51 protein-coding genes and 1 riboswitch (2 of these 52 cut by a window edge) are annotated in these 57,671 nt (G+C 44.5%); of the genes, 17 read left to right on the forward strand and 34 right to left on the reverse strand.

Annotated elements, in window-relative coordinates:
- The 5 genes from CWO13_RS16845 to CWO13_RS16870 form a co-directional block, all read right to left on the reverse strand.
- Positions 1-86, reverse strand: partial view of an ABC transporter ATP-binding protein gene (locus tag CWO13_RS16845; RefSeq protein WP_107899096.1) — the 5' end (the start) only. Its footprint begins 1,699 nt before the window's first position; 86 of the gene's 1,785 nt are visible here — the first part of the coding sequence; its start codon is at positions 84-86; its stop codon lies off the left edge, out of view.
- A complete protein-coding gene (locus tag CWO13_RS16850) occupies positions 80-1,843 on the reverse strand; it encodes an ABC transporter ATP-binding protein (protein WP_102431486.1) in 1,764 nt (587 codons plus the stop codon). The genes CWO13_RS16845 and CWO13_RS16850 overlap by 7 nt, the downstream gene beginning before the upstream one ends.
- A gap of 229 nt (positions 1,844-2,072) precedes the next feature.
- Positions 2,073-2,588 carry a hypothetical protein gene (locus CWO13_RS16855; protein WP_102431485.1) on the reverse strand — a complete coding sequence of 172 codons (516 nt, stop codon included), beginning with the start codon at positions 2,586-2,588 and terminating at the stop codon, positions 2,073-2,075.
- A gap of 13 nt (positions 2,589-2,601) precedes the next feature.
- Positions 2,602-4,713: an LruC domain-containing protein gene (locus tag CWO13_RS16860; RefSeq protein ID WP_102431484.1), complete on the reverse strand. Its 2,112-nt coding sequence runs from the start codon at positions 4,711-4,713 to the stop codon at positions 2,602-2,604.
- Positions 4,714-5,292: 579 nt separating this feature from the next.
- Positions 5,293-5,811, reverse strand: coding sequence for an NUDIX hydrolase (locus CWO13_RS16870; protein WP_004742421.1), 519 nt, complete (start codon positions 5,809-5,811; stop codon positions 5,293-5,295).
- 368 nt (positions 5,812-6,179) lie between these two features.
- Between CWO13_RS16870 and CWO13_RS16875 the strand changes: the two genes are divergently transcribed.
- Complete coding sequence (locus tag CWO13_RS16875; protein WP_017079683.1) at positions 6,180-6,434, forward strand: putative hemolysin; 255 nt, start codon at positions 6,180-6,182, stop codon at positions 6,432-6,434.
- A 211-nt stretch (positions 6,435-6,645) separates the two neighbouring features.
- Positions 6,646-7,323 (forward strand): hypothetical protein, encoded by a 678-nt coding sequence (locus CWO13_RS16880; RefSeq protein ID WP_108083265.1) that lies wholly within the window; start codon positions 6,646-6,648, stop codon positions 7,321-7,323.
- Between the two features lie 4 nt (positions 7,324-7,327).
- Here CWO13_RS16880 and CWO13_RS16885 read toward each other — a convergent pair whose 3' ends face one another.
- The gene (locus CWO13_RS16885; protein WP_108083266.1) at positions 7,328-8,206 is read right to left on the reverse strand and encodes a YdcF family protein; all 879 of its coding nucleotides are present in this window, start codon (positions 8,204-8,206) and stop codon (positions 7,328-7,330) included.
- Between the two features lie 307 nt (positions 8,207-8,513).
- On the opposite strand from CWO13_RS16885, the gene CWO13_RS16890 reads away from it, so the two are divergent.
- The 3 genes from CWO13_RS16890 to CWO13_RS16900 all read left to right on the forward strand — a co-directional run bounded on the left by CWO13_RS16890 (position 8,514) and on the right by CWO13_RS16900 (position 12,763).
- Complete coding sequence (locus CWO13_RS16890; RefSeq protein ID WP_108083267.1) at positions 8,514-9,884, forward strand: L-serine ammonia-lyase; 1,371 nt, start codon at positions 8,514-8,516, stop codon at positions 9,882-9,884.
- A 414-nt stretch (positions 9,885-10,298) separates the two neighbouring features.
- The gene (locus tag CWO13_RS16895; RefSeq protein WP_048669525.1) at positions 10,299-11,777 is read left to right on the forward strand and encodes a peptide MFS transporter; all 1,479 of its coding nucleotides are present in this window, start codon (positions 10,299-10,301) and stop codon (positions 11,775-11,777) included.
- A 203-nt stretch (positions 11,778-11,980) separates the two neighbouring features.
- Positions 11,981-12,763 (forward strand): siderophore-interacting protein, encoded by a 783-nt coding sequence (locus CWO13_RS16900; RefSeq protein WP_102431480.1) that lies wholly within the window; start codon positions 11,981-11,983, stop codon positions 12,761-12,763.
- A 123-nt stretch (positions 12,764-12,886) separates the two neighbouring features.
- Here the strand turns inward: CWO13_RS16900 and gntR are convergent, their stop codons facing one another.
- The 12 genes from gntR to CWO13_RS16960 all read right to left on the reverse strand — a co-directional run bounded on the left by gntR (position 12,887) and on the right by CWO13_RS16960 (position 26,768).
- The gene (gntR, locus tag CWO13_RS16905) at positions 12,887-13,888 is read right to left on the reverse strand and encodes a gluconate operon transcriptional repressor GntR (RefSeq protein ID WP_102431526.1); all 1,002 of its coding nucleotides are present in this window, start codon (positions 13,886-13,888) and stop codon (positions 12,887-12,889) included.
- Positions 13,889-14,027: 139 nt separating this feature from the next.
- Complete coding sequence (gene gndA, locus CWO13_RS16910; RefSeq protein ID WP_102431479.1) at positions 14,028-15,530, reverse strand: NADP-dependent phosphogluconate dehydrogenase; 1,503 nt, start codon at positions 15,528-15,530, stop codon at positions 14,028-14,030.
- Positions 15,531-15,533: 3 nt separating this feature from the next.
- The gene (locus tag CWO13_RS16915) at positions 15,534-16,031 is read right to left on the reverse strand and encodes a gluconokinase (protein WP_019820437.1); all 498 of its coding nucleotides are present in this window, start codon (positions 16,029-16,031) and stop codon (positions 15,534-15,536) included.
- Positions 16,032-16,148: 117 nt separating this feature from the next.
- Positions 16,149-17,471: a TRAP transporter large permease gene (locus CWO13_RS16920; protein WP_048659109.1), complete on the reverse strand. Its 1,323-nt coding sequence runs from the start codon at positions 17,469-17,471 to the stop codon at positions 16,149-16,151.
- On the reverse strand, positions 17,464-18,021 hold the full coding sequence (locus tag CWO13_RS16925; RefSeq protein ID WP_017058622.1) for a TRAP transporter small permease subunit: 558 nt from the start codon (positions 18,019-18,021) through the stop codon (positions 17,464-17,466). The genes CWO13_RS16920 and CWO13_RS16925 overlap by 8 nt, the downstream gene beginning before the upstream one ends.
- A gap of 64 nt (positions 18,022-18,085) precedes the next feature.
- Positions 18,086-19,102, reverse strand: coding sequence for a TRAP transporter substrate-binding protein (locus tag CWO13_RS16930; protein ID WP_019820432.1), 1,017 nt, complete (start codon positions 19,100-19,102; stop codon positions 18,086-18,088).
- A gap of 200 nt (positions 19,103-19,302) precedes the next feature.
- Positions 19,303-20,205: a multidrug transporter gene (locus CWO13_RS16935; protein ID WP_061017475.1), complete on the reverse strand. Its 903-nt coding sequence runs from the start codon at positions 20,203-20,205 to the stop codon at positions 19,303-19,305.
- A gap of 137 nt (positions 20,206-20,342) precedes the next feature.
- Positions 20,343-21,047 carry a phosphonate utilization transcriptional regulator PhnR gene (gene phnR / locus CWO13_RS16940; protein WP_048669555.1) on the reverse strand — a complete coding sequence of 235 codons (705 nt, stop codon included), beginning with the start codon at positions 21,045-21,047 and terminating at the stop codon, positions 20,343-20,345.
- A gap of 68 nt (positions 21,048-21,115) precedes the next feature.
- Complete coding sequence (locus CWO13_RS16945) at positions 21,116-22,825, reverse strand: putative 2-aminoethylphosphonate ABC transporter permease subunit (RefSeq protein WP_170960785.1); 1,710 nt, start codon at positions 22,823-22,825, stop codon at positions 21,116-21,118.
- A 21-nt stretch (positions 22,826-22,846) separates the two neighbouring features.
- Positions 22,847-23,956: a putative 2-aminoethylphosphonate ABC transporter ATP-binding protein gene (locus tag CWO13_RS16950; RefSeq protein WP_019820426.1), complete on the reverse strand. Its 1,110-nt coding sequence runs from the start codon at positions 23,954-23,956 to the stop codon at positions 22,847-22,849.
- A gap of 227 nt (positions 23,957-24,183) precedes the next feature.
- Positions 24,184-25,605, reverse strand: a complete 1,422-nt coding sequence (locus tag CWO13_RS16955; protein WP_108083268.1) for an FAD-dependent oxidoreductase — start codon at positions 25,603-25,605, stop codon at positions 24,184-24,186.
- Positions 25,606-25,757: 152 nt separating this feature from the next.
- On the reverse strand, positions 25,758-26,768 hold the full coding sequence (locus CWO13_RS16960; protein ID WP_017094998.1) for a putative 2-aminoethylphosphonate ABC transporter substrate-binding protein: 1,011 nt from the start codon (positions 26,766-26,768) through the stop codon (positions 25,758-25,760).
- A 365-nt stretch (positions 26,769-27,133) separates the two neighbouring features.
- On the opposite strand from CWO13_RS16960, the gene phnW reads away from it, so the two are divergent.
- The 4 genes from phnW (at position 27,134) to CWO13_RS16980 (ending at position 32,000) form a co-directional block, all read left to right on the forward strand.
- Positions 27,134-28,237, forward strand: coding sequence for a 2-aminoethylphosphonate--pyruvate transaminase (gene phnW, locus CWO13_RS16965; protein WP_108083269.1), 1,104 nt, complete (start codon positions 27,134-27,136; stop codon positions 28,235-28,237).
- On the forward strand, positions 28,237-29,676 hold the full coding sequence (locus CWO13_RS16970; RefSeq protein WP_102431473.1) for an aspartate aminotransferase family protein: 1,440 nt from the start codon (positions 28,237-28,239) through the stop codon (positions 29,674-29,676). The genes phnW and CWO13_RS16970 overlap by 1 nt, the downstream gene beginning before the upstream one ends.
- Before the next feature lie 97 nt (positions 29,677-29,773).
- Positions 29,774-30,592, forward strand: a complete 819-nt coding sequence (phnX, locus tag CWO13_RS16975) for a phosphonoacetaldehyde hydrolase (RefSeq protein WP_102431472.1) — start codon at positions 29,774-29,776, stop codon at positions 30,590-30,592.
- Between the two features lie 340 nt (positions 30,593-30,932).
- Entirely contained in the window at positions 30,933-32,000 is a 1,068-nt protein-coding gene (locus tag CWO13_RS16980; protein ID WP_108083270.1) for an OmpA family protein, read from the forward strand.
- Between the two features lie 130 nt (positions 32,001-32,130).
- Here CWO13_RS16980 and CWO13_RS16985 read toward each other — a convergent pair whose 3' ends face one another.
- Complete coding sequence (locus tag CWO13_RS16985; protein ID WP_017068628.1) at positions 32,131-32,529, reverse strand: OsmC family protein; 399 nt, start codon at positions 32,527-32,529, stop codon at positions 32,131-32,133.
- 202 nt (positions 32,530-32,731) lie between these two features.
- Here CWO13_RS16985 and msrB point away from each other — a divergent pair, with 202 nt between their 5' ends.
- The gene (msrB, locus tag CWO13_RS16990; RefSeq protein WP_108083271.1) at positions 32,732-33,874 is read left to right on the forward strand and encodes a peptide-methionine (R)-S-oxide reductase MsrB; all 1,143 of its coding nucleotides are present in this window, start codon (positions 32,732-32,734) and stop codon (positions 33,872-33,874) included.
- Positions 33,875-33,964: 90 nt separating this feature from the next.
- Here the strand turns inward: msrB and CWO13_RS16995 are convergent, their stop codons facing one another.
- On the reverse strand, positions 33,965-35,332 hold the full coding sequence (locus CWO13_RS16995) for a TrkH family potassium uptake protein (RefSeq protein WP_108020083.1): 1,368 nt from the start codon (positions 35,330-35,332) through the stop codon (positions 33,965-33,967).
- A 26-nt stretch (positions 35,333-35,358) separates the two neighbouring features.
- Positions 35,359-36,015: a potassium channel family protein gene (locus CWO13_RS17000; protein WP_108020084.1), complete on the reverse strand. Its 657-nt coding sequence runs from the start codon at positions 36,013-36,015 to the stop codon at positions 35,359-35,361.
- A gap of 186 nt (positions 36,016-36,201) precedes the next feature.
- On the opposite strand from CWO13_RS17000, the gene CWO13_RS17005 reads away from it, so the two are divergent.
- The 3 genes from CWO13_RS17005 to CWO13_RS17015 all read left to right on the forward strand — a co-directional run bounded on the left by CWO13_RS17005 (position 36,202) and on the right by CWO13_RS17015 (position 40,340).
- Positions 36,202-37,317 (forward strand): mechanosensitive ion channel family protein, encoded by a 1,116-nt coding sequence (locus tag CWO13_RS17005; RefSeq protein WP_102431466.1) that lies wholly within the window; start codon positions 36,202-36,204, stop codon positions 37,315-37,317.
- Positions 37,318-37,397: 80 nt separating this feature from the next.
- Entirely contained in the window at positions 37,398-38,891 is a 1,494-nt protein-coding gene (locus CWO13_RS17010; protein WP_108083272.1) for a mannose-1-phosphate guanylyltransferase/mannose-6-phosphate isomerase, read from the forward strand.
- A gap of 24 nt (positions 38,892-38,915) precedes the next feature.
- Positions 38,916-40,340: a phosphomannomutase CpsG gene (locus CWO13_RS17015; protein ID WP_102431464.1), complete on the forward strand. Its 1,425-nt coding sequence runs from the start codon at positions 38,916-38,918 to the stop codon at positions 40,338-40,340.
- 110 nt (positions 40,341-40,450) lie between these two features.
- Here CWO13_RS17015 and aroG read toward each other — a convergent pair whose 3' ends face one another.
- On the reverse strand, positions 40,451-41,503 hold the full coding sequence (gene aroG / locus CWO13_RS17020; protein WP_048663341.1) for a 3-deoxy-7-phosphoheptulonate synthase AroG: 1,053 nt from the start codon (positions 41,501-41,503) through the stop codon (positions 40,451-40,453).
- Positions 41,504-41,995: 492 nt separating this feature from the next.
- Positions 41,996-43,885: a hypothetical protein gene (locus CWO13_RS17025; protein ID WP_108083273.1), complete on the reverse strand. Its 1,890-nt coding sequence runs from the start codon at positions 43,883-43,885 to the stop codon at positions 41,996-41,998.
- 207 nt (positions 43,886-44,092) lie between these two features.
- Here CWO13_RS17025 and CWO13_RS17030 point away from each other — a divergent pair, with 207 nt between their 5' ends.
- On the forward strand, positions 44,093-44,563 hold the full coding sequence (locus CWO13_RS17030; RefSeq protein WP_108083291.1) for a hypothetical protein: 471 nt from the start codon (positions 44,093-44,095) through the stop codon (positions 44,561-44,563).
- A 132-nt stretch (positions 44,564-44,695) separates the two neighbouring features.
- Here CWO13_RS17030 and CWO13_RS17035 read toward each other — a convergent pair whose 3' ends face one another.
- From CWO13_RS17035 to CWO13_RS17045, 3 genes are all read right to left on the reverse strand, one after another.
- Entirely contained in the window at positions 44,696-44,926 is a 231-nt protein-coding gene (locus CWO13_RS17035) for a DUF3820 family protein (protein ID WP_108083274.1), read from the reverse strand.
- Positions 44,927-44,938: 12 nt separating this feature from the next.
- Positions 44,939-45,610 (reverse strand): DUF3313 domain-containing protein, encoded by a 672-nt coding sequence (locus CWO13_RS17040; RefSeq protein WP_108083275.1) that lies wholly within the window; start codon positions 45,608-45,610, stop codon positions 44,939-44,941.
- A 96-nt stretch (positions 45,611-45,706) separates the two neighbouring features.
- A complete protein-coding gene (locus tag CWO13_RS17045) occupies positions 45,707-46,060 on the reverse strand; it encodes a transcriptional regulator (protein ID WP_008217214.1) in 354 nt (117 codons plus the stop codon).
- 322 nt (positions 46,061-46,382) lie between these two features.
- Positions 46,383-46,472: riboswitch (cyclic di-GMP riboswitch) on the forward strand.
- Between the two features lie 71 nt (positions 46,473-46,543).
- On the opposite strand from CWO13_RS17045, the gene gbpA reads away from it, so the two are divergent.
- Complete coding sequence (gbpA, locus tag CWO13_RS17050; RefSeq protein WP_107899091.1) at positions 46,544-48,010, forward strand: N-acetylglucosamine-binding protein GbpA; 1,467 nt, start codon at positions 46,544-46,546, stop codon at positions 48,008-48,010.
- 110 nt (positions 48,011-48,120) lie between these two features.
- On the opposite strand, the gene cyoE is transcribed toward gbpA, so the two are convergent.
- From cyoE to CWO13_RS17070, 4 genes are all read right to left on the reverse strand, one after another.
- The gene (gene cyoE / locus CWO13_RS17055) at positions 48,121-49,059 is read right to left on the reverse strand and encodes a heme o synthase (RefSeq protein WP_107899090.1); all 939 of its coding nucleotides are present in this window, start codon (positions 49,057-49,059) and stop codon (positions 48,121-48,123) included.
- Positions 49,049-50,104 carry a COX15/CtaA family protein gene (locus CWO13_RS17060; RefSeq protein ID WP_102431459.1) on the reverse strand — a complete coding sequence of 352 codons (1,056 nt, stop codon included), beginning with the start codon at positions 50,102-50,104 and terminating at the stop codon, positions 49,049-49,051. The genes cyoE and CWO13_RS17060 overlap by 11 nt, the downstream gene beginning before the upstream one ends.
- Before the next feature lie 88 nt (positions 50,105-50,192).
- On the reverse strand, positions 50,193-50,801 hold the full coding sequence (locus CWO13_RS17065) for a hypothetical protein (protein ID WP_102431458.1): 609 nt from the start codon (positions 50,799-50,801) through the stop codon (positions 50,193-50,195).
- A gap of 55 nt (positions 50,802-50,856) precedes the next feature.
- Positions 50,857-51,774 carry an SURF1 family protein gene (locus CWO13_RS17070; RefSeq protein WP_102431457.1) on the reverse strand — a complete coding sequence of 306 codons (918 nt, stop codon included), beginning with the start codon at positions 51,772-51,774 and terminating at the stop codon, positions 50,857-50,859.
- Here CWO13_RS17070 and CWO13_RS17075 point away from each other — a divergent pair.
- Complete coding sequence (locus tag CWO13_RS17075) at positions 51,668-51,898, forward strand: DUF2909 family protein (RefSeq protein ID WP_048659084.1); 231 nt, start codon at positions 51,668-51,670, stop codon at positions 51,896-51,898. The genes CWO13_RS17070 and CWO13_RS17075 overlap by 107 nt on opposite strands.
- A 73-nt stretch (positions 51,899-51,971) precedes the next feature.
- Here the strand turns inward: CWO13_RS17075 and CWO13_RS17080 are convergent, their stop codons facing one another.
- From CWO13_RS17080 to coxB, 4 genes are read right to left on the reverse strand one after another with little or no spacing between them, the layout of a single operon-like run.
- The gene (locus CWO13_RS17080) at positions 51,972-52,856 is read right to left on the reverse strand and encodes a cytochrome c oxidase subunit 3 (protein WP_102321408.1); all 885 of its coding nucleotides are present in this window, start codon (positions 52,854-52,856) and stop codon (positions 51,972-51,974) included.
- Positions 52,857-52,885: 29 nt separating this feature from the next.
- Positions 52,886-53,494 (reverse strand): cytochrome c oxidase assembly protein, encoded by a 609-nt coding sequence (locus CWO13_RS17085; RefSeq protein ID WP_102321409.1) that lies wholly within the window; start codon positions 53,492-53,494, stop codon positions 52,886-52,888.
- 11 nt (positions 53,495-53,505) lie between these two features.
- Positions 53,506-55,167 carry a cytochrome c oxidase subunit I gene (gene ctaD / locus CWO13_RS17090; RefSeq protein WP_102479028.1) on the reverse strand — a complete coding sequence of 554 codons (1,662 nt, stop codon included), beginning with the start codon at positions 55,165-55,167 and terminating at the stop codon, positions 53,506-53,508.
- Complete coding sequence (gene coxB, locus CWO13_RS17095; RefSeq protein ID WP_102321411.1) at positions 55,164-56,381, reverse strand: cytochrome c oxidase subunit II; 1,218 nt, start codon at positions 56,379-56,381, stop codon at positions 55,164-55,166. Before coxB ends, ctaD begins: the two co-directional genes overlap by 4 nt.
- 485 nt (positions 56,382-56,866) lie before the next feature.
- Here coxB and CWO13_RS17100 point away from each other — a divergent pair, with 485 nt between their 5' ends.
- Positions 56,867-57,671, forward strand: partial view of a phospho-sugar mutase gene (locus CWO13_RS17100; protein ID WP_108083276.1) — the 5' portion only. It continues 902 nt past the right edge of the window; 805 of the gene's 1,707 nt are visible here — the first part of the coding sequence; its start codon is at positions 56,867-56,869; its stop codon lies beyond the right edge, outside the window.

A 57,671-nucleotide genomic window follows, 5' to 3' on the forward strand; every position in this document is an offset into this window, starting at 1 on the left:
GCAATGCCCAAAATCGCCGAGCCTTTGTATTTCTTAGCAAACTTAAAGAAATGCTTGAGGTACTTGAGGTCAACACCTTTTAACATGCTGCTGCCTCCGTTTCATTTTGCTGTAGTAGCCATGTCTCGTAGTAGTAATCGCAAGTTTTCAGTAGGGTTTTATGGTCGCCCTTAGCAATCACTTTTCCTTCATTCAACACGATAACTTCATCCATGTATTCAAGTGCATTAACACGATGTGAGACAACAAGAACCGACTGATTTTCCAATCGCTTAAATAGGCCTTCTAAGATTTTTCTCTCAGTCTCGTAGTCAACGGCAGACAGAACGTTATCCATAATGATGAGATCGGTTGGTTGTAATAGAGCACGAGCAATGCTCAAGCGCTGTTTTTGCCCCCCTGACAACATAATGCCCTTCTCACCGACTAAGGTTTGGTCACCTTGCTCAAAGCGCGTCACATCACCGGCTAATTGGCTAAGCTCTAACACTTCATCAACCTGGCTTTTTGCTAGCTCGGTATCGCCGCTACCAAAACGAATATTCGCTTCAACAGTTGCTGAAAACAAATACGGGTCTTGGGTGACGGTTTTAACGTAACGACGTAAATCGCTACGCGAGAAGCTAGTGATATCTCTATCACCAAGCAGTACTGAACCTTGTGGAGTGTCTAAGTGATGGTTCAAACAGTTCACCAACGTCGTTTTGCCCGCACCGATTCCGCCTAACACTCCGACTTTCTTCCCTGCTGGAATATCAAAACTGATGTCATCGAGAATCAGACGCTCTTCACCCGGGTAGCTAAAGCTTAGGTTACGCACGGAGAACGTTTTTCCTTTAAGCGATTTCACATCGAGCTCAGAAAGCTTCTGCTCATCCAACTCTGGGATTTGGGCATTAAGAATAGTTTGTGCGCTTTGAATACCGACCATACCGCGCTGATAAATCGTCGCGATTCGTCCTAATTGCATAAGCGGCATGGCGAGCAAAACTGAGTAAGTTAGGAATGCTGTGATTTCACCTAGGGTCAGTTCCTGTCTCATCAACATAAAACCACCTAGACCTATAATAATGATTTTCATTAGGTCATTGGCGTAATCGAGAACCGGCATAAAGAAGACTTGGATACGCGTGATTTTAAGGCGACATTCAAGTAACAGCTGATTCAGCTTCTCAGTCTCCGCTTTTACCCAAGGTGACATCTGCTGGCTTTTAATCAGATCAATCCCAGACAGATAACTCATCAGTTGTGCAGACAAGTTTTGCAGTCGCTTCATATGCTCTAGATGGAGCGTTTTCATGCGCTTAAAGCCCACTCGGAAAATCACGAAAGCGATTGAAATCGGAATGATCGAATACAAGGTTAGTTCTGGCGATATACGCCACATGTATAGCGGCGTTAGCGATAGAGCGAGCAACGCATTAAAGAATTGCAGAAAGCCAACACCAAACATCAAACGAATACCACTTAGGTCATTGTTAATGATTGAGATTAAACGGCCAGAAGCAAAGCGCTCGTGAAAGCTGTTTGGCAAGCGATTCAGTTTTTGTAGAAGAGTGGTCTTAAGTGAAGCTTCTGTAATTCGCCCGGGGTTAAGCGCGTAAATGCGAGACAGAATCCTAACAACGACCATAGCAACCGACATACCAACAACGATCCACACATAGGACTGCAACTGTTGATGTCCACTTGAAGAGGCGTCATCAATCAGATCTATTGCCAATTGAATATAACGAGGGATTTCTACTTGTAACCAGTTAACGAGAAAAATGAACACAACCGCAAGTAAGTACGAGGTGCGATTCATGCGCAAGTAATGGGCAATAAACTGTCTTTTATTCATAACGTTCTTTGTTGAGGGCAGGCATAAAGCGACATAGTGATACTCTTTAATTAGGGTTGTATCACGATGGTAAAGATACACCAAAAACACTTAGTTGACAATATCAACCACATTCCATTATTCGTCAGTCCTATTCATTTTTTGTATTGCAGAAACAACTTTGCCGCCAATATGGCGGCAAAGATATTAATGGTTCGAATATGAAGCGCTAACTAACACTCATACCATGTTAGAGAATCACATCGACTTGGTCATTTTCTATGCTATATGAGTTTCTCACCTCGCTACCCAATGCTGATGGGTACCACACTTCGACCCAAACTTTATCAACATGGTTGGGCAACAATAGCGTTGTTGAAAAGTCAGTGTCTTCATTAATAGGCATTCTTAACACTTGTGAGGTGTAGTCGACAACGTCCCCATCAAACTCAGTGTACAAGCTCATAAAGCCCCGCGAACTTTGTGAACTTGCGACATCGACCGTCACAGCGACTTCCCTCTCAGTTGAGAAATCAAAGTCTTCCGGTATGGTCAGCTCGACCGATCTCAACACTTGTGCCGCAGGCGCGACGCTAGACGTCACTGTGTTATTGCCAGCAGATGACGTGTTGCCTGATGAGGAATCATCCGCTGGTGGGACAGAGCTTGGAGCTGATGTGGTAGAGCCACCACCACCGCCGCCTCCGCCACACGCTGCAAGGAAGACAAGAGTCACACTACTTAGCATTAGTTTTGATAGTTTCATAAATCCTCCTTGATTAATCTTCAGTAGACCAAGTTTTGTCTGAGTTAGGGTTTAGATACCAAGTCGGTTTAGAAGAACCGCCAGACGTCGCCCATTCTGCAAAGTCTGGGAACGCTTCACTGATATCAATGTACTCGGATGGGTGATTCCAAGGAGATGAAATTAAGATACCCCAAGGCATGTTCTGCGTAGTTCTGTAGTATTTTCCACTATCTGGATCTGAATCATCTTGTGCCACACCGTAAAAGTCGCTTACTAACGTACCACGTGACGTTGGTGGAAGATCCGCTGTGTGAATTTCAAGATCTTTACCCGGAGAGCCAGTAAAGCTAGAGCCATGGTAATACCCTTCACCCGGACCGAAGATGAATGGGTCGAAACCACTTAATGGCAGAAGTGAACTCACCGTTGGTTGATCGTCGTCGTTAAACGGTAGTGAGATGCTAAACGTCATTTGATCTGACTCAAGAGACGGATTACAAGATGGGTTGGTACGGTGGAACATACACTCATCGTTAATAGGGATATCATTTTTTAAGTTCAACGAAGCTACAACAACAAGGTCACCTCCTGGTGATGCAACCGATTTGTCTTCGCCCGTAAACGGTGAGATATTCACACGAGTTGCGCCGTTTTTCTGCACTCTGGCGGTCTGCAAGTCGACATCCGACTCATCAAAGCCACTCAATTTCCAACCTAAGCCGTTACCGTAAGAGGCGCCGTAGGCCATGATGCTACCGCTAATATCCATACGTAACACAGCATCATCTTTACTTAGAATGGTGGTTCGGTAATAAACAACAACATCATTTAAATCGAAGTCACCAACTTCAGGCCAGTTATCTTCGAACGCTGCAGTGTAGTAGTTAGAGTGTTGAATTGTGGTTCCCGGATCAGTCACGTTGAACACGTAATCCTCGACTTCCCCGTCACCAACGTAACCATCACTTGGGATGTTAGGGCTGCTCGCTAGACGGAAACGTGTTTGTACAGTCCCCACACTCGCATCATCAGCCACTCGAATTGGAACCACTTGGCCCCCTTCAACAACCGAATGGTTTTTCAAGATTTGTTCATCATCATCGAAAGTACCACTCAAGTCCCAGTCAGCCCAAGCTTGTAGGTAACCATTACCCACAACGTTAACGTTGATGAGACTATCCAACCCAATTTCTAAGTTAGTAAGTAGCGTAATACCGTCGTCATCATTCCCGTCAACATCCAAGTCATCACCGTTTGATAAGGCGCCCGGTTGTCCGTCAGAGTCTGTATCGATACTGGCCCCTAGATAAAGCGTTGAAGAGACAGCATGTTCAGCACCATTGCTTGCTTGTAACGTTGCATAAGTGTCCGGCGCATCACCAAAATCAGACTCGTCGGAACTCTCTATCGGATTCGTAAAACCACTTAAATCCCAGTTACCATCAAACGCTGAAAAGATTGGGTTAGGGAAGCCACTGCCACTCGTTGTAACAGTTTCAAACTGAAGGGTAACAATAGAGGTATTTTTGTAGGTAAACTTAACCGCACCTGACGTATCAGTTTCAGAATAATTGGTGCCTGGTCCGGTGAAGAGAACTGAATTGCCATCAGCACTCTCTTCAGCAGTCAAACTGGCACTCGCACTACCTAGCTGGTAACTGTAAAAACCTTCACTTTTAAATACTCGAACTTGCTCTGACTGAACGGGCTCACCATCAATGTCATAGCCAATCATTTCAAATTCAGGAATGGTGTAAGGAACAGAGAACGTACCTGAAAGACCGTCAGTACCATCAAAAAATTCGAACGTATAAATCAGCCCCGCAGAACCAGCAGAATTAGTTTGGTAGAGAAAACCAATATCACCTGACGGTTGTGTTGCGCCTACTTTGTAATTGGGTGCATGAAACAAAAATGTCGCATCACCAAATACGCTACTGGATACCTTAGCATCTATGGTTTTTCCATCGTGTGTACCGACATTTAGAAAATGCATAGAGGCGCCATCGTAGGTTGGCCCCGCCCAACTGCTACTCCCGTTTGTTGACTCTATGTGATTTGAGAAGTCCAAGTCCACCACGCTTGCCTGGACTGGGACACTGACTATTGCGCCAATGAGATAGATAATTTGCTTGTATTTCATAGTTAACCTCGACTTCTTCTTCGCTTAGGCGATTTCCTTGAAAAGTACGTAAACTCTGAACGGCAAAGCTAAATAAACGTCTCCCTAAAATCTGATGCTGCGAGACAAAGGATGTACACTTTTTCTTTTAATGCCGACAAAACGAGTTGCATAAGTAGGTTAAGCAAGAGTGAAGCCAAGTTTTTTTAAACTTAGAAAACAAATCTAACACCATGAAAGTATTAGTTTATTTACCTACATTCTCCTTAGGTTCTAGACCCAATAAACACTATCTTCAAAATAGGAATCAATTTGATGAATGAAGTAACTCAATTTGACAGCTTGTCATAGATAGGAGTGAGAGAAGTAGATTCCAAGCGAATAAAGATGTCGTTCAAACAGCAGGAAGCTGCATGAAACTGGAGAAATAATGACTATTGGCTGTAAGCAAAGTTGGGGGTGGGGGGGCTGCAAGCGCTAACGATGAACTGCTTAAATGCGGGGTGAAATTAAACAGTTCAAAGATCAATGTCGGCTGCAGTGCAGTTACAGCTGAACAATTACTGCTGTGCTATTACTGCAATATAAGCTTGGGTGAGATTAAAGCATTTCTTTTGCGATCAAATGCAACAAAAACGTCTCGCGCTCAATGCTCATACCCTTTTTAGGACTTTCGGCCATCGTCTTTTCATTATGAGCAATCGCTTCATGGATGTTCATCCACACAGGCTTCATTCCGTTTTTAACTTCGTAATCTTCGTAAGCCGTCTCACCAAGTTCACGATCGATCTTGCAGGAATAGCAGTAGGAAATCATATGCATGATATCTGCATCATCTTTGTACCAAGGGCGAAACTCTTCAAAAATGCCAAACGGCTTAATACCATGAATGTTCTTTGCACCCGTCTCTTCTTCAAGCTCTCGGACCATGCCCGCAATCACATCTTCGCCTTCATCTAAACCACCACCAGGGATGGTGTAGTCGTGGTAACGCTCGGTATACAGCATCAGAATATCTTCACCATCTAAGACAATCGCTCTGGCGGCATTACGCTTATAAACTGTTTTGTTATCTAGGTGATCGATATCTGGGTGAATGGTGGTTTTTAGGTGTCTCATGGCTCTAACTGCTCAACTGAATTTGGCGGCATCATATCATAATCATTCATAGATTCGAGGTTCATAGCGGTTCACATCAACACGCCTTCTAACTTTGTACCTCATAGCCGATAAAGCAAGAAAACATCACATAACCTCTGAAAAGCCTTCACTCAACAATTCATGCCCTTCTCTCGCCCGGCTAGCTTAGCTTGATCTAGCCCTCAAAAAGCAGCTAAACATGGCGAAATATCAACCTATTTCAATATCTTGACCAAATTAGGACAACCTTTTCTGAAATCTAAAATATACTCATTTCATAGAGCTTCTCATTTGGTTCTGTAGAACTTAACGCATTCAATTATAGAGTTATGACGTAGGAGATAAGCATGAAGAAAATTGGTTTGATGGCTGTATGTGCCGTTGTATTAGGCGGTTGTGCAAACGACTATGCAGAATATAGCGAAGGCCAACGTGTTTCAGTCGCTAACCCAGCAGCTGTTTATTGTGTTCAACAGGACGGTGAATTAGATACGGTTACTGAAAACAATCAGCGTACAACTTACTGTGTATTCGATGACGGCGAGCGCATTGAACAGTGGGAGTACTACCGCAATAACCATGAGCAAGAAACTGAAAAGTAATCACTTCTATTACAAGTTTCCAATCTCAAAGCTGTAAAATCCTCCCCCTAAAAACTCAATTATGTTACGTAGACTGTCTGCCATAAGGCAGCGGTTTACCGTACACACACACCAATTGAACACTGTTTTATTTCTGACACAGCTCTGACATTAGCCTAACCTACACCGATAGAATGCCCGCCTGTTACAAAATTTTACACATAGAATTATTATGAAAAGCCAATCAAAAACGAAAGAACAAACTCAAATGTCATTTGAACTGCCAGAGTTCACCCTTTCTCAGTCGACATCTCAAGTGATCTACAAACGCTGCCAAACCGCTCTCATTGTTTTAGCGATTGGTATTGTCGCAAACCTTGCGCTTCGAATTGATTTCGTATTATTGAACGGAAATGTTGGTGAGATCTCAGTGACAGAGATGTTGCAACAGCTGCTACTTATCGTAACTTCAGGTTCTTTTGCTTACCTAGCGAGAAAGAGATGTGAAGTAAAACACGCTGCGGCTCTCATTAGCGCCTTCTTCGCTGTACTGTTCATTCGTGAAATGGATTTTTGGTTCGATAAGATCGCACACGGTGCATGGGTTGTTCCTGCTGCGCTAGTTGCTGGTAGCGCTATTTTTTATGCTGTAAAAAACGGCAAGCGCACTATCGATCAACTTGCCCTTATTTTGGCTTCTCCTCACATGAACCTGTTAGTGACAGGCGTAATGTTACTGCTAGTATTCTCCCGTCTATTCGGTATGGGGAGCTTTTGGCACAATGTGATGGGCGATGATTACGTTCGTGCCGTTAAAAACATTGCAGAAGAAGGCACAGAACTACTCGCCTACTGCTTAATTGCGTTTGCTAGCCTAAAAACAGTTCTTGGCATCACCAGAAAAAAATAACGATTTATCGCCACCAGCGATTCGTATGACCCGATTCAGGGTCTAACAATCGATTCAGAAAAGTTAGGTTGGTATCTAGTAACGCTAGGTACTCCCTGACTTTTTTTATATCCGTACCTACTGGAGTACCTCGAATACAGCCTTCCAATACCGGAAGCAGACTTTCCACAATACTAAACTTAGGTGAACTTCCGACTAAGCCTTTTGCTTTCGCCAAGGCTTCCAAGGAAAGCCTTTCTGGCTCCGACCTCACCATCTTCAAATCTCGCTTAAACGCTCCGGCACATACTCCTTCGAGATACACTCGGTACATTGTAAGCACATCCATCAATAAAAACAGCTGACCTTGAGTCGTTTGGTGAGGATATGGGACTGCAACATGAGCCTCCAACTTGCGATCTATCTGCAGTTCTACGCCAAGCGCCGAACACTTTTCAACGAGAACTTTGAGCAAACCTTGCTCGTCCATTAGCGTTTGAATCTCAAAGATTCGTTGCAAGTGATAGTCATTCGACACAAACGTTATCTTTACACCTTGCCCACGAGTAAACAGACCACTCTCTATCATCTCAGCAGCTAAATTTTGGATGTTTTCTACAGTATTGGTTGAATGCTGCTCTAATAAAATCGCTCCCAGAGTAAACGGGACTTCGCGGAGGCTTTCCAACTCTCGAAAGTATCGGTGCATCGCATCGGCTTCCGAAACACTCTGCCCTTTGGTTACCCCACCACAAAAAGCGACCGCTGTAGACGAGCGACGCTCTGCGTTCAAGGACTCCGCCAGATACTTCACCAAAGCATCAACTCGACTGATTCCTTCCTCAGTCAATTCATTCTCATTAAGCCGTTTACCCAGCACAATAAGGAGGTTATTAATGCTCATTTTATGTTCAAGTCTCGTTTTGGGGATTAGATGGAGTGAATTATGTATACAATACTTGTGAACAAAAGTATTTTGAAATTCTTATAAGTTGCTCGCAATAATGCTCACTATTGCAAAGCAACACAATAAGGTACTCGACAATCAAAGTGCAGCTTAAAAGCACAATAGCACGATCATAGGGTCCACAGGGCTACGCTGGTTAGCGTTAGTTTTAAACAGAGAACGCTTTCACACATATAAGTGAAACGAACAAAATACAAATTTTACACAGAGTTCGTCCATCGAACCGTCTTCACAGGAAGTTACTATGCTGTCTATTTTTGATATCTACAAAATTGGGGTTGGGCCGTCCAGCTCCCACACAAATGGACCAATGATCGCTGGGTTTAACTTTACCCAAAAAATTGATGCTCAGCTTAAGCAAGTGAAGCGTATTCAAATCGACTTATACGGCTCGTTATCATTAACGGGTATTGGTCACCACACAGACAGAGCGACCTTGTTAGGTTTGCTAGGTAACCGCCCCGACACCATTAAAATTACCAGTGCTAACCAAGCAATGCGTAAGGCGATTGAAGACAAATCTCTACTGGTGAGCGGTAACCATGAAATTCATTTCGATGTAGAAAGCGACCTGCTCTTCCACAAAACCAACCTTCCGCTGCATGAAAATGGCATGACTATCTCTGCATTTGACGCAAGCGGTAGCCTTCTGGATATGGAAACCTACTACTCGATTGGTGGTGGCTTTATCGCAACCGCTGATGAGCTACAAAACGGCAAACAGGAAGCAGAAACACAAGTTGAGTTCCCTTTCTCTTCTGCTGACCAGTTGCTTGAACTCTCAGAACAACAAGGACTTAGCCTTGGTGGCTTAATCCTGCGCAATGAAGTTTCATTCCAAGATATGGATGTGATTGACCAGAAAGCCGACCAAATTTGGAAGGTGATGTCATTGTGCATGCAGCGTGGTTTTGACACCGAAGGCATTCTTGATGGCGGTCTAGAAGTCACTCGTCGAGCACCTGCTCTTTTGAAAAAGCTTGAAGCGAATGCCTCAATTGAAAACGATCCAATGGAAATCATGGATTGGATTAACCTGTTTGCCTTTGCCGTGAGTGAAGAAAACGCAGCGGGCGGTCAGGTTGTCACATCACCGACCAACGGTGCTGCTGGCGTTATTCCTGCAGTTTTGATGTACTACCATCGTTTCATCAAAGAGCTAGACACTAAGCAGCTTAAGGACTTCTTGGCAGTCTCTGGTGCTATCGGCATCTTATACAAAACCAACGCTTCGATTTCTGGTGCAGAAGTAGGTTGTCAGGGTGAAGTTGGCGTATCTTCATCAATGGCTGCTGCTGGCCTAACTGCCCTACGTGGTGGTAGCAACGAGCAAATCTGTATTGCCGCTGAGATCGCGATGGAACACTCACTGGGCATGACATGCGATCCGATCGGCGGGCTTGTTCAGGTGCCATGTATCGAACGTAACGCAATGGGTGCAATGAAAGCAATTAATGCATCGCGCATGGCATTGAAACGTACCAGCAAGTGTCTTATCTCGTTAGACAAGGTTATCGAGACCATGTACCAAACAGGTAAAGACATGAACAAGAAGTACCGTGAAACTTCTCTAGGCGGCCTGGCCGTGATTCACATGGCCCCCCCGTGTGAGTAACAGACTAGAACACGAGTGGAGAAAGCCTCTATAGAGGCGGCATTCGTGTAAACTTAGTTTTCAATATCTCAACAAAGCCAGCCACCAAGCTGGCTTTTTTATTGGCTAAAGCCCAGCAGACAATTGAAAGTGATACTCACTCAACACTTTTACAGAATACGCCCCTCTAATTTTCCCTTTATTAGTTCATTACTTAGCCACAAATGATGATGACTGCATTTCACACCGCCATGTATCCACTAGCAAAATCTAACATTGCAAATTTCATTCATGAGAAATATGAATGCACTCATAAGAAAAGATATATCGAGCAAAGTCCTGTTTGGGATAGATGTTTCAGTTTATGTATTACTAGTAATGATATTATAATCGGGTAATTAAACTACATATCAATACAAATGTGAGAATAAAATAATGTGGAATAGATTAAACAAATCAATGATGTTCTGCCAGATGATGTTTGGGCTTTCGTTCTATGGCGTCATGGTGATCTTGACTCGTTTCTTCCTTGAAGATCTGAACTACAATGAAGCCGACACCATGATGGTTGTTGGTGCTTTCTCTGCAATCGGACCGCTATTTGCTATCGCAGGTGGCTTCATCGCCGATAAATTTTTAGGCGCATACCGATCTTTGACTATTGCCTTTTTAGGCTTCGCAAGTGGTTATGTTTTACTGGTACTCGGTGCAGCTGCTACCAATGTACCGATGGCATTATGTGGTATCGCTTTAGCAAGTTATGCACGTGGTTTGATGTCCCCTTCTTACCCAAGTCTTTACAAACGCACGTTCAAAACTCAAGAAGATTTTGAAAACTGCTACCCAATCAACTACTCAGTAAACAACATTGGTGCGTTACTAGGCCAATACTTGTTCCCAATGCTAGTGCTTGTTGTTGGTTTCCACGGTGGTTTCCTTCTTTCTGCTGTTCTAGCAGGCGCTGCGCTTCTAATGATGATCTTTGTTCGCAAGGGCCTTGTTGAAGCAAGTGCTGAAATCGATCAACAACCAGTAAGCACTAAAAACTGGGCAGCCTTCCTTGGCCTTTCTGCAGCTATGATTGGCTTGGTATTTTTCATGTTCTCTAACATGGATATTGGCCAAAACATCGTATATGCAATTGGCGGTGCAGCGATCATCTACTTTGTCTCTTTGATGATGAAATCGAAGAAGTCAGACATGCTGAAAATGGGCACAATCTTAATAATCACATTCCTGACGACCTGTTTCTTCGTGTACTACGGCCAGATGATGACGTCGATGACTATGGTAGCAATCAACACCATGCGTGGTGACCTATTTGGCTTCATTCCTGTTGCACCAGAAGCGTCAATGGCGATGAACCCACTATGGTGTATGGTTGCGGGCCCTATCATCGCGGGTATCTTCTCTAACCTAGAAAAGAAAAACATTAACTTCTCTACGGCAACGAAAGTCGGTTTCTCATTCATTCTAACGGCTATCGCTTTCGGTATCCTAACAATGGCAGTAACCACAGTTGGTGATGACGTTCTGATTCGCCCTGAAGTATTCCTAGCGATTCACTTCTTCCTAGCATTTGGTGAAGTAATTGTTGGCTCTATGGTTGTAGCCTTCATCTTGTCAGTTGCACCTAAGCACATCGAGAACTTCTCAGTAAGCTTGTTCTCTGTTGCTATCGCACTATCGGGCATTGTTGGTGCCGTATTCTCAACGTCTATTGCACTAGAGAAAGGCCAAGAGATCACACAAGAGATCGTGCAAACGGTTTACGGTGATTACTTCCAAATGCTGACTGTTCTTGCAGTCGTGATGGTAGGTATCGCAATGGCAGCATCGTTCATTATTCGTAAGATGCTAGAAGCTGCGAAAGCCGCTGATGAAACAATTGAACTAGAGCAAGCTAACAGCTGATTACTCTCACGTTCAACCGCTCTAACACATCAAGCCCTTTAGTTTTCTAAAGGGCTTTTTTTGTCAATGAGTTTGACCCACACAGATCGAGGAGTTCTGGTTAGATTGCACTTATGTAAATTATGGTAAATGATAATTATTAGTATTGAGAGTTTTCTGGTTCAGGATTATGATGTCGAAATCAAAATTCAAGAGAGCCTTATATGAGCAAGCCTAGCCCTATCACATTAACCGTTACTCAAACCTTAACCATTACTCCAAACATGCAGCGTATAACGCTTAGCGGTGAGGGATTAAGTAAATACCCAACAGAATGTGCCGGCGGCTACATCAAGCTTTTATTCTCACCACTCGGCAATACAGATTTAAGCCAATTGAATGAAGGTGAGCGTCCAACCATGCGCACTTATACTATTCGTCAGTACAACCCAGTAGAGCAATTCATCGAAGTCGATTTCGTTCGCCACATCACTACAGATTTGCAATGTGGTTTTGCTGCAAGATGGGCAATGAACGCACAAGTGGGTGATACTATTTCAGTGGCTGGTCCGGGTTTAATCCAAGGGCTAAATCTTGAGTCGGATTGGTTCTTCTTAGTCGCAGACATGACTTCACTCCCTGCGCTTTCCGCAAAAGTAAAATCACTTCCAGAGCACGCGAAAGGTCACGCTGTGGTTCAAATCAACTCAGCAGCAGACAAGCAAACTCTTGAAGCGCCTAAAGGCATCAAAATCACTTGGTTGATTGAAGATGAAACTGAACAAACACTATCACAAACCGTTCGCAGCATTGAATGGTTAGACGGTCAGGTTTCAGTATGGACAGCGTGTGAATTTGAAAGCATGCGCGAGCTAAGACAGTACTTCCGTAACGAAAAAGAAGTCGCAAAGGAGAACATCTACATCAGCAGTTACTGGAAACGTGGCGTCACTGAAGATGGCCATAAAGTGCTGAAACAACAAGATGCTCAAGCTTTAGCGAACTAAAGATCATTGCTACAAAAGCACTCAAGCTAAAAGCACAAAAACAAATTGAAAACGCCCTTAACACATCATATCGTTAAGGGCGTTTTAGTTTGAATCCGATAAAGAGCAAAACCGGACTAAAAATTAAATACTCTCGCCTACTTCAATCTCATAGCCAAGATCCAACTTCGCAATCCACTCTTTATTACCTTTTAAACGCGCCACAACTTGTTCTGCCGCGACTTTACCGATCTGCTCCCTCGGTGTTACTACAGTCGCTAAACGAGGTGTCATCGCCACTGTGATGTCGTGTCCGTGGAAACCGGCAATCGCCATCTGCTCTGGTACTTGAATACCGCGTCTCACACATTCGTAGAAAGCACCAATCGCTAAGTCATCGTTAGTACAGAAAATGCCATTCACTTCAGGGTGCTTCTCTAGTAACTCGCCAATCAGTTTTGCACCAAGAGTAAACGAGGAAGCGTCTTCCGTTTGCAGTGTCACGGGCGACTTGTCGGCTTCTTGCATCGCATGTTCGTAGCCCGCCATTTTTAAGCGAGTTCGCTCGTCCATACGTGCTGCTAAATAAGCAATATTGGTACGCCCTCGTTCGAGCATGGTTTTAGTCATAGCCCTAGCCGCTTCGAAGTTATCAAAGCCAACAGCTTGTTCAATTCTTGGCGATACCGAGTCCATAATCTCAATCACAGGAATCGACGCGGTCTGTAGCATCTTACGCGCTCTATCGGTATGCACATTTTCAGACAGAATAATTGCATCCACATTGTATGAGAGCAGCGAAGCAATACTCTGTTCTTCCAGTTCTGCGCTATAGCCATAGTGGGCAATCATGGTTTGATAGCCTGCTGGTGCGGTGACTTGCTCGATACCACGAATAACTTCAGCAAAAACTTGGTTAGTTAGCGAGGGAACCAACACACCTATTGCATTACTCTTTGCATTGGAAAGAATGTCTGGTGCACGGTTAGGGATATAGCCCAGTTCATCGACTGCGGCATTGATCTTGTCTCGTAGCACTTCTGAGACTTGAGAAGAATCTCTCAGACAGCGACTCACGGTCATCTTGGTGACACCAACTAAGTTGGCAACATCTTGTAATGTTGGACGTTTTTTCTTATTCGACATCATTAATAATTGTTATTTTTGAGTTATGTTACTGGTAACAGTGTATCCAACTGACTTGGAATTTGAAGCCTAATTTACTAAAAGGTTGATATAGCATCACAATTACAAACGCCCTCATAGCGAGGGCGTTATACATTGTTTAAGCGTTAACTTCCGTTCTTGGAGACTGACTCCAAGTCACGTGAAACTTTTCAGCCTCATCTCTATCGACTCGCGAATAAGTGTGGGAACCAAAGTAATCCCGTTGCGCTTGCAGTAAGTTCGCTGGCAATACTTCACAGCGCAACGAATCAAAGTAACTTAATGCTGAACTGATCCCCGGCATCGGCACACCATATAAGGCCGAATTAGCCACAGCAATACGCCAAGCCAACTCACGCTCTTCCACTTGTTTGATGAAAATCTCGTCAAACAACAAGTTCGTCAACTCACTATTTTGTTGGTAAGCCGACGTGATACTTTGCAAGAAAGCAGCACGGATAATACAACCCGCTCGCCAGATCTTAGCTATTTGAGTGAAGTCTAGGTTCCAGCCTTCTTTGTCTGACGCTGTTTTCAACAAGTCAAAGCCTTGAGCATAAACAGATAGCTTGGCGCAGTAGAGAGCGTCATGAAGCTCAGAGACTACCTCCGCTTTGTCCAACTGGCTGGCATCCGCAATATTGCCTTTTAGAAGCTGACTCCCTTGAATACGTTGTGATTTTTGACCGCTCATTGCACGAGCATAGACCGCCTGTGCAATGGTTGGCGTTGGACAACCCTCTTGTAGACTATTCACCGCAGTCCACAATCCAGTGCCTTTCTGCCCAGCCTTATCCAGCACAACATCAACAAAAGGCTTCCCAGTAACAATATCGTCTTGCTGAAGAATATCGGCGCTGATTTCCATCAGGTAACTGTTTAGAACACCGTTATTCCACTGTTCGAAAACTTGGCCAATCTCTTGAGCTGGCATGTCCAGAACATCACGCATGAAATGATACACTTCGCAGATGAGCTGCATATCGGCGTATTCAATGCCGTTGTGCACCATCTTAACGTAATGACCGGTGCCAGAAGGGCCAACATACGCCGCGCACGCCTCACCCGCTTCAAATTGAGCAACAGGTAAACCGTTTACATCCACTTTAGCAGCAATCGCTTCCCACATTGGTTTTACATATTGCCAAGCAGACTGGTCACCACTCGCCATTAGCGCAGGGCCAACACGAGCCCCCTCTTCACCACCAGAAACCGCGGTACTGAAGAAACGTAGCTTGCCCTTATAGTTCAACTCACGAGTCTCGGTATCTGTCCATAAACTGTTACCTGTGTCGATAACAATGTCGTCACTCTCCAAACCTGCATCAAGCAGATTATTTACGACGATATCGACAGGTTTTCCTGCAGGAACTGATAACGCAATAACACGCGGTTTTGCTAAGCCCTGGAGCATATGTTCAAGGCTAGTGCCTTTAGTGAATTGACCTTTACCTTCAAAGGATTCATTAAGCTGTTTCGCTTCTGAATTTGCGCGATCGACGTTGTCAGCGTTTAAATCAAAACCCGCGACGTTGAATCCATTGTCGAGTAGGTTGAGCGCCAAGCTTTTGCCCATCACACCCAAACCAATCATCGCGATGTCATTTTTTATCTGAGTCATGGTTTAGCCTATCTGCTTAATTTGTTTAAGTGCACTTTCTACGACTTGCTCAACATCTTGCGAGATATCGACAAATAACGCTTCATCTAGCTCCGGTTCAACCAAGGTTTCAAACTGGCTTTTCAACATCTCTTGACCATTAAAATAATGATTTTCACGAGCTTTATGACGATTCCAAATCGTATCGAAACTGCCCTGTAGATACACAATCACCAAATCTTCATTGTTGTTGCGCAGAATATCGCGGTATTGCGGCTTTAATGCCGAGCAAGCGATCACAGCGCTTGGTTGTTCGATATATTGCTTATTCAGTGTTTCCAGCCATCCTTGACGATCTTCGTCTGTCAGTGGAATACCTTGGCGCATCTTTTCTACATTGCTTTGCGGATGGAAGTCATCTCCATCAAAAAACTGGAGCGTTAATGCTTCTGCGATACGGCTACCAATCAGGCTTTTTCCGCATCCAGATACGCCCATCACGAGTATTTTTTTGCTTTTCATAAGGCAAGCCTTCCCTAAGCCCCAACCAAAACTGGGGCTGACAATCGAATCTAATAGTTAAACTTGTGTTGTTGCGGTTCGGTTCCTGACGCTAAGTCTGGTCAGGAACCTTTGTTGTTATTGCCACCAAAGCGCGAGTTGTGGGAAGACGATAACCAAGCCTAAAACCAACACTTGAAGTGCAATGAACGGCAGTAGTGACGTGAATATCTCACCCAAGCTGATGTCTTTTGGCGCTACCGATTTCAGATAGAACGCCGCAGGGCCAAATGGCGGTGACAAGAAAGACACCTGCATGTTTAGACAGAACACAACACCAAACCAAACTGGGTCGAAGCCGAGACCAGTAATGATTGGAACGAAGATTGGCATTGTCAAAAGTGCTACACCGACCCAGTCAAGGAACATGCCGAGTACCAGCAAGATAGCCATCATGATTAACAACGTTACTGTCGCGTTGCCGCCACTTAGCGCAAGGATGGTTTCTTCAACAAAATCAATACCGCCCATCAGGTTGTAGATACCAACCAGAGCACTTGCACCGATACCAATCCACATGATCATGCCGCAAGTACGCATTGTTGCCATGGCACTCTCTTTCAGCATGTTGTAGTTCAGCTCACCACGGATTAGTGCACTGATCATAATACCAACCACACCCAAAGCAGAAGCTTCGGTTACTGAAGCGATACCTGTGTAGATACTGCCTAGAACGGTTGCTACTGAAAGCAGCGGGAAGAACAGAGCCTTGAAGTAGCTAGGTTGATTAGCGATGTCTTCTTCTGTCTCATCATCACTCGGAATCGGCGCAAGAGAAGGGTTTAGCTTACAACGAATCAATACGTAGCCGATGTAACAACCCGCGAGGATAAAGGCCGGTAAGAAAGACGCTTTAAACAAATCGCCAATTGATACACTGGCTGTCATGCCATAGATGATCAGTACGATACTTGGCGGAAGCATGGTGCCTAGCGCGCCACCCGCACAGGTTGTACCAATAGCAAGCTTACGGTCATAACCCAAGCGAAGCATTTGAGGCAGAGCAAGAATACCAAGTAGTACGGTTTCACCACCGATAACACCTGACATTGACGCCAATAACACGGCTACCAATAAAGTTTGTACCGCAACACCGCCGCGAACCTTACGGCCAACCGATTTCATGGCATCAAACAGGTCTCGTGCGATACCTGAACGGTCTAAGAGCGCTGCCATCAATACGAACATTGGGACGGCGAGGAATACATAACCAGAAGCAAAGCTGTAAGTTCGGCTCGCAATCAAAGGCAAGGCATCAGGGCCGAACCAACACAAGGTGAAGAAGATCGCCACGAAGCCTGTTACGAAGGCCAGCTGCATACCAGTGAGTAACAAGCCAATCATCATAACCAGCATGAGCAAACTGCCCCATGCGATACCAATAGAAGATAAATCAAACATCGTCATTCTTCCTTAGACCCATCAACTCTTGGATTAGGTGCAATACAAACTGGACAACAAGAACACACAAAACGACAAAGATTAGACCTTTAAGCAGCGCTGGATAAGGCGCGTTTAACACTGAGCCTGATGTCTCAAGACGAAATTCACCCCAAGGTGCAAACCACGCTTCTTCTGCAGTGAAGTAAGCCGCGTAAGCAAGCATGCCCGCAAAGGCTAAACCAACAATGTGGTGAACAAGATTAAGATACTTACGTGTTTGGTTAGACACTGAATCGTAGATAAGAACAACACGTACATGTTTATCAGCCGCGAAAGCGTAGATGCCGCCGATAATGAATAATGAACCACCGATAAATGAAGCCGTCTCGTGAACCCAAGTGGTTGGGGCGTCAAATGCATAGCGCATCACAACTTCGTAAAATGAAATCAATACAGTGAAGATAAACAACCAGCTAACTAAGTTGCTGAATTTTATGATAAGACGATCAAGCCCGTTTCTTGGCTTTTCATCGTTTTCAGCTGGTGCGTGAGGGATTTTGTCTGTCATGGCCAAATTTCCTGGGAGAAAACGGGAGAGCAATGCCCTCCCCCATCAGTAAGCTAAGTTTGAATTACAGTAAGCCGTTTTCTTCTAGGAACACGGTAACTGAGGTGTAAACTTTCTGTGCGTTATCAGAGCGCTCTGCAAATACTTTCCATTGACCTTTTGCGATCTCACGGAACTTCTTACGCTCTTCTTGAGACCAGTCATGAATAGTGATTTCTGGGTTCGCTTGCGCTTCTTTAACTGCTGCTTGGTCAGCCATTTTTAGCTGAGTCGTCATGTCGTAAGAAAAGTCACGCACAGATGTTTGTAAGATTGTTTGTAGGTCAGCAGGCATCTTGTCCCATTTCTTCTGAGAAACAGAGATATCGATAAGTGGCAACGAGTGGAAACCCGGTTGAACTGGGTGTGTCGCAATGTCGTTCATGCCCGCTTTTTGGTTTGTCGAGAATACTGTGTAGTCCGCAGCATCAATTACGCCCTTGCTTAGACCGGTAAATACTTCAGAGCCCGGAAGGTTTACTGGAGTCGCACCCGCTGCTGCGAACACTTGTTGTACTAGACCTTCAGGTGCACGTAATTTAAGACCTTTAAGATCCGCGACACCGTCAATTGGCTTTTTAGAAATGAAAGACTCAACACCTGTTGTTGAAGCACCAACGAACTGAACACCGTAAGGCTTGTAAAGCTCAGTCATTAGCTCGTTACCGCCACCGTAGTTCATGTACTGAAGCAGTTGTGTTGTGTCTGACCATGCACCAACCATGTTACCGATAAGACCAAATGCTGGATCTTTACCAGAGAAGTAACCTGTTGCTGTGATATGACCATCAAGGATGCCCATCTTGATCGCGCCTAGCGTTTCAGTGTGTTTAACCACAGCACCTACAGGCAGAAGGTCGATGTCGATACGTCCGTTAGACATCGTCTCTACACGCTCAGCCCACTTCTGCTGAACCTTGAAGTTCAAATCACCAGATGGATCTGAAGATTGAATCTTAAGTTTAAAGTCTGCAGCCATTGCTGAAGTAGCAAATAGGCCAGTGAGGGAAGCAGCAATCAGCGTTTTAGTCAGAGCTTTCATTTGGGTATCCTTATGAGTTTCACAGAGTCCGGTTTGTTGTTATATGTTACCGGTAACGTTGGGGTGGATGTTACCGGTAACTTTACTGCCTTGTCTATGAGAAGGATCACATCTTTAACATTAGTAAAACGTTTGCTATCAATAAGGATAATGTGCCTAAAAAGTCACATTATAGGTTGGAGGTGTAAATTAATTTCTCTTTAAGTCAGTGAGATAACTAAACCAGCAATAATAAAAACGACGCCTACACCGCGAGTCATGTGCCACTTTTCCTTTAAAAAGTAGATCCCCATCACTACGCCGAAGATGATACTGACTTGCCTAAGTGCCACAACCAGGCTGACGTTCTCTGTCATGGTCATCGCAAATAACACTAAACCATAAGTCGATGCCATCATAATGCCTGCAACCGTGGCTTTCTTACGTAGTATCCATGCGTTGGTAAATTCGATTCTTTGATTGGACACCAACAACCAAATACTCAGCGGAATCACGATCGCCCAAAATTGAATGCCTAGGTAGAAAATCGCCGTGTGTTTATTAGTAATGGTAGGCGTGCTTAACGGCTCCAATAACAGGAGCGCTTCTTTATCTATAATGGAGTAGCCAGTGGTACCAATGGCGGCGATTAATGCCCACAGCACACCGAGGTTCAGGTAGGCCTTGAACCTCAGCTCAGAGAATTGTTTCAGTGGAACGAACAAACAGCCTAATGTGATCAGTGCAAAACCCATCCACTGATTCGCCGACAATTCATAGCCGATCAACACCGTGCCTAACCCCACCATCAACACCGGAAGTGCTCGTGCCATCGGATAGATCACACCAATATCAGCTTGTTTATAGGCAGCGCCTAACCCAATCAAATAGACGATTTGACAGATCCCACTCAAGAAAACCAACTGCCAGAATGGAAGTGATATATTTGACAGGCCAACACTGTAGGCATACCAAACCAGATAGGGAGTCAATATCGCTGCGGCGGCAAAGCCAGAGGCTAGGAAGAAAGACGAACCCGATCCTTGATTAGATTTACCTAGAACGTTCCAACCCGCATGCAGCAGAGCCGAGATAATCACGATGATGATGGCAGAGAATTCCATTTAATTCCTAACTTATTGACTGATAAGAGCAACCGCTTAAAAAAGGGGATAAAAAAGGCCTCCAGATAAGAGACCTTTGATCGTTTCAATTGAGCAAGCTCAGAGAATTTAAGGTGTGCCAGCGTTCTAACGTATGACTAGCGTTCTAACTGTGCGATCGACTCTATACTGATCGCGTCATGACGCCAATACTCAATATCACAGTCAATCAAATCGCCATTTTGATTGTAGTTAACACGCTCTACCACCATTGCAGGAGAGCCAGAAGTCGCACGCAATGCTTGCGCGGTTTCACCCAGCAAAGACGTTGTACTCACACGGTAACGAATCTTCTGATACACCACGCCAAAGTGCTCACGGTAGATGTCGGTCAGTGATTTAGACAGGTCATAATCGAGTAAGTTAGGAAACAACTCTGGTCGAATGTAGTTCGTCACATACACAACCGGTCTGTCTTCAAGGTAGCGAACTCTATCGACTCGATAAACATCGGAGAACGGTTGTAACTCAAGAAGCTTAGTCGCCTCCTTGGTTGCCAACATCCCTTTTGCTGCCACTAACTCAGTTTTCGGTTGACGATTTTGCGCCAGAGCCATATTAGTGAAGTTCAGTGTTTGGGTTGGATCGTAACGAAGCGGCGCTGGTGAGATAAACCAACCGCGGCGATCTTCTCGGTAAATACGCCCTTCAGCTTCAAGCGAAGACAAAGCTTCACGTAAGGTAACTCGTGTTGTATCAAACGATTCAGCCAGCTTACGTTCTGCAGGCAACTTCTGTCGTGGCGTTAACATCCCCGACTCTATCTGCTCTACAATGACATCTTTGATTTTTACGTACTGCACTTAATTTCCTTTCATTCTTGTTCTTGTCGTCAGCCACTCCTTGGCCAACTGCAATATAAAATGGTTCGCTAGCGTTTGCGCCAAGCTTGGGTGCGCTTCTCGAAAAACTTGTTGATTAGCATATGAATCAACTTCGCACTCGCTGCAGATATCATGATCATTACCGCCATGGCTGCTGCTGCACCGGTTTGCCCCGCATCGTCCATATTCAACACTGAAACTGACGCAGGTATCGTATCGGTAGAATACAAGAATACTACCGCAGATGTCGTGGTAAGTGCATTAATAAACAGGTATGTCGCAATATCTAAAATCGCAGGCAAACAAACGGGCACCGTCACCTTAAAAAACAGCTTGTATTGCGGTAGGTTAACCGAGGCCGCCGTGGCTTCAATTTCCGAAGGTAGCTGTTTCAATGCCGTTAACGCCGTCATGTGCCCTACTGTGTAGTAGTGAACCACCGTATTAATCACCAAGAACGCCATCGTGCCATACAGGAAGTTAAGTGGGTTACTCAAGTCATTGAAGTAGAAGATATACCCCAAACCCAGAACCATACCCGGAACGGCCATCGGCACAACACTGAGCATCTGCATCGCCTGACGAACGGGACCAAATGCTCTGCCCTTCTCAATACAATACGCACCTAAGAAAATCAATACGGTACCGATAATGGCAGTCCATGCACCAAGCGTCAGAGAGTTGAAGAACGGTGTCCAACCATAGGTACTCATCTCAGCAAAGTTGTAGTTATTCAGGGTGAGCGCTTTGTTCCAAGGCCAGAAGGTGACCATAGAACCGTATATCGCCATGCCCAACACGATAACGACAGCAGCCGAAATGACCGTGCAGTAAAGGAAACACAATCCATCACGCATGGTATTTGGCTCTGGTTGGTACGCGACAGAACGGGTATCAAACAAGCTCTTCTGTTTCTTTTGTACCCAGCGATCCACTGTAAACGCAAGTAGCGCAGGCAATAGCAACAAGATACTGGTTACAGCACCCATCGAAAAGTTCTGCTGACCAACCACCTGCTTAAAGATATCTGTAGATAAAACGTTGTAGCTACCGCCAATGACCTTTGGTACACCAAAGTCACACACCACCAACGTAAACACAACGATCAGAGTACTGATCAAGCCATATTTGGCTGCAGGTAAGGTCACCATGAAGAAGGTTTTAAGCGAGGAAGTATTTAGAGCACGGGCAGCCTCATAAAGACGAGCATCAGAAGTTCTGAGTGAAGTGGTTAGAATCATCAAGGCATGTGGGAAAGTCCAGAATATCAAGCCGAGTGAGATACCAATCAAGCCGTATACCGAGTTGCCGCCCAAGACTTCTTTGGCGATACCTTGATTACCAAATAGGAAGATCAAGCTGATTGCAGGAAGTAATGAAGGAGCAAGGATCGGCGCAGAACCTAATACCTGAAATAGTCCCTTAAAAGGCATGCATGAACGAGTCAAAGCATAGGCATAACCAAACGCTAAAACGCCAACCACTGTCGTTACCAACAAGCCCAACGTGAAGGTGTTACCTACCGACTGCCATAGGCTTTGAGACGCAAAATACGTTGCGAAATTCTGTAAACCTACAAATTCGCCGTCTGCGTTCTGAACACTCTTTTTCAACATTGCCCACAGTGGCATCAGGATGAATAGCGTCATGACCACTGACAAAAAAGCCAGAAGCCCGAATAGGATTACGTTGTCTTTACTTAGCCGAGCAAGAAAAGGCGTTACTCGTCGTTGAATTAGCAGCTTAGATTGCATCATTTGAGTCGATTCCATGATTGTTTACGCCGCCTCGTCTTTCATCACTTGCAAGCTTTTCGATGGGTAAGCTCTCAGGCCTTCTTGATCGAATGCAACGTAACGAATATCACTGCGACGCAGCTTCAATCGGTTGAACTCTTTGACGGGTACATCCACGATGATCTCTTTCGCCGTTGAGTCATGTTGCAACTCGCACTCCACGCGATAAAACGCCCCTAAGAATTCGCTTGATACGATTCTCACTGGCAAGGATTCACTAAAACGATCAACAAACTGGATTTGCTCAGGACGAACCGCGATATCAAACATATCACCCTGCTTTGGTGTCAGGTTGTCTAACCCAGGCAATGGCAACATAGACTCAGCAATACGCATCTTGCCTTGAGCTGCTACAGAAGCTTGAATAAAGTTCATACTGCCGACAAACTCAGCCACGAAACGACTGACGGGTTTTTGGTAGATCTCTTGTGGAGCGCCCACTTGCTCGATAATACCGTGATTCATTACCACAATGCGGTCAGCCATGGTCAAAGCTTCATCTTGATCGTGCGTCACCATAATCGTGGTGATGCCCAATTTACGCTGCAATTGACAGATCTCGTCGCGCAGGTGTGTTCTTACTTTTGCATCCAATGCAGAAAGCGGCTCATCAAGGAGTAGCAAACCTGGAGACAAAGCCAAAGCACGAGCCAAAGCCACACGCTGCTGCTGCCCACCAGACAATTGATTTGGGAATTTCTGACCAGACGTCGGTAAGCCGATGGTCTCTAACCAAGACTCAACCGTCTCAAGAGCTTCTTTGGTCGACATGCCTTGGTTTTTAAGGCCAATCGCAATGTTTTCTTCCACAGTAAGGTTCGGGAACAAAGCGTAAGACTGGAACACAATGCCAAAGTCGCGCTTTTCTGGTGGTAAGAAGGTCGTATCCTTACCGTTCTGCTCAATAGAACCTGAAGTAGGTAAATCTAAACCTGCAATCGCACGTAATAAGGTGGTTTTTCCACAGCCAGATGGGCCAAGGAAGCAGACGAACTCGCCTTTATCTATCGATAGGGAAATGTCTTTTAACGCTGTGAATTGGCCAAATTGCTTTACAACGTTTTCAATATTCAAATAAGTTTGGTTGCTCATACTACAGCACTCTCTATATGGTATATACCAAATTTAAACTGAGAACATTGCAGTTAAGTGACAAATTTATAGAAGCTAAATGACAGTTATATTGCAGATATAATAAGCATTAAAGATTGCTATTTGTTCAGCATTAACAGTTGGTTCAATGTTGAAAGCCCTCAATGACTTGCCCATAAATCACTGAGAGCCTAAATGTAAACTTCTAATTTAAACGCTAGATTAATCTATGATTCAACCTTGTCGGCTTTGCCCGCCGCACCTGCAAGTTTGGATAACTGTTTATCTAGCCACAATGGCGTGCTACCCGAATCTTCCGCGTTCTCTTTTCTTCGTACCGCATCACGAACCATCATCGCACCTACCCAACGGAATGGCTCTGGCGGGAAATGCCCAAGCGGTCCGTTGGTTAATCCGCAACAGGTCCAAGCGTTATCAGCTCCAAGTACCATAGATGAGAGAATCTTTCCGCCCATACGAGTTTGAGCAACACCATTACCTGAGTAACCGAGCCCATAATAGATGTTGTTTTGGCGTTTTAGATTACCGAAAAATGGCAATCCGGTGACCGAACGGTCTGAGCCGCCAGACCAATTGTAATCGAATTCACTTTGTTGCAATTTAGGGAACAGTTTTTGAAAGGATTGATTGAGAATCGGCAGGTAGTTGGTCGTTTGGTTGAACATGCTTTCAACTTGATTGGCAAACGAGAACTTATTACCACCTTTGCCCAACATGAGTCGTCCGTCCTGGGTATCTCGGTAGTAGTGGACAAAGATACGCGAATCCACCACCGCCGCCCCTTTCTCTGGGCCAAATTGCTTGAGCTTTTCAGGAATAGGCTTGGTCACTACCATATCTGAAGAAACAACCACTATACTGCGTTTGAACTCTTTAAAGTGATCGAGCATCCATGCATTGAGTGCCAAAATCACTTTGTCGGCAAAAACAGAGCCACCTTTGGTTTGGATTCGAGCCGGGGCTCCATAATCAAGTGATGTCATCTCTGTGTTTTCGTGAATTTCGACACCCAGTTCGAGAGCGACTCGGCGTAAGCCTCTCGCCAATAACGCTGGCTGCACACTGCCCGCGGCTTCTGAGTAATAACCTTCAATATGACGCTCCGATCCCGCTTTCTCAGCCAAAGAGTTATCACACTTCTTCCAACTATTTATGCCTTGCTTGACCAACTCATTCACAACAGGTTCCATTCCCCCCTTTTGCGCTTCATTGGTCGCCGTGTAGTAAGTACCGCTTCGATAAAGATGCGCGTCAATCTTGTGTTCGTTACAGAAGGCTTCGATCTCGTATATAACCTTTTCCGATTCCTTAACCAGCCATTTGGCTTGCTCTTTTCCATAGAGCTTTTTCAAGGTTGGATATTTGGTTGACCAAGTCAGCATACACCCGCCGTTCGCACCAGAAGCACCGCTGCCACACAAGCCTTTTTCAATCACCACAACATGCTTTTGAGGCTGTTGCTGTTTAATTAAAATTGCCGTCCACAGCCCTGTGTAACCGCCGCCGACAATGGCGATATCACAGTTAACGTCTTTTTGAAGCGGTGTAGCGGATTTTAGCCCCGCATTGATGCTACCAAATTCCTGTTCCAATGCTTGCTTGAACCAATATGAGTAGTGCTTTGTCATTTGTTGTACCTTACTTAAAACCTAAAGGCGTAAAACTAAAAAAGGAAGACCGAAGCCTTCCTTTGCTGATTTCTTACTTCTAGTGGGCTGCGTATTTAATGGACCAAATGCCTAATGAACCAAGTAGCCAATAAACTAACTAGCTCAGCAGGTTAAGATTTTGGCTCTGATTTAGCGTCAAACTTCTCAGACCATGTTTTCAGAACGTCGGCACGTTCGCTGCCCATACGAGCGAAGTCCATTTTTGCCATGTTCTTCTCTACGTTCGGGAAGTTTTCTGCTTTACCTGTGACATCTTGGTGGCCAACAACTGGATACATTTCGATGTAAAGTTCATTCGCTGCTTTAGAGATAGACCAATCGATAACACGTTGTGCTGCATCTGAAGGCTTAACAAGACCTACCGCTTCAGATTCCCAACCGATACCTTCCGGTGTAATCACAGAAAGTGGCGCGCCTTGAGTCTTCAGCTTCGCGCCGCGGCTCGCCATAGAAATACCGATAGCCACTTCACCCATGCCCGCTTGAACACATGGCTTAGAACCAGAGTGCGTGTAATGAGCAATGTTTTGATCTAGCTTCTGCATGTAGTTCCAACCTTGGTCTTCACCCATGTTTTGTAACCAAGCCGAAACCTGCATGTAGCCCGTACCAGAAGACGCTGGGTTTGGCATTGCAATGTGGCCTTTGTAGATAGGCTTCGTTAGGTCATCCCAAGATTTAGGTGCAGGTAGGTTCAATTGCTTAGCAACTACTTCGTTGAAACAAACCGCATTGAAGAATGCGTCATTGCCATACCAAGCTTGAGTAGATTGCGGATCGTTGAGGTTTGAACGCAGCGCTTCTACACCTTGAGGAGTGTAAGGCTTAAGAATGCCCTCCTCTTTAAGTAGAGCCATTGAAGAACCCGCAAGGCCCCATACCACTTCTGCACGAGGATTGTTTTTCTCAGCTAATAATTTTGCCGTCATGATTCCAGTTGAATCACGTACCCATTTGATGTTGATGTCTGGGTTTTCACTTTCAAATGCGTTTTTGTATTTCGCTAAAATGTCAGTTTCAAAAGCGGTGTAAACCGTCACTTCCTGTGCTGCATAAGCATTACCAGCTAATAGAGTAACTAATGCTGCAAGTGATCCTTTCATAAAACGGTTTTTCATCATTTTCTCCAGTCAGGCCAACTCTAAAGTGAGAAGTTGCCAAAATTAAAAATTGCCAAAGTTAAAGTTGTTAAAGCTAGAAGCTCCATCTAGAGGCTTCTATATCCATAAATTCATTTAGGTTGTTAGAACACACCTTTATATTGGTATGTACCAGATTTCGAGTATTAAGCTAACTGGCTTTTATGACGATTAAATGAACAAAAAATGGCAATTTCAAGATCGGAAAATTTCTCAACACAAGTGACCAATCTTAATATGAAGCTTTTGTGAAAATAACGTTTGGACTATTTACGACCGTTTAAATTGGTTGTTAAAGTAACCGCAAGCACTGGTATAGTCCAAAATTAAAATCACGAGAATTGAACATGAGAAACGAATATTTACTACTGACACCGGGTCCTCTATCTACTTCTGAAACCGTTCGCCAAGCGATGCTAAAAGATTGGTGTACTTGGGACGATGAATACAACAAAGACATTGTTGAAGTGATTCGTAGCAAGCTTGTGACTTTGGCAACTAAGCAGGCGGGATATACCAGCGTATTAATGCAAGGCAGCGGCACTGCTTCAGTTGAAGCAACAATCGGTAGCGTTATCTCTAACAGCGGTAAGCTTCTTGTGGTCGATAACGGAGCATATGGTGCTCGTATTGCTCAAATCGCAGAATATTTAAACATTCCATGCCATGTCGTTTCCCCAGGTGAAACATCACAGCCTGACTTGAACGAAATGGAAACGGCATTGGCCATGGATTCAGACATTACTCACGTGGCGATTGTCCACTGTGAAACCACCACTGGCATGCTGAATCCAATTGAAGAGATTGCCAAATTGGCAAAACAGCACAACAAAACCGTCATTCTTGATGCTATGTCGAGTTTTGGCGGTATTCCTATGGATATTGCTGACTTAGGTATCGATTACATGATCAGCTCGGCAAACAAGTGTATTCAAGGTGTACCGGGGTTCGGCTTTGTTATTGCCAAGCAATCGGAATTGGAAAAGTGTAAAGGCCAAGCTCGCTCATTAAGCCTTGATCTGTTTGACCAATGGCACTGCATGGAAAGCAACCACGGTAAATGGCGCTTCACTTCCCCAACTCACACAGTGCGTGCTTTCTACCAAGCCCTGCTTGAACTGGAACAGGAAGGTGGCATTGAAGATCGCCATAATCGTTACCAAACCAATCAAACCACATTGGTTGCTGGCATGCGCTCTCTAGGTTTTGAACCTCTGTTAAATGATGACCTTCATTCACCGATCATCACCTCTTTCTATTCTCCAACTCATAGCGATTACCAATTCAAGGAGTTCTATGACCGTTTGAAAGAACAAGGGTTTGTGATTTACCCGGGCAAGGTTTCAAACGCAGACTGTTTCCGCATCGGTAACATCGGTGAAGTTTACCCGTCAGACATTGAAGCGCTCATTGGCGCAGTGAAAAACGCTATGTACTGGGACATCAAATAATGACGACGACCAATCAAGAGCCGATTCTAAAGGCCACACACTTTCGAAGCGAAGGCGATGTTAACACTACGCCAGCACGCGAAAAATGGAACGAATCGCTAAACGATGATGCGACTCAAGCAATGTTAAAGCGTGACTCTGACGTGTTTCTTCATCAAGCCATGTCAACACCTTGCCTAGACACGCTTGAAACCGCTGAAGGAATCTACATTCAAGATGCGACGGGCAAGAAGTACATGGACTTTCACGGTAATAATGTTCACCAATTAGGTTATGGCCACCCACATATTATTAATAAAGTGACTCAGCAAATGGCGTCATTGCCGTTTTCACCACGTCGATTCACCAATGAGACTGCCGTGCAGTGCGCTGAAAAACTCACACAGATCTGCGGTGGTGATTTGAATCGCGTGTTGTTTGCGCCAGGTGGTACATCGGTTATCGGTATGGCACTGAAACTGGCTCGACATGTCACTAACAACTTCAAAGTCGTTTCATTGTGGGATTCCTTCCATGGTGCGTCGCTGGATGCAATTTCAGTGGGTGGTGAAGCCTGTTTCCGCGAAGGTATGGGGCCGTTAATGGCTGGCGTAGAACGTATCCCACCAGCAGTCTCTTATCGTGGTGCTTTCCCCCTTAATGGCTCTTTATCGCTTCACGGGCAAAGCGCAGGCGATAACAATGAGACTGCATGTGATGTGCACTATGCCGATTACCTTGAGTACGTGATTGAAAAAGAAGGTGGCATTGGTGCCTTCATTGCTGAAGCAGTGCGTAACACAGACGTTCAAGTGCCAAGCAAGGCTTATTGGAAACGAATCCGTGAGATCTGCGACAAGCACAATGTCATGTTGATCATTGATGATATCCCAAATGGCATGGGTCGTAGCGGTGAATGGTTCACACACCAAGCGTTTGATATCGAGCCTGACATCCTATGTATCGGTAAAGGCTTTGGCGGCGGCTTGGTTCCAATTGCAGCCATGGTCACTAAAGACAAATACAACACAGCAGCGCAAGTCTCACTTGGTCATTACACACATGAGAAAAGCCCTATCGGTTGCGCGGCGGCACTGGCTACGATGGAAGTGATTGAGCAAGAAAATCTACTTGAAAAAGTGCAAGCAGACAGCGTATTCGTGCGTGAACAGCTGCTTCAAATGAAAGAGAAATACCCAGTCATTGGTGACGTGCGCGGCATCGGGCTGCTATGGGGCGTTGAGTTGGTCACCGACCATATCACCAAAACCAGAGCGTTCGATGAAGCAGAAGCCGTACTTTACCAATGCCTGAACGATGGCCTGAGCTTTAAGGTGTCACAAGGTAACGTGATTCAGTTGAGCCCACCATTGATCATCAGCCGCAGCGAACTAGAAGTCGCTCTGTCTGTATTCGAAAAAGCGATAGCCAAAGTCTGCGAAGATTTTGAATACCTTTAATTCATTATTTAAATCAACACTTAAACCAATAAGCTAAAACAATCATTCGTCCTGCCAGGAGTTTGAACTGGGAGTGACACAAAAATAGGACACTATTATGAACACGACATCACCTATCCAAGCGGTTATCTTTGACTGGGCTGGCACTATCGTTGATTTTGGATCATTTGCTCCAACCAGCATTTTCGTGGAAGCATTCAGACAAGGTTTCGACTTTGACATCGACTTAGCAGAAGCTCGTGAACCTATGGGTATCGGTAAATGGGATCACATTCAAGCGGTGGGTCGAATCCCTGCTGTTGATGCTCGTTGGAATGCTCAGTTCGGGCGCTCGATGACCAGTGAAGACGTTGATGCAATCTATGCGGCGTTTATGCCTCTTCAAAAAGCGAAAGTAGCTGACCACGCAGCGCCAATTTTAAACGCGATTGAAGTGGTGAATAACCTAAAAGAGAAGAACGTAAAAATCGGTTCATGTTCTGGTTACCCGCGTGAAGTGATGGATGTTTTAATTCCTGCTGCTGCAGATTACGGTTACCGACCAGATAACGTGGTAGCGACCGATGACTTACCTCAAGGTGGTCGCCCTGCTCCATTTATGGCACTGAAAAACGTAATCGACCTAGGTGTAACTAGCGTTGCTGCGTGTGTAAAAGTAGACGATGCAGCACCGGGGATCGATGAAGGTCACAACGCAGGCATGTGGACGGTTGGACTTGTATTATCGGGGAACGAAGCAGGCTTAACGTATCAAGAATATTTAAATGCAGACGAGACAACACTTGCGGCTGCACGTGAAAAAGCGAGCGTTAAGCTAAACAAATCGAACCCACACTACCTAATCGATACCATTGCAGACCTACCAGGTGTCATTGCAGACATTGAAAAACGTTTGTTAGCCGGAGAGCGCCCATAACTCCTGTAACTTCCGCAAATCAGGGCCTATAGCCCAATAATCCGCACACATAAAAAGAAACCTCGTATCACCTAAAAATGATACGAGGTTTCTTTGTTTCCAATATTTGAGACAACAATTAATTGACAAAAACCTCTGTAAATAGCACCTTAAATATATAAATTTTAACAACTTCATTGACCCCAATAAGCAACTACGCTAACAATGTAACAACAGTTCCAAGATAGGTTCGACCTGAATCTACGCCTTGAACGACTTACTGCTGCAGTGTCCCAATCAGTAAGTCGTCGCTTTAAAGGCTCATTCAGATAACAATAAGAGTTAATCCAAGGATAAGATCATGAAAAGACTGTCAAAAATCATGTGTGCAGTAATAGCTGCTTCAGGTTTCGCTGCTGCTCCTTCAATTGCCGCAACGACATACGTAGGCGCAAAAGTTGGCATGGGGTGGCTAGATAGCGCTTGTGTCGACAACGTTGATTGTGAAGATGATTCAGTTGCTGGCGGTATTTACGGTGGTTACAACTTTACCGATAACATTGCTCTAGAATTGAATGCAGATTATTTAGGTGATTATGACACCAGCTTTAACAACAACGGAGCGACTCAAAGATACAGCGATTCTATCGTAGCCATTTCTTTGAGCCCAATGTATCGACTAGCGATTAAACAACAATTTGATATCTTCTTCAAAGCAGGTCCTGCTTATATCATGCATGACGATGAAGACGATGTTGTACTAGCTCTAGGTATCGGTGCTGAGAAACAGTTTGCCGACGACTGGGCCGTGAGAGTTGAATACCAATACTTCGATGATTTTGACGATAAGATCATTCAAAATCTGAACTCTAACCTTGTTACCGTTGGCCTTAGCTACAATTTTGGTACAGGTAACACAACCGCATCAGCGGCGGCTGCGGCTTCTGCGGTAGCTGTGACTCAAGCTCCATCTGAGCCAATCACAGAGCCTGCAGTTGTTGTTGAAGAGAAAAGTACTGTTGTTGTGACTAAAGCGCAAACAGAGAGCTACTCTCAAGAAATGTTCGCGACAAACAGTACTGAGCTGTCTACAGACGGCAAGATTGCACTACAACCTCTAGTTGAAGTTCTTAAAGCTCACCCTCAATCGACTGTTGTTGTTGTTGGTCACACTGACTCAACAGGCGCTGCTGAATACAACATGATGATCTCTAAGAAACGTGCTGCTGCAGTTGCTGCACACATCGAAGAGCAAGGTATCGAAGCTGAGCGTATCACTGCTACAGGTGAAGGTGAAGAGAACCCAGTTGCATCAAATGATACAGCTGAAGGTCGTGCTCAAAACCGTCGTGTCGACGCAACGATCCCTGGTTTCGAATACCAAGAAGAAGTACAAGTTGAAGAAGTTATCGTAGAAACGGCTGAATAACAGCACTCTACCTTAGCCGAAATAATAAGGGCGGAGCACTCAAAGTGCTCCGCCCTTTTCTTTATCTGTCTTTCTAATAAGCCGTAAGCCGTAAAGTAACGGCCCAAAGTCAAGCTGTACAATCCGAAAACTAAACGATTTCCCAGCTGTGCGTCATTTCTACGCCAGCACCTAGCATTAGACATACTGAACAGTATTTTTCTAGCGAGTCAGCACATACTTTTGCAACTAACTCAGGATCAAGGTTGTCACCCGATACTTCAAAGTGAATGTTAATCACAGTAAAGATTTTTGGCGCGGTTTCACGACGTGTGGTTTCCAGCTTTGCATTACAGCCTGTGATGTTCTGGCCTGCAGATTTCAAACCATCAACCACATCAACAGAGCTACAACCACCAGCAGCCATTAACACCATTTCCATCGGGCTTGGCGCAGTAGCACCACCACTTCCATCCATCACGACAGAGTGACCTGATTGAGATTGACCTAAGAATTTAAAGCCTTCGACCCATTTAACTTCTGCTTGCATACAGTTCCTTAGATGACCGATAACCGCCATCACTGTCTATTATTTATTGTTAGTATCGACACCCTACTACTGGCGGCATTTATGAGCAAGATTTTCTCGATGACATATTTTTTTTCATGAATGATGCAATTTTTTCCATCTAAAACCTGTCTCTATTCGTACATTCAAAATCGAATGAGAAGAACGTCAAGATGAGGTATCTATGAATAAATTATCTAAAATATTGGTATCACTCGTGGTTGCGCTACCACTGATTTCGCTGTTTGTAAGCCAGACTGGCACTGCCAATACAATGGATAAAACAGCTAATTCAGGTAAAAGTGAAATCGCGACACTGGCTGGTGGTTGTTTTTGGTGTACAGAATCCGACCTAGAAAAACTGCCAGGCGTCACCGACGTTATCTCTGGGTACTCTGGTGGTGAATTAGAAAACCCAACCTACAAACAAGTATCTTCGGGCAAGTCTGGTCACATCGAAGTGATCAACGTGACTTACAACCCTGATATCGTTAGCTATGAACAGGTTCTTGACCAATTCTTCAGTCACATAGATCCAACCGATGACAAAGGCTCTTTCGTAGACAGAGGCCCTCAATATCGACCTGCTATTTTCTATCATAATCAAGAGCAAAAAGCCGTCGCTCAGAGCTTCATGATGGAAATCGACAAGGCTCAGATCTTTGGTGAACCACTAAAAACAGAACTGATTGAGTTTGAGAAATTCTGGCCAGCAGAAGACTATCATCAAGATTACTACAAGAAGAGCAAGGTTCGTTATAACTACTACCGCTACGCATCAGGTCGTGATCAGTACTTAGATAAAATATTCGGGGACGATAGAAAAGAGAACCCTCAAACTATCCGTCAGATCATCGACAGCAAAAATGCGACAGCCAACGCTAAAACCTACGTTAAGCCATCTGATGCAGAGATCAAAGCCAAGCTAACGGCACTTCAATACGATGTAACGCAAGATGACGCAACAGAACGTCCGTTTGATAACAAATACTGGGATAACAAACAGGAAGGTATCTATGTCGACATCGTTACTGGTGAGCCGCTGTTCTCTTCAAAAGACAAATACAAATCAGGTACAGGCTGGCCGAGCTTCACACAGCCAATCAGTGAGGCTTACGTGGTAACTACGACTGACTACAAGTTGCTTTACCCAAGAACCGAGGTCCGTAGTAAATTTGGGGATTCTCACCTAGGTCATGTATTTAAAGATGGCCCTAAACCTACAGGTTTACGTTACTGCATGAACTCAGCCGCAATGCGCTTTATCCCAGCGGATAAATTAGCGGAAGAAGGCTACAAAGAATACGTTGAGATGTTTGAGGGCTAAGCACTCAGCAACTAACGCGAAACCTGTAACAACAAAGCCAGCATATCGCTGGCTTTACTTTTCCTAGTTCACAATCAAGAGCACTAGTCCCTAGCCAGTTAGAACAGTATCTTCTGGATACTTCAATAATGAAGGCTCAGGGCGAGCTAACATATACGCCAGAGTCAAAGGACCGATACGTCCAATAACCATCACAACAATCATGATGTATTTGCCAGGCTCAGTTAGGTTCGCAGTTAACCCAGCCGTCAACCCTACCGTTGCAAAGGCAGAAATCACCTCAAACATGACTCGATCAAACGCAGCTTTTTCAGTAAGCATTAACAAAAACATTGCGGTGGTTAATAGCGCCCCACTAACCACAATAATGGCCAATGACTTTGTTACCGCTTGCCAAGTTACAGTGCGCTTAAACATCACTACATGCTTTTTCTGACGCAAGAATGTCCAAGTCGCGACAAAGGCAACTGCAAAGGTTGATACCTTAATACCACCACCTGTTGAGGTAGAGCCAGCACCAATCAGCATCAACACGATCATCACCAATAAAGCAGGCTGAGTGTATTGAGATAAATCCACACTGTTAAAGCCTGCAGTACGAGCACTCGCCGATTGAAAAAACGCTGCTAACCACTGACCTTGTATCGATAGCCCTTCCATGGTCGCGGAGTTGTTTCGCTCCAACAGCCAGAACAATACCGTACCCACTAATAATAGAGTCGGTGTTGCGGTCAGCATTATCTTGGTGTGTAAATGTAGATGTCTGAAACCTTTACGCCAATTGCTTGATAGGTCACCTACTACCGTGAAGCCTAAACCACCAAAAATGAACAGAGCCGCGAGCGTAAAGATCACTAATGGGTCGTCAACAAAGCTCATCATACTGTCTGAAAACAGAGCAAAGCCTGCGTTATTGAAGGCTGATATCGCATGAAAAAGTGCGTAAAAACTTCCGGTTGACCATCCCATCTCAGGAACCCATCGGAAACAGAGTAATACAAAACCAATAAATTCAGCCACTAGCGCAAAGATAATGATCTTCTTGACCAGTTTTCGAAGATTGATCTTACGATCTTGACCCAATGCTTCCTTGGCTAATGCTTGTTGCTTCAGGCTTAAGCGAACACCAAACATGTAGAGCAGTACCGCAGATAGGGTCATCTGCCCTAACCCGCCCACTTGCATCAAGAACATCAGCAAGATTTTTCCAGCCAAAGTGAAGTGCTCACCCGTATCGACTACACCCAAACCTGTCACACTGATCGCGGAAGTCGCGGTAAACAACGCATCTGTAAAGCTAAGTCCTGTAACAGAAAAAACAGGCATCGTCAGAAGTATGGCCGAAGGGATAAGAACACCTAAGAAACTAGTCAGAATAATCTTAGGTTCAGAGCCTTTACGTGGCTTTTCATCTCTCTTAAGCGTGTAGAAAGTACCTTTTCGTTTTAACGAATTCATACTATTACCTTATGACCCATTGCCGGTTACCAATTACGTAATTTTCTAGACAAGGTCTCTTTCGGCCCTGCAATGATCACAACATCACCGATTTCTAAACTCACATCCAACTCAGGTGCTTTGGTTAGGTTTGGGCCACGCTTGAAGCCAAGAACTTCAACGCCAATCTCTTTGCACAGCTTGAGTTCGCGAAGTTGTTTACCCAACAACTTGGCACCGATAACAATTTCGGTCATCGCTAAACCACTGCCTAGGTCGATAAACTCAAGAACGCGTCTATCTAACATCTTGCGCGCAACACGAATACCCATATCGCGCTCTGGCATGATGATATGGTCAGCACCAATCTTAGAGAGGATCTTACCGTGGAACTTATCGTTCGCCTTCACCCAGACGGCTTTTGCGCCTGACTCTTTCACCACCAAAGTGGTTAGAATGCTCGAGTTAACATCAGAGCCAATCGACACCATCACCATGTCATAATCGTCTAGCCTTAACTCTTTTACCGTTTCTTCGCTCGTACAGTTAGCAACAATCGCTTGTGAAACAAAAGCCGCGGCTTCTTTCACTCGCTCTTCATCAATATCGACGGCTAGTACCTGCGCCCCTGAACTTTGCAGCTCTTTGCATACAGATAACCCAAAACGCCCTAAACCGATAACTGCATATTGTTTGTCGCTCATTTGAAATCCTGTTGAGAAATTTTAATTACACGGGATAGCCAAACCTACATTAGTTTCTATCTCAAAAAAAGTTAGTTTTTCAATAATAAGGTTATACTAGTGTCATAATCGCTTGATTTATAAAGGTAGAGAACAACTCCAGTTTCTGCTAATTTCCAATTCATAATTTCTGCGGCAGCACACACAATGAATGAATTCTTAACCCAAGTACAAACCTACATTAACCAGAGCCATAGTGATTGGGCGAACAGTGTCTTATTCATCACTATTGCGAGTTTTCTTGCTTGGGTAGCTTGGCGAATTGTCCACAATCGCTTAGAAATTCTGGTTCAGAAAACCCCTTTCCACTGGGATGATCTGCTACTAGAAGCACTGAAAACCCCAGTCAGTACGTTACTTTGGTGTTGGCCAGCCACGGTCTCTATCGGGCTGATCCTCCAAGACCAGTTTGGTAACGAAATCAACTGGTTAAAAACGTTAAAACACATTTTGATCATATGTACCTTCGTTTGGTTTACCTTACGAATGATCACCAACACTGAAGCATATGTCTTAGAGCAAAAAACCAGAGACGAAACCACAGTACAAGCTATCGCGAAAGTCGCTCGCCTGTTCTTTATGGTCATGGGCGGCCTGACAGTCATGCAAGCGTTTGGACTCAGCCTGTCTGGCCTTCTGACCTTTGGTGGTGTGGGTGGTTTGATTGTCGGTTTGGCAGCAAAAGATCTACTCTCGAACTTCTTTGGTGGCATGATGATCTACTTCGACCGACCTTTTAAAGTCGGTGATTGGATTCGCTCTCCCGATCGTCAAATCGAAGGTACTGTCGAACGTATTGGTTGGCGCATGACCATCATCCGCACCTTCGATAAACGCCCTTTGTACGTGCCAAACTCGGTTTTCAGTAACATTGTGGTAGAGAACCCATCAAGAATGCTGAACCGCCGAATCAATGAAACCTTTGGGCTTCGTTACCAAGACGCGAGCAAGTTAGCTGCTATTGTGGATGACGTAAAAGCCATGCTTGAAACGCACCCTGATATCGATGCCAAACAGACGTTGATGGTTAACTTTGACAAGTTTGGGCCATCAACACTTAATTTCTTTATCTACACCTTCACTAAGACCGTCAACTGGGTGAGATACCATGAAGTTAAGCAGGATGTGCTACTGCAGGTGCTAGCAATTATTCACAAACATAATGCGGATATCGCCTTCCCAACGCAAACACTTAAAATCGACCCGCAAGGTTTTAGCGAAGCTCAAGACATAGTCATTTCCAATCCAGGGGGTCATCGATAAGTAAATTTTTTATCGATAAATAATAACGGTGAAGCGTGGTAACATGACGCCAGTATTTTAAGGCACCCAATTACCACGATATGATTTTACCTGTCATTCTAGCCGGCGGCTCTGGTAGCCGCCTCTGGCCACTGTCTCGCGAGCTTTACCCTAAGCAGTTCCTCAACATCGCAGATGAGCAATCTATGCTTCAGCAAACCCTTTTGCGTTTGCAAGGCCTTGAAGCGCACTTAAGTGATACCGAGTGTGCCGCTCCCTTCATCATCTGTAACGAAGAACACCGCTTTATCGCTGCAGAGCAAGCTCGATCGGCTAATAACCAACACGGTGGTATTCTGTTAGAGCCTGTAGGTCGAAACACAGCGCCCGCCATCGCACTTGCAGCCTTACAGGCCTTAAGTCACTCGAACAGCAACCAACAGAACAAGTCAGACCCAATATTATTGGTACTGGCAGCCGATCATCACATCGCCAAAACGACCGAATTTCAGCAAACGGTAGCGAGGGGTGTCGAATACGCGAAACAAGGCAAACTGGTCACATTTGGTATTACTCCCAACGCTCCAGAAACTGGCTATGGTTATATCAAACAAGGAAAGCCACTCTCCCACCATGCTTTTGCCATTGAATGTTTCGTTGAAAAACCTGACCTAGCCACCGCAGAGAAATACATTAGTTCAGGACAGCACCTCTGGAACAGCGGCATGTTCATGTTTAGAGCATCACGCTACCTTGAAGAACTTGCTGAACATCGTCCAGAGATCTTAGCGGCCTGTAAACTCGCTCTCGCGACACAAAACACCGACCTCGACTTTATCCGTATTGACGCCGAAGCATTCAAAAGCAGTCCGAGTGACTCTATCGACTATGCCGTGATGGAAAAAACGTCACACGCTGCAGTAATTCCTATGGATGTTGGTTGGAATGATATTGGTTCATGGTCTGCCATCTGGGATGTCAGTGATAAGGACGAGCACAACAACGTGATTGAAGGCGATGTGTTAACTGTCGATTCTCAGCACAACTATATTCATGCCGAAAATAAATTGGTTGCGACTGTGGGTGTCGAAAACCTGATTATTGTCGAAACCAAAGACGCTATATTGGTTGCGAATAAAGACAAAGTTCAAGGCATAAAATCGATTGTTAGTCAGCTGAACCAAGCTGGTCGCACAGAACATGTTCATCACCGTGAGGTGTTTAGACCTTGGGGTAAATACGATGTAATCGACCTAGGTAAACGCGACAAAGTAAAACGTATCACCGTAAAACCCGGTCATAAGTTATCGCTACAAATACATCACCATAGAGCGGAACACTGGGTTGTCGTAGCGGGCATCGCGAAGGTGACTAATGATGAGAAAACTTACCTAGTCGAAGAAGACCAATCCACCTACATTCCATTGGGACATGTTCATAGCTTAGAAAACCCAGGCGAACTGCCACTCGAAATGATCGAGGTACAAACCGGCAGCCATTTGAGCGAAGGCGACATCATTCGATATCAAGACAGTTATGGGCGAGACGTGAAATGCGAACAACCTGACTCATCTCAAATCATCAAATCGAACTAAAGCAGCGACAAATCGATGAAATCGATGAAATCACCATTAGACTTGAGCTGCTTTAAGAATAACGATATCCGCGGCATCATTGGTCAACAAATCAATGAACATTTCGCCTTTCTGTTTGGAAAAGCATTTGGCGAACACGTACTTTGTGCTTCAACTGAAACGTCACTCTACGACTCAGCTCAGGTAGTGATTGGCCGTGATAACCGCGAAACGTCCCTTTCATTACAAAAAGCTATCACCAAAGGCTTAAACGAGTCTGGCATAAGCGTGATCGATCTCGGTATGACAGGCACTGAAGAGATTTACTTTGCGACTCGCCACCTACAAGCAATAGGCGGAATTCAAATTACAGCAAGCCACAATCCAATCAATTACAACGGAATGAAATTAGTCGGTGCAGATGCGAGTCCGATTAGTAAAAACAGTGGTTTAGATACAATCAAACAGCGTATTGAAGTTCTGGGTCAAGAGCTGAAAAACGGTATAACTATCAGTAGAGTGCTACCTTCTGATTCTTGCAGAAAGGCCAATATTCTTGCTCCGTACGTCGAGCACCTACTCTCGTATATAACCCCATCAAAGCTGTCACCGATGAAGATTGTGGTTAATGCTGGGAACGGTGTTGCAGGGCATGTCATTGACGCGTTAGAGGAGAGGTTTAACGAACTGAATGTTCCTATCTCTTTCATCAAGGTTCATCACACTCCTGATGGGAAATTCCCTAATGGTATTCCAAACCCCTTAATCAAAGAAAACCAGATTGCGACACGAGATGCTGTGCTAGCTCATTCCGCCGACCTTGGTATCGCATGGGATGGAGATTTTGATCGTTGTTTTTTCTTCGATGAAAAAGGCAATTACATTGAGGGTTACTACATCGTCGGCCTGCTAACCGAAGCCTTCTTGCTGAAAGACTCCAATGCGACTGTACTACACGACATGCGCATGACATGGAATACAATAGAGGTTGCAGAAAGACTAGGTGGAAACGCTGTTGGCGTAAAAGCTGGGCATGCTTTGATCAAAGAGAAAATGCGAAAGCTCAACGCAGTGTACGGTGGTGAAATGAGCGCACACCATTATTTCCGTGATTTTGGATATTGTGATTCAGGCATGATTCCTTGGCTACTGGTTATCGAACTAATTTCGAAGACTCAACAATCTCTTCACCAATTGACGTGTACCAGTATGTTTAAATTCCCCTCTTCCGGAGAGATAAATCGCAGAGTTTCAGATCCCAACCGAGTTATAGCTTCTGTTTTAGAACACTATAAAAAGGGCGCCGTTGCGGTAGACTTCATCGATGGTATCAGTGTGAATATGGGAACATGGCGCTTCAATCTGAGAAAATCGAATACAGAACCATTGATACGCCTCAATGTTGAAACCCAAAAAGATAAAGCTTTGTTGTCACATAAAGTCGAAGAGCTACTGTCTTTTCTCATTTAAGAGTACAAAGTGCTTCCAATTTGCTCCTAAGAGCAACAAAAAAGCCCTTACTAGCGATTGCTAATAAGGGCTTTGAATTTTCAGTAGCTTAGTTGCTGACTGTAATTAGTCTATTTGTTGCGACGAGCTTCAACAGCATCTGCCAGTTGACGAAGTACTGTCTCTGTGTCTTCCCAACCAATACATGCATCAGTAACAGATTGACCGTAAGTTGCAGCTTTGCCATCAACCAAGTCTTGACGACCTTCAACAAGGTGAGATTCGATCATCACACCAAAGATAGCTTTATCACCACCAGAGATCTGTGTGCTTACGTCATCAGATACGTTCATTTGACGTTTGAACTGCTTAGAGCTGTTTGCGTGGCTGAAATCGATCATCACTTTTTGTGGAAGACCTGAAGCTGCTAGCTCTTCTTTAATCTTACCAACGTGTTCTGCACTGTAGTTTGGCTCTTTACCACCGCGTAGGATGATATGACAATCAGGGTTACCTGCTGTCTCTACGATAGCTGAGTGGCCGTATTTAGTTACAGACAAGAAGTGGTGAGAAGCGCTAGCAGAACGGATTGCGTCCGTTGCGATCTTAATGTTGCCATCTGTGCCATTCTTAAAGCCAACAGGGCAAGACAGACCAGAAGCCAATTCACGGTGAACTTGAGATTCAGTAGTACGCGCGCCGATTGCACCCCAGCTGATTAGGTCAGCAACGTATTGAGGTGTGATCATATCTAAGAATTCACTTGCTGTCGGCATGCCCATGTCAGTTAGGTCAAGCAGTAGCTTGCGTCCTAGACGAAGGCCATCATTTAGTTTGAACGTATCGTTCATGTACGGGTCGTTGATTAGACCTTTCCAACCTACCGTTGTGCGTGGCTTTTCAAAGTAAACGCGCATTACGATTTCAAGCTTGTCACCGAGTTCGTCGCGTAACACTTTCAAACGCTTGCCGTACTCAAGAGCAGCTTCAGTATCATGAATAGAACATGGACCTACAATAACGAGTAAGCGATCATCGGTTTCTTCTAAAATATTATGAATCGCTTTACGGCTTTCAAAGGTTGTAGAAGAAGCAACTTCTGTCGCTGGAAACTTTTCTAAAACAGCAACAGGTGGTAATAACTCTTTTACTTTGTTAATTCTTACATCATCAGTCTGGAACATTGCTTACTTCTTCCTTTTTTCTATCCTTGAGCTGAATGTACGTTGTCTCACGTCACTTTCTTTCAGCACTAATCTTCTTGTTCCTTGTAACTTAACTAGTAAAAACTACAGTTTCAATCACTAATTGAAAATAAACGCAATTTTTTTTGTGTTTTATATTTAAAACACCCTGTAAACCATTGTTTACAAGCTATCGGTTGCGTAATTTATAGGAAAGCAAGAGCAGCTATTCTTCAAGCTCCACCATGCATATGAAATTGTGTAGAACTTAAAAACAAAAAAGCTCACGAGATCAGCGTGAGCTTTTATTTAATTAGTTCTTTTCTTTTAACCCCTCTCATGTGACCACCGTTTTAACTACCATATAAAGTCGAATTTCAGTACTTGGTAAAGATTCAACCACTTTACAAAACAGCGCTCTTTATGGTTGAAAATAAAACAAAAAAACGGGCTCTCATAGAGGATGCCCGTTTTGTTATTTAGGTAGTCGTCTTACTCTGCGATAGGCAGTTCGATTGTAATATCAAACGAATTGATAGCTACTACCTCACCCAGTAAATTGCCATCCTCGCCTTTACCATTATCGTTATCACCAAAGCGAAGTATAAAGTTAGTGTTTAACTTCGTTCCTTCAACAAGCCCTTTCACTTTTGTATCAAAGTAAGCAGCTTGAAAAGAGTCATAACTTGAATATACTTCCTGCCCTTCGCCTTCACGATGAGCTCGCTGAATAACTTGTCCTTTAAGCTTGCCAGAAACATATAACGCAAATGTTTCTGTCGCGTTCCAACCATCAAGGTAGATATTGATATAAGCATCTGAAGCCGCCTTATCTGAAAATGTATCAGAAACTTTTACATCTACACCAACTGATACCTGACCTAGAGTAGGTGCGTCACCTTCCTTAGCTGGAAACTTGGTATCTGTATAAACCCAAAGTGGATTGTCAATGCTTGATTGACGGTTACCAGTAAGTTCAATGTCTACACTATGATTAGTATCATCGATTGAATCAAGGATAGTTCCTCCAACCAACTGTTCTGATACGACAACTGGCGATAGCTCTTTGACCGTAAAATCTTTAACTGTAAATTGTAAACCAGCATCTGCATTGTCATCAGCAACACGAACAATAAAGTTAGTCTTGAATCTCACACCATCCATTCGCGCTGCTAATTTATAGCTACCATAATTTTCAATAAACGTGGCTTTATCCATAACCGGCGCACCATCATCAACTGTTACGTCTCCATTTGGATAATAAATAGCACGAACTAGAGTACCAACTTCATCCAATAGGTAAATGTTCATAAAAGTGTCAAAACTTTCATGCCCCTCGAGTTCATAGCTGAACTCAAACTGCTTCAAAGACTTAAGGCCATCCTCAAACTGCACCTCGGGATACAACCAAGGTTCTGCCAATCCTTTTATATTCGCTACAGTACTGAATACGCCAAAACCGTTTCCATCGAAAAACTCTAGCTCAGCGTTATCAACCTGAGACGGCTTAATAACTGGTGCGACAGGAGATGGAATAATTTCAATCGGCTCACCAAAATCTGGCGGTGTGATAATAATTTCACCTGACTTAGGATCAATTTTTAACTCACCAAGATTGAAATGTCTCATTGGTTCAAATTCAATAGTACTTGGTACAGACGCACCATTGAACGCGGTAATCAAAACGTCCGCATCCTTATCAATATAACGGTAAGCATGCGTACCATATTCACTACCGATCGAACCCTCAATCTCACCAGAATAGGTTGCGCCAAAATTCTTTGGTTCCTCACGAGTCTCAGTAATGGTTGAATGGTAAAAGTCAATATCTTCACGGTCAGCAACAGTGAATGTCACGTAGGAATAGTCCTTATTATCCACATGAATCACCACATGCGTTTTGTCTGCACCCAGGACCTCTTCACCTTCAACCAAGTAATATGAGTAAAACTGATTGTATTCACCTTTCACAACTTTAGGTTCAATCTTAAAAGTCGCCTCACCAAAGACCTCAACTTCCTGCATGCCATCAACAACAATATCGTTGATATCGTATGTACTCGTGCCGTACATATCCGTCACTACCAAACTGTAATTATTCGTTCGTACAAAATGAACATTGCCATCAAGGTCCCTCACTGCACAAACATTATTATCAAACTCCTGCACACTAACGACTTTATCTTCAGGCAATTCAATATCCTTTAGACAAGTATTCGACATCGCGTTCATTTCAGTTATGTTAGCCATTGTTGCATCAACGGTAACCGTTCGAGCTTGGGAAACTGGCGTCTCTGGAGATGTTGAAGTTGAACTGTCATCACAGCCAACTAACACTAAATTTGCCGCTACCACTACAGAAGATAAACTTAATTTATTCATGTATCTCACTCTTAATTGGTACTAGTACCTATTATTAATAAAAAATGGGAGCTTGCTCAAACAGAAGGCCGCCCCGCTCAACTGGGTCGTATACTATTGCGTACCAGTACCAATTGCAAGCACTTTATTAGTACTAGTACCATAAGTTGTTTGTAACTAAGGAAATCTGTATGCTATAGCTCACTAAGCACTACTCGGTTGAATATAATGGCGCGAATTACCGCTGAAGAAAGAAAACAAAAAAAAGAAAGAATGGACGAGCGCATTGTTAAAATCTTTCTTAACGAAGGCTGGTCATCAGTTACCTATGACCGTCTTGCCAAAGAGTTTAATGTCCGAAAGAGCAGCATCCAAGCTTATTACCCCAGTAGCATTATGTTTGCCACAGCACTCCAAGGGGTGGTCTTCCCTATCCTCTTAGACATCCTAGACTTTGAAACAAAGGACAGATTTATTGATTCATGGATAACGGCTTATGAAGATCCTAATAATCATGTCTTTAGAGAAGTTATTGAGATGCTTCTACAAAACATTTTAAAGGATGGAACGAGTCCATATTCTCGTGGCGGCGTACTCAGGTTAAAGCAACATTTAGCTCAAACAATTGGCGAGACTGAGGCCACTAGGGCCATAAAGTCAGTATTTGGCGAGCTAGTCTATCGAAAAATGTTCGATTGAATACCTTTCTTTGTAGACTAGTATAAGTTTGATACGTTTCTGTGTTACAGGTAACGGTGCCCTTTAGAGAGTGTCTTTATGTATGCGACTCTTATGACTCCCCTCTGTTCAAAAGTCGCTACACAACTGTAGTTATAAACCTTTGGGATGATTGTACTTTAGTGGCTTGACGACACTATCAAGTCCTTCAATTTTCAGAGCAAGGCACAGCTTTAATAGGTCACCCAGTTCACCAGACGGAAAGCCTTTTTTATCGAACCACAGTAAATATTCTTCAGGTAAGTCAATCAATGTACGACCAGCGTATTTGCCAAAAGGCATCTGCATTCTGGCAAGTTTGATCAGGTTCTCTTTCTCTAGCATTACAGGCTCTTTCTATGCGTCATCGGTTCTCTGTCGAGTATCACCTAAACGTTCAACCCAATAGTTGATCGCATCTTTGGCATCGTCTAGAGAATCGATCATGGTCGAAAAGTCTTTGTTCCCGGCTTCGCGATCGATTGCAGCGAACAATGGCGTCCCCTCTTGAGCATCACTCACTAATAGCTCAACACTGGCGCTCCCAACGTTGGTGTGTTCGCCTGTTGCCACCTTAGAAATGGTGGACATCGCCAGACCAAATGGCAGAACGCTACTCGTCACGGCTAAGATAGGGTTTGGAGTTTCAACGTTGCTCAACGCGATACTCAGGCGCAACGTCTTACCCGTGGGTGCATCGACAATTGTTTTATGAGGCGATATTTTCTCTTCCAAGCGTGAAACCATATGATCAGTAAGCTCTTGAACCTCTTCTTGATCGAGCGAGCCTTCTTCGGCAAGCACAAAGATTTGGTCAATGACGACAGAATCATAATCATCCAACTTGCTCTGCAAGCGATTGGCGTCACGGAGCCCTAATCTTGCCCAAACGAGGTCAACTCCCCCGTCAGGACCAGGCTGAAAATCTTCATAAGTGGTGAATTTGGTGGCAGTCTTGATTGGGCCGCCTGCACAACCAAACAAAAAGATGCTGGTTGCGACAAGCAAAAGTAGTTTTAGAGGATTCATAGCGCACTTAGATTGGCAGAAAAACACCCAAGTATGTTATACCCTATGTGAAAAGTTTGTAGAAAAAGGGGCTATTACTCAGAGCTAACTCTAAAATTAGTTGTGTTGAACAGTGTGAGCATACTCTACGATAACTTGATTTCCTTCGATGTAAGCATTTTGGATCTCTCCATCAACACTCATTCGACTTTTTAAGTAGACCACTTTAGGACCAGAGTCATTTCCTTCTTTAAGCGACGGGAATACGTTTCTTGGTTCCAAATGAAGTAGACGACAGAAATGGCTCACAAATGACATAGTTAGCGGTGACTCCCCTCGCAACACATTTGAGAAATCAAGCTGACTCATACCAAGCTTCTTTGAAAACTCCATCTGCGTGATTCGCATTCGCGATTTTTGTGACATCCACGTTTGGTACAACGCTTCTCTATCTTGTTCAGTGAATTCCATACTGACTCCTTTATATAATTCATACCAATTAATTGTCCGGTTTTTCATACATAACGTGTCAGGGTTTGGTTAGTGGAAACCAAAGGTTTGGTTTTGATATGCGCTCAATCGTTATCAACAACTAAAGTTAAGCCCCCAAACCATTCACAAAAGCAATTAGAGCAAATACTTTCTTAATTTATTTCAATTACTTATGAGTTAATAAACGAATCATATAGCAAGTTAATTTGTATTAAGAATTAAAAGTTCGAGATTAGCATTCCACATTTAAATCGATTGATTCGCATTTATAAAACTCGTTGGCTACATTCCGCTTGCTTAAACGCACTTCTGGCAAACTATTTGAAAGAATAGGACGCAAAGCCACCGGTCTGTCGACAAATGTTCTGTCTATGATAGCGGAGCTGCCACTTAATAGAATTTAAGTGTAAATGCATGCCGGAGTGTTCTCTTTTTGTCGGCCAAATACAGTAAGGACAAATAATGAAACAACTCCCAAAACAATCACTCATCGCACTGTCGCTGCTAAGCGTTAGCGGTGCAAGCTTCGGTCATGGTTATGTTTCGGCATACGATAATGGCGTTGCTGAGAGCCGTGTTGCCCTATGTAAGTTCCCTGCGAGTGACACAAAACAGAAAAACACCGACTGTGGTGGTATCCAATACGAACCACAAAGTGTGGAAGGCCCTGAAGGTTTCCCTGAAGTCGGCCCGGTCGATGGGAAAATCGCCAGTGCAGAATCTTCTTTAGCGGCAGCGCTAGACGAGCAAACAGCCGATCGCTGGGTTAAACGTCCTATCAAGTCAGGTTCTCAATATTTTGAGTGGACGTTTACAGCCAACCACAAAACCCGCGATTGGAAATACTACATTACGCAACCTGACTGGAATCCAAACCAACCTTTGGCACGCAGCTCTTTTGATTTAACACCATTCTGTGTTGTTGAAGGCAATATGGAACAACCACCGATGCAAGTAAGCCACTTGTGTAATGTTCCAGAACGCGAAGGTTATCAAGTGATCCTTGCAGTATGGGACGTGGGTGACACTGCTGCAGCTTTCTACAATGTTATCGATGTGAAATTTGATGGCGACGGCCCTATTATTCCGGATTGGGATCAAGGCGGTCAGATCAACCCAACTCAAGATCTGAACGTTGGTGACGCTGTCTACACTCGTGTCTTCGATCAATCTGGTGAGAACGCTTCCTACAGCACAGAGCTAGTGATTGAAAGCAACGAGCAAGGCAAAGCAAACAACTGGTCTTACGCTCTTGCCTCTAAGATCAACCAAGAGCAGGCGCAAATCAAGGCAGGTCAATTAAACGGCCAAGGCGATTTCGCTCCTGTATACGGTTCGAACCCTATTTACTTAAAGGCAGGTTCAGGCTTTAACAGCGTCGAGATCGGTTACAAGATTGATACTCCAGAACCAGACCATGAGCTAGAAATGACTGGCTTAGAGTCTGAGTACATTATCGATGAAAACCAGCCAACACAGCTTGACCTTACTCTAGCGGCAACAGGCGATATTCAAGCTGAATTGACTGTGTACAATCATCATCGTGAAGCGCTTGCCTCTCAAAAATCTGAATTAGCAGACGGACAAGTGGAAGATGTTCAACTGACTTTGTCTAAATCAGAAGCTGGCCACCACATGCTTGTGGTTGTGACGAAAGATGACCAAGGTAACTTAGTGGATCAGAACACGCTTGATTTCCATCTGATGGATGAGCAAACACCTCCACCAGCAGGCGACTACGACTTCGTGTTCCCAGAAAGCATTGAGTCTTACACTGCCGGTACTAAAGTACTAAGTAGCGATGGTGGCGTTTATCAGTGTAAAGAGTTCCCATACTCTGGCTACTGTGTTCAATGGGCTCCAACAGCAACTCAGTACGAACCAGGTGTAGGTTCACACTGGCAAGATGCTTGGAACAAAGTGGACTAATTGATCACTAGAGACTCACTATTAATAGATGAGTGTTGGTAATCAACCAAACAAAAACGGATGCCTAGCGCATCCGTTTTCTTGTTCTAAAACACCTGAAAGGTCAGTTATCAAAGTAGATAGTGGTCGGCCAACAGAGCTACGAACAAGATCATGAGGTGATAGATGGAGAACTTAAATGTCTTCATCGCCATATTAGGTTCATCACGATATTTCAGTACCCAAGCGTGATAAACAAACCCGCCGTTGAGCACCAATGAAGCACTCAGATATATCCAGCTGCTCATGCCAACCAATACAGGCAATATACACACAATGCTAAGCAACAAGGTATACAGCAAAATAGAAGTCTTAGTGTATTCGATTCCGTGGGTTACAGGCAGCATGGGGATGTTCACTTTGGCATACTCGTCACGACGATGAATTGCCAACGCCCAGAAGTGCGGAGGGGTCCAAATAAATATGATCATCACCAATAGCCAAGCGTTTGAATGCAGTTCATTGGTAACCGCCGTCCAGCCCAATAGCGGAGGCATTGCACCTGCGATCCCTGCAATTACAATATTTTGTGGCGTCGCTCGCTTCAGATACATGGTATAAATCACTGCGTAACCCAACAAGCTCGCAAAGGTTAACCAAGCGGTGAGTTGATTGACCCACACCACAAGCGTGACGAATCCAAGTAAGCCAATGCCCGTGGCAAAGCTGAATACACGCACACTACTCAGCTCACCCGATGGTAAAGGACGTCGATTAGTTCGAGTCATCTGGCCGTCGATCTTTTTGTCGATCAAATGATTAAACGCAGCGGCCGATCCCGCCATTAGCCCTATCCCAATCATCCCGAACAGAGTTTGCTGTAAAGGCAATCCATTAGGCACAGCCAAACACATCCCGACTAGTGCGGTCAGCAACATTAACGCCACCACTTTAGGCTTGGTCAGTGTTAAATAGACCTTCCAAACAGATTTGTTTTTTCCAGCCATTTCACTGTTTGAAGCTTCGTCTTGAACCACCACTTGATGCTGTGTTGACGTTCTACTGACCATGATTACCTCCTTGTAATGCACTATTTTTCACCAAGCTCTCACTTGGTTTGCGTTGCCACACGACAAAATTGGTTACAACCATGCTGAGAAGCAACATCGCTGCGACTAGGTTATGCAAAACCGCGACTGAGATTGGCAGGTGAAACCATACATTGCTGATTCCAAGGCTGATTTGAGTAAGCAAGACTATTACGACAATCACGCTCAGCTGTTGGTGAGGCGCTTGGCCAGACCTCCATAGCTGATACACAACCATCAGCACCGTTAATGTCGCCACAATAGCCCCCAATCGATGCATGACATGTATGGTAAGCCTTGCGGGATATTCCAACACACCAAACTCATAGTTATCATGGCCGTGTTGAGCAAAGTCGAAAGCGTTCTTAAAGTCTAGATAGCTTGTCCAGTTCCCCTCACAAATGGGTAGCTGTGTACACACCAATGCGGCGTAATTTGATGATGTCCACCCACCAAGCAGTATCTGCCCGACCACAATGACTAATCCAAAGAGCGACCAAACTCTAAGTTGTGGAGAATAGGAAGCCTCACCAAAACAGCTTTGGAATTGAGACAAACGACAGTAGAGCAGGCACAGCAGTGACAGCAGCGTGAAGCCCCCCATCAAATGCGCCATCACCACAACAGGCATCAATTTGAGAGTCACAGTCCACATACCCAACAAAGCCTGAAAAATGACAGTGGCGGAAATAAGCAAAGGAAGCCCAATCGAAGTAACATTCTTTTTAATACACCAAGCGACTACAACAAAGATAAGCAGCCCTAATGTCCCTGCAAAGTAGCGATGTATCATCTCAATCCAAGCTTTATCTGCTTCAAGAGCTCGCTCAGGGAATTGCAGATTGGCTTGATTCACCGCTTGGGCATCTGAGGGCACGGTGATCTTTCCGTAACAACCCGGCCAATCAGGACAGCCAAGGCCAGCATCCGACAAACGTGTATAAGCTCCGAGAACAATCACGGTAAGGGTCAATAAGATAGTTAATCTCATCATGTGGATGAGTAAATCAGGGGCTTTATTCTGCATCGTCTATCTCCCTATACTTATTCCCTTTTCGTTAACAACACTCAGCATTAACGCCATCTGCTAAAACTTATCAAGTTAAGCTTATTAACTACCCAACTCGTGACAGCTTGAGTAGCTTTCTTAAATCATGAATCATGCCTTTGGATTGCCCCACTAACTGCGACGGGTCAGAAACGCTTTTATACTCCATAACTAGCTGCCCTAGTGGGTCAATAATGACAATGGAAGCCGGCGCAAACTCGGTACTTAACTGATCGCCACCAGTTAACAAAGACAAACCGGGCTTATCGAGCGAACCCGATAACGAGTTACCTTCTGAAACAAAAACAACGGCAGTCACACGCTCTTTGTTTTTCCCTAACGCCAAGTAGCTTTGATTCAAATAATGGAGTTGTTGTTCGCACAAGCTTTCGCACTCCACCGGCGCGATATAACCCACTAACCACCCCTCTCCAGCCATGGGTACCGTTACACCGAAATCCGCTAGTGTGGTTCTTGGTTCTACCAATTCCCCCGAGTTAGTGACACCTGAGGTGTACCAATTCTGGTCCAACACGGTTTTAGCGATAATGGCAGGTAAGGCGAAGATCAGAATCAGTCCGATTAATACAAGACGACCACGAGATCGACGCTGTTTAAACGCAGCGAGATTGGCCTCGGTACTTTCCTTGTTCATTTGTACTTGAGATTTATTCATCTTTCTTCCTTGTGGCAGACACTGCCTTTAAAGTCACTATTTCAATTTCAAGTGCCTACTTCTGATTCATATGGCTATTTTTCTTCAAATATCGGAACCCAATCAACAACATCAAAAACAAAAGTACCGCAGCCATTACAAACCATTGAAACGAGTAACCAAAGTGCTTCTCAGACTTCATCGCCGTAGGTCGCCACAACATCTCATAAGGCCATGAATCTAAGCTCTGAGGTTGAAAGATAAACGGCAGCACGTCTTGCCCGGTGTACTCTGATAACGCTGCTATGTTTAAGTTTTGGATTCTATTCGGTGTCGTATTTTCCAAACCCAACTCATGACTTAAAGGATTAACTGAACGTGTATACAAGCGCCCTGACATGTTGGTTGGTAAAGTGACATGTCCAACTTGTGGAAGCTCTCTTCTGTCATTACTTGCTGCAACGAACCCAAGATCGATCAACAGTTGTTTGCTTCCATCTTGTGTTGGAACCTCGCCCAACATGTAAATTACATACCCTACCGTTCCTTGGTTTATCTGGTTGTCTAACAAAACGACCAAACCACTTGGCGTTTCCAGTTCGACATCAACCTTTAAACCATTTAAAAACGGCTGTTCAGATGAATCCTGCGCTTGTGTGCGCGAGTCCTTCCATTCAGAGATAACAATGTCTAAAGATTGCGGCGATTGCTTCGCTCTCTCTATTAATTGTTGCTCATAACGTAATTTCTCGTTACCTCGCTCTAGTTGCCATAAACCCAACTTGATTAAAGCGCCGACTGAAACCACAGTTAAAACAACCGCTATCCAAAAACCTTTACTGCGGAACTTGTGTTCATCATCAATCAATCGGTTTGGAGTTATCACTATGGCGTCATCTACCTTTGTGTTGTTATTTAAAATTGTATTGGTCGCTTTGCTGTTTTTTATCGCTTTCAATTTGATGAAAGGTCTAATCCAAATCGCCTCAGGCAAACAAAATGGCAAAAGACTGAGTCACTTCTTAGGTCGTCGTGTGGTGCTGTCTGCCATCGTTGTGCTATTGCTGTTACTTGCCCTAGCCTCAGGCACCATTACTCCAAATCCAAGGCCTTACTAAGGCTTTCAAGTTGATTAACGTTTTCAAACATATTTATTCTTCCAAGCATGGCTTAAAGCAGCTCAATATGTCGTTAAAGAACATAGACGAACACAAACAACCCTAACCAAACCACATCAACAAAGTGCCAATACCAACTGCCGGCTTGGAAAGCAAAGTGGTCTTTTGGCGTAAAGTGGTCTTTCGCAACCCTTGCCAGTAATACAATCAAAAAGATCGTCCCTAAGCAGACATGCAAACCATGGAAACCAGTCAATAAGAAGAAAGTGTTGCCGTAGATGCCTGATTGAAGGGTCAGCCCCATCTCTTGATAGGCATGGACGTACTCTTCGACTTGGAAAAACAGGAAGAAACCGGCCAGAACAATGGTTATCTCCAACCAGACGATCAAAGCCATACGCTTATTTTGTTCAAGACTGATATGTGCCATATGCAGCGTCACAGAGGAAAGCAGCAGAATTATGGTGTTTTTTAGAGGGATACCTTGCCAAGGCATAGCTTGTGTCGTTACGCCATCAGGTGTCGTGGTCAGTGGCCACATAGATTGGAACATCGGCCACAAGACTTCATGGGTCATTTCATTGTTGCCCGAACCACCAATCCAAGGAACAGAAATCATACGAGCATAGAAAAGCGCACCAAAGAAAGCGCCGAAGAACATGATTTCAGAAAAGATGAACCAGCTCATGCCTTGCCTAAAGGAGCGAGATATCTGCTCGGAATAAACACCACTCAATGATTCCGTAATTACGTTGCTAAACCAACCCGCAAGCATATACAGAAGAACAGCAAATCCGACTAACAACACCGCTTTGCCGAACACGCCACCAGCAGCATCAGTCCCCATGTTTTGCACGGTTAACCCTGCTCCAACAGCAACAAGAAACAGCGCAACGGCACCGACTAATGGCCAGTGGCTTTGATGTGGAACGAAATAAACTTCCTTTTTAGAACTCATCGCTCAACTCCTTTTGTTGATTCTGGTTCCTAGTTACTCGCGATTACATTAGGCTCGGGACTGCTTGATTCCCCGACCACCTCACTCGTGATATTAAACAGCGTATAAGAGAGCGTCAGCGTGTGTATCGAGTCTGGAATGTCTGGCTCTATGTAAAATATCAAACCCATTTCAGCGCTCTTGAACCCGTCAAGTGGCTGCTGATTAAAGCAAAAGCATTCCATCTTGTTGAAGTAGGTCGCTCCCATTCCTGGAGAAACCGATGGTACGGCTTGGCCAACCAATGAGGCTCCAGATAGGTTTTTGGCAATGTAGTTAGTTTGAACCACCTCACCAGGGTGAACCTCTAGCACACGCTCTTCAGGAACAAACTGCCAGGGCATATCAGGTTTGATGTGCGACATAAACTCCACACGAACAGTACGAGAGTAGTCCGGTTGCATCCCCTGAGGTTGAACAGCAGAAACAGTATTAGTTTTACCGTTGATTCCCAACGCCTCACACATCACATCGTAAAGCGGAACCAAAGCGAAACCGAAGCCAAACATCGCCACGACACTCAATACCAAGTAGCCCGTCAGCTTCTTGGTAGATCGCTTAGGTTGTTTTTTATCTATCTCGCTTTGCTTATCATTCATTGTGCATCCCTCTAATCGATTTTAGGTGGATGAGTAAAGGTGTGATGAGGTGCTGGGCTTGGTACTGTCCACTCAAGTCCTTCAGCTCTATCCCAAGGCTTGCTTGATGCAGGCTCACCGCCTTTTACGCACTTGATGACTAACCATAAGAAAATCAATTGAGACAAACCAAAAGCAAAGCCACCAATCGACACTACTTGGTTAACGTCAGCGAACTGAATAGCGTAGTCTGGAATACGACGTGGCATCCCCGCCAAGCCTAAGAAATGCATCGGGAAGAAAAGGACATTCACTGAGACTACTGACGTCCAGAAATGCCACAGGCTGAGTTTGTGATCGTACATATGCCCGGTCCACTTAGGTAACCAATAATAGGCTGCGGCCATTATCGAGAACACCGCACCGGTAACCAGAACATAGTGGAAGTGAGCCACTACAAAATAGGTGTCATGGTATTGGAAATCAGCAGGAACAATAGCGAGCATCAATCCTGACAAGCCGCCTATCGTGAATAGAACAATAAAGGCGATGGTGAACAGCATTGGTGTTTCGAAGGTCAACGCGCCTCGCCACATGGTTGCTACCCAGTTAAAGACTTTCACTCCCGTCGGAACCGCAATCAACATGGTGCAATACATGAAGAACAGTTCAGCAAAAACCGGCATCCCCGTAGTGAACATATGATGTGCCCACACTAAGAAAGACAAGATCGCGATACTACAGGTCGCATACACCATTGAATGATAACCAAACAAACGCTTACCACTAAAGGCTGGGATGATGGCAGAGACAATACCAAACGACGGTAAGATCATGATGTATACTTCGGGGTGCCCAAAGAACCAGAATATATGTTGGAACATGACGGGGTCACCACCACCAGCCGCATCGAAGAAGCTCGTCCCAAAGTATTTATCGGTCAACACCATGGTCACCGCCCCAGCGAGAACGGGCATTACGGCTATCAGCAAGAAAGCGGTGATTAACCAAGTCCAAACGAACATTGGCAATTTAAACCAAGTCATACCCGGGGCTCTCATGTTCACGATGGTCACAATGACGTTGATCGCCCCCATGATCGAACTGATCCCCATAATATGAACAGAGAAGACAAACAGCGCCGTGCTATCAGGGCCGTAAGTCGTTGACAGCGGCGCGTAGAATGTCCAACCAAAACTCGGGCCACCTCCCTCTGTAAACAGAGAGCCAATTAAGATTAAGAAGGCAAAAGGCAGAATCCAGAAACTGAGGTTGTTCATTCTAGGCAACGCCATATCTGGCGCCCCGATCATCATAGGGATCATCCAGTTAGCGAGTCCCGTGAATGCAGGCATTACCGCACCAAACACCATGATCAAGCCGTGCACTGTGGTCATTTGGTTGAAGAAGTCTGGTTCAACAAGCTGCAAGCCCGGTTGAAATAGCTCAGCGCGGATCACCATTGCCATCGCGCCGCCAGTTAAGAACATCGAAAAGCTGAACCACAGGTATAATGTGCCTATGTCTTTATGATTGGTTGAATACAGCCAACGTGCCCACCCTTTTGGAGCGGCGTGAGAATCGTGATCATCCAGAGACAAGTCATTGCTGTCCAATGTGCCTTCCACAGAATGGCTTAAGGCCTGATCTTCTGCAGGCGCCGATTTCACCGGCTTATTGATTGGTGAACTCATAGCTGCTCCTTAGCATCACTTTGTGCTTCATCCGTTGAGCCCTGTTCGTCAGGTGCTTGGGCTCCGCCTTCTTGTTTAACCTTGTAAGCGTTAATATCTGAAGCCTGAACAATATCGCCCGTGTCATTACCCCATGCATTTCTTTGATAAGTGACTACCGCAGCGATCTCTTTCTCGGTTAACTGGTTATCGAAGGCTTGCATTGCCGTGCCTCCACGACCATAAACAATGGTGTCGATATGCACATCGACATCTCCTAGAGCAACTGGGCTACCTTTAATAGCGGGGAATGCACCAGGAATACCCTCACCGTTCGCTTGGTGGCAGACCGCGCATCGAGTTTTGTAAACCTCTTCACCGATGGTGTTCAGCTCTTCCAAAGAAAGTGACGCGTCTAATGCATCTTGAGCCGCCTGTTGTGCGGCTATCGCCAATTCTTTTTGTTCCGCCAGCCATGCATCAAACTCGTCTTCTTCCATGGCATGCACCACTATCGGCATAAAGCCATGTGCTCGGCCACACAGTTCAGCACACTGGCCACGATATACACCGGGTTCATCTATTTTTGTCCACGCTTCGTTAATGAACCCCGGGATAGTGTCTTTCTTAACGGCAAAGGCAGGAACCCACCACGAGTGAATCACATCGTCAGAGGTCATCAAGAAGCGAACTTTTCTATCAATAGGAAGAACTAATGGCTTATCAACCTCTAGCAGGTAATGAGCCCCTTTCACTTCAATGCCTTCGATTTCTTTGTCACTGGTCGCTAGAAGGCTGAAAAATTCGACGTCTTCACCAAAATAGCTGTAATGCCATTTCCATTGTGATCCAGTGATTTTAACGGTCAGATCTGATTGAGAGGTGTCTTCCATAGCAATCAAGGTTTTGGTCGCGGGTATCGCCATAGCAATAAGAATAATAATTGGAATGATGGTCCAGAGGATTTCAACTTTGGTGCTTTCGTGAAAGTGAGCCGCCACCGCTCCCTTCGACTTTCGGTGTCTCAAAATCGAATAGAACATCACCCCAAAAACAACGAAGGCAATTGCGCAGCAGATGTAGAAGATAAGCATATGAAGTTCATAAACCTCACTGCTGATCTCAGTCACGCCTCTTGTCATGTTGTATTCACTACTTGCATGCACTAAAGGCGACACTAAAACCACAACAAAACTCTTCAAAAGCCACGCTAGCCTAACCAGTAATCTTTTCAAAAGATCTCTCCTTATCCTTCCTAATTGGATACTTGCGACCTAAATGTCGTTACGAGCTATGTTTCATTACGAACTACATGTCATTACGAGCCAGGCAACATTCATTGTTATCCCGACTACACATGAAAAGGCTGAATCTCAATCTACAACTCGCATGGAGACAGCTTTAAGACACTATCAACCTCATATCTCCCCATGAGCCAATACGGCTCAGAAACGTGAGAGGTTTTCATGAAAGATTCAAAAACGGCGAATTTGTTAAATTTTGTTATATTTATGTAAAAGGCTAGTTAGTGATATCCAATAGTTCAAGGTAAGTTTACTTACTAAACAGTCAATTATTTGAAGTAACTAAGCTACATGCCCTCTTGACGTTGGAATTTATTTTATATCGAGTTTTACGATTGCTTTCATAGAAATGATAATCAATATCACTTAAGTTAACTCAACAGTAAGTCATACAGACATTAAAAGGTTTAGTGATTATGCAAGATGCAATGAATTGGTTAGCGAGAGACCCAGACCCAAGAACTCGTGAAGAGCTTCAACACCTCATCGATGAAGGAATGCATGACGAACTTGAAGACCGCTTTACTCAACGATTAGAGTTCGGAACAGCAGGTCTTCGAGGCAAAGTTGGATGTGGTCCAAATAGAATGAATCGCTTAGTGATACAAGAAACCGCGACAGGGCTTGGTCACTATTTAATAGAGCACGTTGCAAATGCCAAGATTCGTGGTGTGGTTGTGGGCTATGACGGCCGTTTAGATTCAAAGCAGTTCGCTGTTGATACTGCTTCCGTACTCACGGCTTTAGGCATTAAGGTTTACTTAACCTCGAATGTCGCTGCAACCCCTATCGTTGCTTTTGGTATTGAGCATTTCAACGCCGCAGCGGCTGTTGTGGTGACGGCCAGCCATAACCCGCCAGAATACAATGGCTTCAAAGTATACTGGGAGAATGGCGCGCAAATCATTCCTCCGCATGATGCTGGCATTGCCGCTGAAATCGATATCGCATCAACCAAGCCTATCCCTTTGATGAGCCTTAATGATGCTGAAACACAAGGTAAGTTGGTATGGTTAACTGAAGGTTATTATCAGACCTACCGAGCTGCTATCAATCAGAGCCCATACGTGAGTAAAGATATTGAATCGGCGAACACCACCATCACCTACACTGCAATGCATGGTGTGGGCGCGCAAATGGCTGAGGATCTTCTTCATGATTCTGGTTTCCATAAGGTGTTCAGCGTCGCCGAGCAAAGAGAGCCCGATGGTAACTTCCCGA

Origin of the sequence: Vibrio sp. ZF 223, from assembly GCF_003050585.1 — a bacterium.
In the GTDB taxonomy this organism is placed as follows: domain Bacteria; phylum Pseudomonadota; class Gammaproteobacteria; order Enterobacterales; family Vibrionaceae; genus Vibrio; species Vibrio crassostreae.

Coding starts and splice junctions, on each gene's coding strand:
- CWO13_RS16850 (WP_102431486.1), bottom strand. CDS start 1,843: ATGAATAAAAGACAGTTTATTGCCCATTACTTGCGCATGAATCGCACC.
- CWO13_RS16855 (WP_102431485.1), bottom strand. CDS start 2,588: ATGAAACTATCAAAACTAATGCTAAGTAGTGTGACTCTTGTCTTCCTT.
- CWO13_RS16860 (WP_102431484.1), bottom strand. CDS start 4,713: ATGAAATACAAGCAAATTATCTATCTCATTGGCGCAATAGTCAGTGTC.
- CWO13_RS16870 (WP_004742421.1), bottom strand. CDS start 5,811: ATGAGACACCTAAAAACCACCATTCACCCAGATATCGATCACCTAGAT.
- CWO13_RS16875 (WP_017079683.1), top strand. CDS start 6,180: ATGAAGAAAATTGGTTTGATGGCTGTATGTGCCGTTGTATTAGGCGGT.
- CWO13_RS16880 (WP_108083265.1), top strand. CDS start 6,646: ATGAAAAGCCAATCAAAAACGAAAGAACAAACTCAAATGTCATTTGAA.
- CWO13_RS16885 (WP_108083266.1), bottom strand. CDS start 8,206: ATGAGCATTAATAACCTCCTTATTGTGCTGGGTAAACGGCTTAATGAG.
- CWO13_RS16890 (WP_108083267.1), top strand. CDS start 8,514: ATGCTGTCTATTTTTGATATCTACAAAATTGGGGTTGGGCCGTCCAGC.
- CWO13_RS16895 (WP_048669525.1), top strand. CDS start 10,299: ATGTGGAATAGATTAAACAAATCAATGATGTTCTGCCAGATGATGTTT.
- CWO13_RS16900 (WP_102431480.1), top strand. CDS start 11,981: ATGAGCAAGCCTAGCCCTATCACATTAACCGTTACTCAAACCTTAACC.
- gntR (WP_102431526.1), bottom strand. CDS start 13,888: ATGTCGAATAAGAAAAAACGTCCAACATTACAAGATGTTGCCAACTTA.
- gndA (WP_102431479.1), bottom strand. CDS start 15,530: ATGACTCAGATAAAAAATGACATCGCGATGATTGGTTTGGGTGTGATG.
- CWO13_RS16915 (WP_019820437.1), bottom strand. CDS start 16,031: ATGAAAAGCAAAAAAATACTCGTGATGGGCGTATCTGGATGCGGAAAA.
- CWO13_RS16920 (WP_048659109.1), bottom strand. CDS start 17,471: ATGTTTGATTTATCTTCTATTGGTATCGCATGGGGCAGTTTGCTCATG.
- CWO13_RS16925 (WP_017058622.1), bottom strand. CDS start 18,021: ATGACAGACAAAATCCCTCACGCACCAGCTGAAAACGATGAAAAGCCA.
- CWO13_RS16930 (WP_019820432.1), bottom strand. CDS start 19,102: ATGAAAGCTCTGACTAAAACGCTGATTGCTGCTTCCCTCACTGGCCTA.
- CWO13_RS16935 (WP_061017475.1), bottom strand. CDS start 20,205: ATGGAATTCTCTGCCATCATCATCGTGATTATCTCGGCTCTGCTGCAT.
- CWO13_RS16945 (WP_170960785.1), bottom strand. CDS start 22,825: ATGATGCAATCTAAGCTGCTAATTCAACGACGAGTAACGCCTTTTCTT.
- CWO13_RS16950 (WP_019820426.1), bottom strand. CDS start 23,956: ATGAGCAACCAAACTTATTTGAATATTGAAAACGTTGTAAAGCAATTT.
- CWO13_RS16955 (WP_108083268.1), bottom strand. CDS start 25,605: ATGACAAAGCACTACTCATATTGGTTCAAGCAAGCATTGGAACAGGAA.
- CWO13_RS16960 (WP_017094998.1), bottom strand. CDS start 26,768: ATGATGAAAAACCGTTTTATGAAAGGATCACTTGCAGCATTAGTTACT.
- phnW (WP_108083269.1), top strand. CDS start 27,134: ATGAGAAACGAATATTTACTACTGACACCGGGTCCTCTATCTACTTCT.
- CWO13_RS16970 (WP_102431473.1), top strand. CDS start 28,237: ATGACGACGACCAATCAAGAGCCGATTCTAAAGGCCACACACTTTCGA.
- phnX (WP_102431472.1), top strand. CDS start 29,774: ATGAACACGACATCACCTATCCAAGCGGTTATCTTTGACTGGGCTGGC.
- CWO13_RS16980 (WP_108083270.1), top strand. CDS start 30,933: ATGAAAAGACTGTCAAAAATCATGTGTGCAGTAATAGCTGCTTCAGGT.
- CWO13_RS16985 (WP_017068628.1), bottom strand. CDS start 32,529: ATGCAAGCAGAAGTTAAATGGGTCGAAGGCTTTAAATTCTTAGGTCAA.
- msrB (WP_108083271.1), top strand. CDS start 32,732: ATGAATAAATTATCTAAAATATTGGTATCACTCGTGGTTGCGCTACCA.
- CWO13_RS16995 (WP_108020083.1), bottom strand. CDS start 35,332: ATGAATTCGTTAAAACGAAAAGGTACTTTCTACACGCTTAAGAGAGAT.
- CWO13_RS17000 (WP_108020084.1), bottom strand. CDS start 36,015: ATGAGCGACAAACAATATGCAGTTATCGGTTTAGGGCGTTTTGGGTTA.
- CWO13_RS17005 (WP_102431466.1), top strand. CDS start 36,202: ATGAATGAATTCTTAACCCAAGTACAAACCTACATTAACCAGAGCCAT.
- CWO13_RS17010 (WP_108083272.1), top strand. CDS start 37,398: ATGATTTTACCTGTCATTCTAGCCGGCGGCTCTGGTAGCCGCCTCTGG.
- CWO13_RS17015 (WP_102431464.1), top strand. CDS start 38,916: ATGAAATCACCATTAGACTTGAGCTGCTTTAAGAATAACGATATCCGC.
- aroG (WP_048663341.1), bottom strand. CDS start 41,503: ATGTTCCAGACTGATGATGTAAGAATTAACAAAGTAAAAGAGTTATTA.
- CWO13_RS17025 (WP_108083273.1), bottom strand. CDS start 43,885: ATGAATAAATTAAGTTTATCTTCTGTAGTGGTAGCGGCAAATTTAGTG.
- CWO13_RS17030 (WP_108083291.1), top strand. CDS start 44,093: ATGGCGCGAATTACCGCTGAAGAAAGAAAACAAAAAAAAGAAAGAATG.
- CWO13_RS17035 (WP_108083274.1), bottom strand. CDS start 44,926: ATGCTAGAGAAAGAGAACCTGATCAAACTTGCCAGAATGCAGATGCCT.
- CWO13_RS17040 (WP_108083275.1), bottom strand. CDS start 45,610: ATGAATCCTCTAAAACTACTTTTGCTTGTCGCAACCAGCATCTTTTTG.
- CWO13_RS17045 (WP_008217214.1), bottom strand. CDS start 46,060: ATGGAATTCACTGAACAAGATAGAGAAGCGTTGTACCAAACGTGGATG.
- gbpA (WP_107899091.1), top strand. CDS start 46,544: ATGAAACAACTCCCAAAACAATCACTCATCGCACTGTCGCTGCTAAGC.
- cyoE (WP_107899090.1), bottom strand. CDS start 49,059: ATGGTCAGTAGAACGTCAACACAGCATCAAGTGGTGGTTCAAGACGAA.
- CWO13_RS17060 (WP_102431459.1), bottom strand. CDS start 50,104: ATGCAGAATAAAGCCCCTGATTTACTCATCCACATGATGAGATTAACT.
- CWO13_RS17065 (WP_102431458.1), bottom strand. CDS start 50,801: ATGAATAAATCTCAAGTACAAATGAACAAGGAAAGTACCGAGGCCAAT.
- CWO13_RS17075 (WP_048659084.1), top strand. CDS start 51,668: ATGGCGTCATCTACCTTTGTGTTGTTATTTAAAATTGTATTGGTCGCT.
- CWO13_RS17080 (WP_102321408.1), bottom strand. CDS start 52,856: ATGAGTTCTAAAAAGGAAGTTTATTTCGTTCCACATCAAAGCCACTGG.
- CWO13_RS17085 (WP_102321409.1), bottom strand. CDS start 53,494: ATGAATGATAAGCAAAGCGAGATAGATAAAAAACAACCTAAGCGATCT.
- ctaD (WP_102479028.1), bottom strand. CDS start 55,167: ATGAGTTCACCAATCAATAAGCCGGTGAAATCGGCGCCTGCAGAAGAT.